Origin of the sequence: Chromobacterium sp., from assembly GCF_041912965.1 — a bacterium.
Taxonomy (GTDB): domain Bacteria; phylum Pseudomonadota; class Gammaproteobacteria; order Burkholderiales; family Chromobacteriaceae; genus Chromobacterium; species Chromobacterium aquaticum.
Window position 1 is genome coordinate 1 of sequence record NZ_JAYSGF010000021.1, and the last position, 56,076, is coordinate 56,076.

56 protein-coding genes and 2 pseudogenes (1 of these 58 only partly in view) are annotated in these 56,076 nt (G+C 63.0%); 22 read left to right on the forward strand and 36 right to left on the reverse strand.

Annotation, left to right across the window (positions count from 1 at the left end):
- A partial coding sequence (locus ACE3QM_RS12595) for an aminotransferase class III-fold pyridoxal phosphate-dependent enzyme (RefSeq protein ID WP_374422292.1) occupies positions 1-911 on the forward strand: 911 nt, incomplete at its 5' end.
- Between the two features lie 136 nt (positions 912-1,047).
- Here ACE3QM_RS12595 and ACE3QM_RS12600 read toward each other — a convergent pair.
- The 3 genes from ACE3QM_RS12600 to ACE3QM_RS12610 are packed head-to-tail and all read right to left on the reverse strand — an operon-like array spanning position 1,048 to position 2,620.
- Positions 1,048-1,371, reverse strand: a complete 324-nt coding sequence (locus ACE3QM_RS12600) for a type II toxin-antitoxin system RelE/ParE family toxin (protein WP_374422294.1) — start codon at positions 1,369-1,371, stop codon at positions 1,048-1,050.
- A complete protein-coding gene (locus ACE3QM_RS12605; protein WP_374422296.1) occupies positions 1,368-1,622 on the reverse strand; it encodes a DUF1778 domain-containing protein in 255 nt (84 codons plus the stop codon). Before ACE3QM_RS12605 ends, ACE3QM_RS12600 begins: the two co-directional genes overlap by 4 nt.
- 38 nt (positions 1,623-1,660) lie before the next feature.
- A complete protein-coding gene (locus ACE3QM_RS12610; protein WP_374422298.1) occupies positions 1,661-2,620 on the reverse strand; it encodes a LysR family transcriptional regulator in 960 nt (319 codons plus the stop codon).
- 97 nt (positions 2,621-2,717) lie between these two features.
- On the opposite strand from ACE3QM_RS12610, the gene ACE3QM_RS12615 reads away from it, so the two are divergent.
- The 11 genes from ACE3QM_RS12615 to ACE3QM_RS12665 all read left to right on the forward strand — a co-directional run bounded on the left by ACE3QM_RS12615 (position 2,718) and on the right by ACE3QM_RS12665 (position 12,431).
- The gene (locus ACE3QM_RS12615) at positions 2,718-3,986 is read left to right on the forward strand and encodes a flavin-containing monooxygenase (RefSeq protein WP_374422300.1); all 1,269 of its coding nucleotides are present in this window, start codon (positions 2,718-2,720) and stop codon (positions 3,984-3,986) included.
- Between the two features lie 11 nt (positions 3,987-3,997).
- The gene (locus tag ACE3QM_RS12620) at positions 3,998-4,420 is read left to right on the forward strand and encodes a RidA family protein (protein ID WP_107799515.1); all 423 of its coding nucleotides are present in this window, start codon (positions 3,998-4,000) and stop codon (positions 4,418-4,420) included.
- A complete protein-coding gene (locus tag ACE3QM_RS12625) occupies positions 4,417-5,091 on the forward strand; it encodes a DUF1028 domain-containing protein (protein ID WP_374422302.1) in 675 nt (224 codons plus the stop codon). Before ACE3QM_RS12620 ends, ACE3QM_RS12625 begins: the two co-directional genes overlap by 4 nt.
- Positions 5,088-6,263 carry an acetylornithine deacetylase gene (gene argE / locus ACE3QM_RS12630; protein WP_374422305.1) on the forward strand — a complete coding sequence of 392 codons (1,176 nt, stop codon included), beginning with the start codon at positions 5,088-5,090 and terminating at the stop codon, positions 6,261-6,263. The genes ACE3QM_RS12625 and argE overlap by 4 nt, the downstream gene beginning before the upstream one ends.
- A 445-nt stretch (positions 6,264-6,708) precedes the next feature.
- A complete protein-coding gene (locus ACE3QM_RS12635; protein WP_374422307.1) occupies positions 6,709-6,894 on the forward strand; it encodes a hypothetical protein in 186 nt (61 codons plus the stop codon).
- A gap of 1 nt (position 6,895) precedes the next feature.
- A complete protein-coding gene (hxsB, locus tag ACE3QM_RS12640; RefSeq protein WP_374422309.1) occupies positions 6,896-8,338 on the forward strand; it encodes a His-Xaa-Ser system radical SAM maturase HxsB in 1,443 nt (480 codons plus the stop codon).
- Positions 8,331-9,524 (forward strand): His-Xaa-Ser system radical SAM maturase HxsC, encoded by a 1,194-nt coding sequence (gene hxsC / locus ACE3QM_RS12645; protein WP_374422311.1) that lies wholly within the window; start codon positions 8,331-8,333, stop codon positions 9,522-9,524. Before hxsB ends, hxsC begins: the two co-directional genes overlap by 8 nt.
- Positions 9,508-10,098: a His-Xaa-Ser repeat protein HxsA gene (gene hxsA, locus ACE3QM_RS12650; protein ID WP_374422313.1), complete on the forward strand. Its 591-nt coding sequence runs from the start codon at positions 9,508-9,510 to the stop codon at positions 10,096-10,098. Before hxsC ends, hxsA begins: the two co-directional genes overlap by 17 nt.
- 100 nt (positions 10,099-10,198) lie before the next feature.
- Positions 10,199-11,044, forward strand: a complete 846-nt coding sequence (locus ACE3QM_RS12655) for an aminoglycoside 6-adenylyltransferase (RefSeq protein WP_374422315.1) — start codon at positions 10,199-10,201, stop codon at positions 11,042-11,044.
- Positions 11,045-11,392: 348 nt separating this feature from the next.
- Positions 11,393-11,560 (forward strand): hypothetical protein, encoded by a 168-nt coding sequence (locus ACE3QM_RS12660; protein WP_374422317.1) that lies wholly within the window; start codon positions 11,393-11,395, stop codon positions 11,558-11,560.
- Between the two features lie 433 nt (positions 11,561-11,993).
- Entirely contained in the window at positions 11,994-12,431 is a 438-nt protein-coding gene (locus ACE3QM_RS12665) for a hypothetical protein (RefSeq protein ID WP_374422319.1), read from the forward strand.
- 609 nt (positions 12,432-13,040) lie between these two features.
- Here ACE3QM_RS12665 and ACE3QM_RS12670 read toward each other — a convergent pair.
- The 6 genes and pseudogenes from ACE3QM_RS12670 to ACE3QM_RS12695 all read right to left on the reverse strand — a co-directional run bounded on the left by ACE3QM_RS12670 (position 13,041) and on the right by ACE3QM_RS12695 (position 18,973).
- Positions 13,041-13,960 (reverse strand): annotated as a pseudogene (locus ACE3QM_RS12670) (IS5 family transposase).
- A 105-nt stretch (positions 13,961-14,065) separates the two neighbouring features.
- Positions 14,066-15,202, reverse strand: a complete 1,137-nt coding sequence (locus tag ACE3QM_RS12675; protein ID WP_374422321.1) for a helix-turn-helix domain-containing protein — start codon at positions 15,200-15,202, stop codon at positions 14,066-14,068.
- Complete coding sequence (locus ACE3QM_RS12680; RefSeq protein ID WP_374422322.1) at positions 15,186-15,800, reverse strand: hypothetical protein; 615 nt, start codon at positions 15,798-15,800, stop codon at positions 15,186-15,188. The genes ACE3QM_RS12675 and ACE3QM_RS12680 overlap by 17 nt, the downstream gene beginning before the upstream one ends.
- Positions 15,801-16,478: 678 nt before the next feature.
- A complete protein-coding gene (locus ACE3QM_RS12685) occupies positions 16,479-17,390 on the reverse strand; it encodes a hypothetical protein (RefSeq protein WP_374422324.1) in 912 nt (303 codons plus the stop codon).
- Positions 17,391-17,787: 397 nt separating this feature from the next.
- Positions 17,788-18,264 (reverse strand): peptidylprolyl isomerase, encoded by a 477-nt coding sequence (locus ACE3QM_RS12690; RefSeq protein WP_231462582.1) that lies wholly within the window; start codon positions 18,262-18,264, stop codon positions 17,788-17,790.
- A 181-nt stretch (positions 18,265-18,445) separates the two neighbouring features.
- Positions 18,446-18,973 carry a hypothetical protein gene (locus ACE3QM_RS12695; RefSeq protein ID WP_374422327.1) on the reverse strand — a complete coding sequence of 176 codons (528 nt, stop codon included), beginning with the start codon at positions 18,971-18,973 and terminating at the stop codon, positions 18,446-18,448.
- A 537-nt stretch (positions 18,974-19,510) separates the two neighbouring features.
- On the opposite strand from ACE3QM_RS12695, the gene ACE3QM_RS12700 reads away from it, so the two are divergent.
- Positions 19,511-21,160, forward strand: coding sequence for a methyl-accepting chemotaxis protein (locus tag ACE3QM_RS12700; RefSeq protein WP_374422329.1), 1,650 nt, complete (start codon positions 19,511-19,513; stop codon positions 21,158-21,160).
- Positions 21,161-21,428: 268 nt separating this feature from the next.
- A complete protein-coding gene (locus ACE3QM_RS12705; protein WP_374422330.1) occupies positions 21,429-21,974 on the forward strand; it encodes a hypothetical protein in 546 nt (181 codons plus the stop codon).
- Positions 21,975-22,020: 46 nt separating this feature from the next.
- On the opposite strand, the gene ACE3QM_RS12710 is transcribed toward ACE3QM_RS12705, so the two are convergent.
- From ACE3QM_RS12710 to ACE3QM_RS12730, 5 genes are all read right to left on the reverse strand, one after another.
- Positions 22,021-23,721 (reverse strand): ABC transporter ATP-binding protein, encoded by a 1,701-nt coding sequence (locus tag ACE3QM_RS12710; protein ID WP_374422332.1) that lies wholly within the window; start codon positions 23,719-23,721, stop codon positions 22,021-22,023.
- A 17-nt stretch (positions 23,722-23,738) separates the two neighbouring features.
- Positions 23,739-24,803 carry an ABC transporter permease gene (locus ACE3QM_RS12715; RefSeq protein WP_374422334.1) on the reverse strand — a complete coding sequence of 355 codons (1,065 nt, stop codon included), beginning with the start codon at positions 24,801-24,803 and terminating at the stop codon, positions 23,739-23,741.
- A 16-nt stretch (positions 24,804-24,819) separates the two neighbouring features.
- Entirely contained in the window at positions 24,820-25,761 is a 942-nt protein-coding gene (locus ACE3QM_RS12720) for an ABC transporter permease (protein ID WP_048411275.1), read from the reverse strand.
- Positions 25,762-25,809: 48 nt separating this feature from the next.
- Positions 25,810-27,615 carry an ABC transporter substrate-binding protein gene (locus tag ACE3QM_RS12725; protein ID WP_374422337.1) on the reverse strand — a complete coding sequence of 602 codons (1,806 nt, stop codon included), beginning with the start codon at positions 27,613-27,615 and terminating at the stop codon, positions 25,810-25,812.
- Positions 27,616-27,826: 211 nt separating this feature from the next.
- Positions 27,827-28,660: an SDR family NAD(P)-dependent oxidoreductase gene (locus ACE3QM_RS12730; protein WP_374422340.1), complete on the reverse strand. Its 834-nt coding sequence runs from the start codon at positions 28,658-28,660 to the stop codon at positions 27,827-27,829.
- A 240-nt stretch (positions 28,661-28,900) separates the two neighbouring features.
- On the opposite strand from ACE3QM_RS12730, the pseudogene ACE3QM_RS12735 reads away from it, so the two are divergent.
- From ACE3QM_RS12735 to ACE3QM_RS12750, 4 genes and pseudogenes are all read left to right on the forward strand, one after another.
- Positions 28,901-29,149: pseudogene (locus tag ACE3QM_RS12735) on the forward strand (exodeoxyribonuclease VII small subunit); the annotation flags it as partial.
- Complete coding sequence (locus ACE3QM_RS12740; protein ID WP_374422342.1) at positions 29,139-30,035, forward strand: polyprenyl synthetase family protein; 897 nt, start codon at positions 29,139-29,141, stop codon at positions 30,033-30,035. The pseudogene ACE3QM_RS12735 and the gene ACE3QM_RS12740, both read left to right, overlap by 11 nt.
- A 14-nt stretch (positions 30,036-30,049) precedes the next feature.
- Positions 30,050-31,900, forward strand: coding sequence for a 1-deoxy-D-xylulose-5-phosphate synthase (dxs, locus tag ACE3QM_RS12745; RefSeq protein WP_231462087.1), 1,851 nt, complete (start codon positions 30,050-30,052; stop codon positions 31,898-31,900).
- 211 nt (positions 31,901-32,111) lie between these two features.
- On the forward strand, positions 32,112-32,921 hold the full coding sequence (locus ACE3QM_RS12750) for a hypothetical protein (RefSeq protein ID WP_374422345.1): 810 nt from the start codon (positions 32,112-32,114) through the stop codon (positions 32,919-32,921).
- 96 nt (positions 32,922-33,017) lie between these two features.
- Here ACE3QM_RS12750 and ACE3QM_RS12755 read toward each other — a convergent pair whose 3' ends face one another.
- Positions 33,018-33,800, reverse strand: a complete 783-nt coding sequence (locus ACE3QM_RS12755) for an alpha/beta fold hydrolase (protein ID WP_231462084.1) — start codon at positions 33,798-33,800, stop codon at positions 33,018-33,020.
- Positions 33,801-34,009: 209 nt separating this feature from the next.
- On the opposite strand from ACE3QM_RS12755, the gene dsbD reads away from it, so the two are divergent.
- From dsbD to ACE3QM_RS12770, 3 genes are all read left to right on the forward strand, one after another.
- Entirely contained in the window at positions 34,010-35,806 is a 1,797-nt protein-coding gene (dsbD, locus tag ACE3QM_RS12760) for a protein-disulfide reductase DsbD (protein ID WP_374422348.1), read from the forward strand.
- Positions 35,807-35,895: 89 nt separating this feature from the next.
- Complete coding sequence (locus tag ACE3QM_RS12765) at positions 35,896-37,002, forward strand: AI-2E family transporter (RefSeq protein WP_048411267.1); 1,107 nt, start codon at positions 35,896-35,898, stop codon at positions 37,000-37,002.
- Positions 37,003-37,079: 77 nt separating this feature from the next.
- Complete coding sequence (locus ACE3QM_RS12770) at positions 37,080-37,703, forward strand: LysE family translocator (protein ID WP_374422350.1); 624 nt, start codon at positions 37,080-37,082, stop codon at positions 37,701-37,703.
- Positions 37,704-37,751: 48 nt separating this feature from the next.
- Here ACE3QM_RS12770 and ACE3QM_RS12775 read toward each other — a convergent pair whose 3' ends face one another.
- The 21 genes from ACE3QM_RS12775 to ACE3QM_RS12875 all read right to left on the reverse strand — a co-directional run bounded on the left by ACE3QM_RS12775 (position 37,752) and on the right by ACE3QM_RS12875 (position 55,155).
- The gene (locus ACE3QM_RS12775; RefSeq protein WP_048411265.1) at positions 37,752-38,087 is read right to left on the reverse strand and encodes a 2Fe-2S iron-sulfur cluster-binding protein; all 336 of its coding nucleotides are present in this window, start codon (positions 38,085-38,087) and stop codon (positions 37,752-37,754) included.
- Positions 38,088-38,090: 3 nt separating this feature from the next.
- The gene (gene glp / locus ACE3QM_RS12780) at positions 38,091-39,284 is read right to left on the reverse strand and encodes a gephyrin-like molybdotransferase Glp (protein WP_374422353.1); all 1,194 of its coding nucleotides are present in this window, start codon (positions 39,282-39,284) and stop codon (positions 38,091-38,093) included.
- The gene (mobB, locus tag ACE3QM_RS12785; protein ID WP_374422355.1) at positions 39,271-39,792 is read right to left on the reverse strand and encodes a molybdopterin-guanine dinucleotide biosynthesis protein B; all 522 of its coding nucleotides are present in this window, start codon (positions 39,790-39,792) and stop codon (positions 39,271-39,273) included. Before mobB ends, glp begins: the two co-directional genes overlap by 14 nt.
- A gap of 66 nt (positions 39,793-39,858) precedes the next feature.
- Positions 39,859-40,071, reverse strand: coding sequence for a hypothetical protein (locus tag ACE3QM_RS12790; protein ID WP_048411263.1), 213 nt, complete (start codon positions 40,069-40,071; stop codon positions 39,859-39,861).
- Between the two features lie 55 nt (positions 40,072-40,126).
- Positions 40,127-40,618, reverse strand: a complete 492-nt coding sequence (locus ACE3QM_RS12795) for a DNA-deoxyinosine glycosylase (protein WP_374422360.1) — start codon at positions 40,616-40,618, stop codon at positions 40,127-40,129.
- Positions 40,615-41,217, reverse strand: coding sequence for a ribonuclease HII (rnhB, locus tag ACE3QM_RS12800; RefSeq protein WP_231462070.1), 603 nt, complete (start codon positions 41,215-41,217; stop codon positions 40,615-40,617). Before rnhB ends, ACE3QM_RS12795 begins: the two co-directional genes overlap by 4 nt.
- On the reverse strand, positions 41,214-42,386 hold the full coding sequence (gene lpxB, locus ACE3QM_RS12805) for a lipid-A-disaccharide synthase (RefSeq protein WP_374422362.1): 1,173 nt from the start codon (positions 42,384-42,386) through the stop codon (positions 41,214-41,216). Before lpxB ends, rnhB begins: the two co-directional genes overlap by 4 nt.
- A 5-nt stretch (positions 42,387-42,391) precedes the next feature.
- Positions 42,392-43,168, reverse strand: a complete 777-nt coding sequence (lpxA, locus tag ACE3QM_RS12810) for an acyl-ACP--UDP-N-acetylglucosamine O-acyltransferase (protein ID WP_048411260.1) — start codon at positions 43,166-43,168, stop codon at positions 42,392-42,394.
- A gap of 2 nt (positions 43,169-43,170) precedes the next feature.
- Positions 43,171-43,623, reverse strand: a complete 453-nt coding sequence (gene fabZ / locus ACE3QM_RS12815; protein WP_043639907.1) for a 3-hydroxyacyl-ACP dehydratase FabZ — start codon at positions 43,621-43,623, stop codon at positions 43,171-43,173.
- Complete coding sequence (gene lpxD / locus ACE3QM_RS12820) at positions 43,616-44,680, reverse strand: UDP-3-O-(3-hydroxymyristoyl)glucosamine N-acyltransferase (protein ID WP_374422365.1); 1,065 nt, start codon at positions 44,678-44,680, stop codon at positions 43,616-43,618. The genes fabZ and lpxD overlap by 8 nt, the downstream gene beginning before the upstream one ends.
- Positions 44,681-44,786: 106 nt before the next feature.
- The gene (locus ACE3QM_RS12825; protein ID WP_048411258.1) at positions 44,787-45,272 is read right to left on the reverse strand and encodes an OmpH family outer membrane protein; all 486 of its coding nucleotides are present in this window, start codon (positions 45,270-45,272) and stop codon (positions 44,787-44,789) included.
- A gap of 18 nt (positions 45,273-45,290) precedes the next feature.
- Complete coding sequence (bamA, locus tag ACE3QM_RS12830; RefSeq protein WP_231462066.1) at positions 45,291-47,579, reverse strand: outer membrane protein assembly factor BamA; 2,289 nt, start codon at positions 47,577-47,579, stop codon at positions 45,291-45,293.
- A 9-nt stretch (positions 47,580-47,588) separates the two neighbouring features.
- Positions 47,589-48,932 carry an RIP metalloprotease RseP gene (gene rseP, locus ACE3QM_RS12835; protein ID WP_231462065.1) on the reverse strand — a complete coding sequence of 448 codons (1,344 nt, stop codon included), beginning with the start codon at positions 48,930-48,932 and terminating at the stop codon, positions 47,589-47,591.
- Complete coding sequence (gene ispC, locus ACE3QM_RS12840; RefSeq protein ID WP_374422369.1) at positions 48,926-50,110, reverse strand: 1-deoxy-D-xylulose-5-phosphate reductoisomerase; 1,185 nt, start codon at positions 50,108-50,110, stop codon at positions 48,926-48,928. Before ispC ends, rseP begins: the two co-directional genes overlap by 7 nt.
- 15 nt (positions 50,111-50,125) lie before the next feature.
- Positions 50,126-50,932: a phosphatidate cytidylyltransferase gene (locus ACE3QM_RS12845; RefSeq protein WP_374422371.1), complete on the reverse strand. Its 807-nt coding sequence runs from the start codon at positions 50,930-50,932 to the stop codon at positions 50,126-50,128.
- A 3-nt stretch (positions 50,933-50,935) separates the two neighbouring features.
- Positions 50,936-51,691: an isoprenyl transferase gene (locus ACE3QM_RS12850; RefSeq protein WP_048411253.1), complete on the reverse strand. Its 756-nt coding sequence runs from the start codon at positions 51,689-51,691 to the stop codon at positions 50,936-50,938.
- Between the two features lie 13 nt (positions 51,692-51,704).
- Positions 51,705-52,262: a ribosome recycling factor gene (gene frr / locus ACE3QM_RS12855; RefSeq protein ID WP_048411252.1), complete on the reverse strand. Its 558-nt coding sequence runs from the start codon at positions 52,260-52,262 to the stop codon at positions 51,705-51,707.
- Positions 52,263-52,338: 76 nt separating this feature from the next.
- Positions 52,339-53,058 (reverse strand): UMP kinase, encoded by a 720-nt coding sequence (pyrH, locus tag ACE3QM_RS12860; RefSeq protein WP_231462062.1) that lies wholly within the window; start codon positions 53,056-53,058, stop codon positions 52,339-52,341.
- Positions 53,059-53,151: 93 nt separating this feature from the next.
- Entirely contained in the window at positions 53,152-54,018 is an 867-nt protein-coding gene (gene tsf, locus ACE3QM_RS12865; RefSeq protein ID WP_048411250.1) for a translation elongation factor Ts, read from the reverse strand.
- 71 nt (positions 54,019-54,089) lie between these two features.
- The gene (gene rpsB, locus ACE3QM_RS12870) at positions 54,090-54,818 is read right to left on the reverse strand and encodes a 30S ribosomal protein S2 (RefSeq protein ID WP_048411249.1); all 729 of its coding nucleotides are present in this window, start codon (positions 54,816-54,818) and stop codon (positions 54,090-54,092) included.
- A 145-nt stretch (positions 54,819-54,963) separates the two neighbouring features.
- Entirely contained in the window at positions 54,964-55,155 is a 192-nt protein-coding gene (locus tag ACE3QM_RS12875) for a hypothetical protein (protein ID WP_053074513.1), read from the reverse strand.
- Between the two features lie 115 nt (positions 55,156-55,270).
- Here ACE3QM_RS12875 and ACE3QM_RS12880 point away from each other — a divergent pair, with 115 nt between their 5' ends.
- Positions 55,271-56,076, forward strand: the 5' portion of a protein-coding gene (locus ACE3QM_RS12880) for an NAD(P)H-dependent flavin oxidoreductase (protein ID WP_374422377.1). It continues 232 nt past the right edge of the window; only the first 806 of its 1,038 coding nucleotides appear in the window; its start codon is at positions 55,271-55,273; its stop codon lies beyond the right edge, outside the window.

The following is a 56,076-nucleotide window of genomic DNA, read 5'->3' on the forward strand; positions in this document are numbered from 1 at the left end:
GCTCCACCGTGGGCAGCGCCAGCCTGGGCGGCATGAAGTTCATGCACGAGATGGGAGACCTGCCCATCCCCGGCGTGGAGCACATCGGCGAGCCCTACTGGTTCGCCCACGGCGGCGGGCTGAGCCCGGAAGCGTTTGGCCGTCAATGCGCGCAAGAGCTGGAAGACAAGATTCTGGCGCTGGGCGCCGACAAGGTGGCCGCCTTCGTGGCCGAACCCTTCCAGGGCGCCGGCGGCATGATCTTCCCGCCGGACAGCTATTGGCCGGAAATCCAGCGCATCTGCCGCCAATACGAGGTGCTACTATGCGCCGACGAAGTGATAGGCGGCTTTGGCCGCACCGGGGAATGGTTCGCCCACCAGCATTTCAACTTTCAACCGGACACGCTCAGCATCGCCAAGGGCCTGACCTCCGGCTACATCCCCATGGGCGGCCTGGTACTGTCGCGCCGCATCGGCGAAACGCTGGTGGAGCAAGGCGGCGTCTTCGCCCACGGCCTGACCTACTCCGGCCACCCGGTGGCCGCCGCGGTGGCGCTGGCCAATCTGGGCGTGCTGCAAGACGAAGGCCTGGTCGAGCGCGCCAGGACGGACACCGGCCCCTATCTGCAAACCTGCCTGCGCGAGGTATTTGGCCAGCACCCGCTGGTGGGCGAAATCCAGGGCGCCGGCCTGGTGGCGGCCTTGCAGTTCTGCCGCGACAAAGCCACACGGCAGCGCTTCGCCGACGAAACCGACATCAGCTGGCGCTGCCGCAGCATAGGCTTTGATGAGGGCGTGATCCTACGCTCCACGCTTGGCCGCATGATCATGGCGCCGGCGCTGGTGATCAGCCGGAGCGAGATCGACGAACTCATAGACAAGACCCGCATCGCAGTGGACCGCACCGCTGAGGAGATGGACCTGCGCTAGAGGGATGGATGAGCGCGCGGCTAGGCCAGGCGGCGGCCTGGCCTTTTCATTTGAAAACCTGGAAAAATCTGACGAGAAACCCGCCAAGCCAAGCCATTCCCCACTTGGAACAGCTTTGCATCAACCGACGTCGCCTCTATTCAGCGGAATAAGCCAGCCTGTCCCTGAGACGGGCGATGATGTCCATTCGCTCATGCAAGACGGCAAGAATCAAAGCCGGACCGTTCACCCGAGGAAGACAGAAAATGTAATGGCGCCCAACCGCCTTCACCCTTAGGCCGGGAAGCAGCGAAGTCATATCCTTGAACACCCCTTTGCCAGTTGCCACAGCGGCGGCAGCCTTCTCGATTTGCTCGATATAGGTCCGACACTGCGAATCGCCCCAGTGCTTAGCGGTGTAGCGAGCGAGCTCTCGAATATCGGCGGCGGCGCTCTTGGTAAGGATATAAGGCCTGCTCACGCAGACTTGCTCGATGCCAGCGCTTCACCGGCAATATCGGTGATGCTGCGGTCGATCACCTCCCCGCTCTGAGCCTCGGCCATGCGGAGGGCCAACAGCGCTTTCAAATCTTCAAGCGCCTGGCCCTCGTCGGATGCCGAAGGAAACAGCCGCTCAAGAGCGTACTGCTTGATCGTTTTACCTTGCAACGCGGCCGCGGCCTTGAGAGCCTGGTGCTGCTGCTCGGTCACATCAATGGTCAAACGACTCATGGCCTGTTACTCCAGATAGATAGCTCGGTACCACATTATCACAAATGTGTTTTTGTGGATGAACAAACGGCCAAAGTCCCCTCAGGGCGTCCCTCGTCGGCAGCGCCTCCCAATAATTGCAAACACAGCTCACGCACCGCCTCCGCCTTGCGCGTCAGCCTCAAGGCCTGCGGCCAGGCCAGCATGATGGGCAGCCGCGGCACCTCGTCGGCAATGTCCAGGCAGGCCAGCTTGCCGCCGCCGTAAGCCAGGTCCACCTCCGGCCGCAAATTGAGCAAGGCGTAGCCGAAGCCCGCCGCCACCAGCCCGCGCGCCAGCTCGAAATTGATGGTGCGCAGCCCCACTTTCGGCTCCAGCCGCTGCTGCCGGAACAAGGACAGGAAATACTCGCGGCTGTGCGGCAGGTCCAGCAGCACCAAGGGCTCCGCCGCCAGCTCCGCCAGCGACACCTTGCCGCGCCCGGCCAGCGGATGATCCGCCGCCACCAAGGCGTAAGGACGCGCGCCGGACAGCGGCAACTTGTGCAAGCCCTCCGGCAGCCCCAGGTCATAGGCCAAAGCCAGCTCGATCCGCCCGTCCGCCAGCGCCTCCCGCAGCTGCCGAGCGTCGCCCTCCAGCAAATCCACCTCCAGCTCCGGGTAAGCGTCGCGCAAAGCGGACAACAGCCGCGGCAGCAAGATGGGCGCGATGGTGGTGAAACAGCCCAGCGCCACCCGGCCGCGCAAAGACTGGCTGATCTCCTGCGCTTGCGGCGTCAACTCCTCCGCCTGCTTCAGCAACTGACGCGCGGCGGCGATGAAGCTGCGCCCGGCCGGCGTCAGCGACACGCCGCGCGCGTGGTGACGCATGAACAGCTGCAGGCCGAACACATCCTCCAGCTGGGCGATGGCGCTGGACACGCCGGGCTGCGACGTGTGCAGCGCCTTGGCCGCCTCAGTGACGCTGCCGTGATCCGCCACGGCGACCAGATAAGCCAACTGCCTCAGGGTGTATTGCATAATTAAAAATTATCCAATGTAGAAGATATAACTATTTTCCGTATCCAGACTGGCTTCGTAGACTGCCCTTGTCAAGCACGCGACAGGAGGCGTCAAGATGGCAATCGAAACGACAGACACGCTGATCATCGGCGCCGGCCAGGCCGGCATCGCCATCAGCGAACACCTGAGCCGCCACGATGTGCCCCACATCGTGCTGGAGCGCCACCGCATCGCCGAACGCTGGCGCAGCCAGCGCTGGGATTCGCTGGTCTGCAACGGCCCGGCCTGGCATGACCGCTTTCCCGGCCTGGAATTCGCCGGCCTGGACCCGGACGCCTTCGCGCCCAAAGAGCGGGTGGCGGACTACCTGGCCGCCTACGCCCAAAAATTCAACGCGCCCATCCGCACCGGGGTGGAGGTGCTGAAAGTCAGCCGCCACCCGGACCGGTCCGGCTTCATCGTGGAAACCTCGGCCGGCGCCTTCCAGGCCGAACGCGTGGTGGCCGCCACCGGCCCCTTCCAACAGCCTGTCATCCCGGCCATCGCGCCCAAGGACGACGCGCTGACGCAAATCCACTCCGCCCACTACCGCGCGCCGGAACAGCTGCCGGAGGGCGCGGTGCTGGTGGTGGGGGCCGGTTCCTCCGGCCTGCAGATCGCCGACGAATTGCAAAGCGCCGGCAAGCGCGTCTATCTCTCCGTGGGCGCGCACAACCGCCCGCCGCGCGCCTACCGCCAGCGCGACTTCTGCTGGTGGCTGGGCGTATTGGGCGAATGGACCGCCACCGCCCCCAAACCGGACGCCGCCCACGTCACCATCGCCGTCAGCGGCGCGCGCGGCGGCCACACCGTGGACTTCCGCGCGCTGGCGCAACAAGGCCTCACCCTGCTGGGCAGCGCCCAAGCGTTTGAACGCGGCGTGGCCCGTTTCGCCCCGGATCTGGCCGACAACCTCGCCCGCGGCGACGCCAACTACCTGGCCCTGCTGGCGGCGGCGGACGCCTATATCGAACGCAACCGGCTGGACCTGCCGGAGGAGCCGGCCGCGCACCATATACCGCCGGACCCGGAATGCGTGACCCGCCCCATCCTTGAGCTGGACCTGGCCGCGGCCGGCGTCGCCAGCATCGTCTGGGCCACCGGCTACGCCGCGGATTACAGCTGGCTGCAAGTCCCGGCCTTCAACGAACAGGGCCAGCCGCAACACCAGCGCGGCGTGTCCAGCGAGCCGGGCATCTACTTCCTGGGCCTGCCCTGGCTGTCCCACCGCGGCTCCTCCTTCCTCTGGGGGGTATGGCACGACGCCCGTTTCATTGCCGACCACATCGCCACCCAGCGCCAATACGCCACCTACCGCGACGCCGGCCAGCGCGCACAACCCTAACGGAGCCCGCCATGACCCACACCCGCATCCGCCCGTTCAACACCCGGCAAACCTATCCGGAGCAAAATCTGGACAATGATCTGTGTCAGGCCGTGGTGGCCGGCAATCTCGTCTTCCTGCGCGGCCAGATCGGCCAGGACCTGGACAGCCGCGAATCCGTAGGCATAGGCGACGTGGCCGCCCAGGCCGAACAAGCGATGGCCAATGTGAAACTGCTGCTGGAAGAAGCCGGCAGCGAGCTGGGCGACATCTGCAAGATCGTGATCTACCTCACCGACCCACGCTACCGCGAAGCCGTTTATCTAGTGGTGGGCCGATGGCTGAAAGGCGTCTATCCGGTGTCCACCGGCCTGGTAGTGTCGGCGCTGGCGCGCCCGGAATGGCTGGTGGAAATCGACGTCACCGCCGTCATCCCCGAGGAGCGCCGCCGATGACCTTCTCCATCGCGGCCCGCTGCCGGGACAGCGGCATGGTGGGCGTCGCCATCGCCTCCTCCAGCATCTGCGTCGCCAGCCGTTGCGCCCATGTGCGCGCCGGCGTGGGCGCCGCGCTGAGCCAGAACGTCAGCAACCCGCTGCTGGGCCCGCTGGCGCTGGAACTGATGGCGGCCGGCGGCGCGGGCGACGCGCTGCGCGCCGGCCTGCTGGCGGCGGACCCTCACCTGGAGTGGCGGCAACTGGTGCTGGCTCCGCTTCAAGGCCGGCCGCAAGTCATCACCGGCCGGCACGCGCTGGGCCTGCATGGCGCCGCCATCGGCCGCGACTGCGCCGCCGGCGGCAACCTGCTAGCCACGGCCGAACTGCCCCAAACCATGGTGGCCGCCTACGAAGCCGCCGGCGGCGGCCTGCCGGAACGCCTGCTGGCGGCGCTGCAAGCCGCGGTGGACGCCGGCGGAGAGGCCGGCCCCATCCATTCCGCCGGCCTGCTGGCCACAGCCGATACCGCATGGCCGGCCATCAATCTGCGCATAGACTGGAGCGACGGTCAGCCGGTGGCGGAACTGGCCGAGCTATGGCGCCGCTACCAGCCGCAGATGGACGCCTACCTCACCCGGGCACTGACCCCGCAGCATGCGCCCAGCTACGGCGTGGCGGGAGATCCATGATGCAACGCTACAGCTCGCTGACCATGCTGGAGCGGCTGGTCCGCTTCGACACCGTCAGCCACCGTTCCAACCTGGAACTGATCCACTTCGTGCGCGACTACCTGGCCGGCTGGGGCATCTCCAGCCAGCTGATCCGCAGCGAAGACGGCGGCAAGGCCAACCTCTACGCCACCATCGGCCCGGCGGACCGGGGCGGCGTGATGCTGGCCGGCCACACCGACGTGGTGCCGGTGGACGGCCAAGCCTGGAGCGGCGATCCCTTCCGCCTCCAAGTACGGGAGCAGCGCGCCTACGGCCGCGGCAGCGCCGACATGAAAGGCTTCATCGCCGCCGTGCTGGCCGCCGTGCCGGACTTCGCCGCCACCCGGCTCTGCACCCCGCTACACATCGCGCTGAGCTATGACGAAGAAATCGGCTGCATCGGCGTGCGCCGGCTGCTAGACGTGCTGGGCGGGCTGCCGGCCCTGCCCAGAATGGCCATCGTCGGCGAACCCACCCTCATGCGCGTGGTGGCCGCCCACAAGGGCAAGCTCGCCTACCATGTGCGCCTGCGCGGCAAGGCCGGCCATTCCAGCCTGCCCCAGGCCGGCGTCAATGCCGTGGAATACGCGGCGGAACTCATCGTCTTCATCCGCCAACTGGCGCGCCGGCGCGCGGCAGAAGGCCCGTTCGACCCGCTCTACCCCGCGCCCCACACCACCCTGCACGTGGGCGCCATGCGCGGCGGCAGCGCGCTCAACATCATCCCCGAGCACGGCGAGTTCGAATTTGAAATCCGCCACCTGCCGGAAGACGAGCCGCAAACGCTGCTGAGCGCCATCATGGACTTTGCCCGCCAACAACTGCTGCCCGCCATGCGCGCGGTGGACCCCGACGCCGACATCGTCTTCACCGAACGCAGCGCCTACCCCGGCCTGCTCACCGCGCCGGACGCCGACGTGGTGCGCTTCGCGCAATCGCTGCTGGGCGACGCCCGCGCGCCGGCCAAGGTTTCCTTCGGCACCGAAGCCGGGCTGTTCTCCCAGCAAGCCGGCATCCCCGCCGTGGTGCTGGGCCCTGGCAGCATCGCCCAGGCACACCAGCCGGACGAATGGCTGGCGCTGGAACAACTGAGCGCCTGCGACACCCTGCTCGCCGCGCTGCGGCGGCGGCTGAGCGAGCCCGTGCGCTAAGAACCTGTTTACGATCTGCTTCGCTTCGTGAAGCATTGCACGGTGAGTACCCACTCAAATGCTCATGTACCACTCGACCATTCCGCTTTTTCGCTCGTTCTCACCTTGTCTCACCTTTAGCTCGCAAGATCGTAAACAGGCTCTAAGACGACAGGCAGCCCCCCCCCTTCTGATCACACGCCAAGAGCGAGTCCAAGCAGCCCGGCCGAAAAGGCCACGACCTGCCTTGCCCAATTAGACAATGCTTACAGCATGGAATATGCTTGCACATATCTACAATTGATTAGCAGCAAATGAGCAGGCTATTGGCATGGCAGAACCAACAATCAGCGTAATAGGGCTTGCCCGTCCCTACCAATGGCACCCTATCCCGTTGCCCTTTCCCGTGACTTCGGAAGAACTCGCCTCAGCCCTGATATTCTGTCCCGGAGCCACGAGAGTCTCTTTGGATGAGAACGCCGTCCCGGCCTTGGAGGCCGCCGTAGAAAATGAACTGTCTGCAGCGGCGTTTCAACAACGTTTGATTCAAGCCCTCATCGACCAAAGGCTGAGGCAGGAAATCCACTCGAAGTCCTGTTCCGATATCCGCGCGTCGATTGACGGCATCCTGCGCCGAACCCTGGGGCGCTAAGATGCCCCACTCGCCCTCTTTATATCCATTTCAATTCCGGCGGCTTCCCGATGCTTCCCTCGTCGCGATCAGCGCCACCGGCGACCACGCCTTCCTGCAAACGGCGGAACTGGACACACTGATCAGCTCCCCGGCGAGCCTCCCCCATACCAAGCGTGCCGAACTGCAATCCAAGTTTTTCATGGGCAGCCCCCACTCTCACGGCTCGCTGCGGCTACTTGCCTCCCGTATCGCCGCCAAGCGTGAAACTGTGCTGACCGGCCCAAGCCTGCACCTGATCGTCCCCACCTTGCAGTGCGCCCATACCTGTCGCTACTGCCAAGTCAGTCGCGCTCTTGAAGATGACGGCCATGCTATGTCGCCAGCCGACCTCATCGCCGCGTGCGACACCATTTTTGAAAGCCCCTCGCCCTCCCTGACGGTGGAATTCCAAGGCGGAGACCCACTGCTGCGCTTCGACCTGATACAACAGGCCGTGGATTACCTGCTGGAACGCAACCAAAGCGAACAACGACGGCTGCGCTTCGTGGTGGCATCGACCCTGCACCAGCTGACCCCGGCAATGTGCGACTTCTTCCGCCAACACCAAGTCTACCTATCCACCAGCATCGACGGCCCTGCGGCGCTCCATAACAAAAACCGACCAACCCCCACGCGCAACGCCTACGAGCGAACCGTAGCCGGCATTGAAATGGCCAGAGCGTTGCTGGGCCATGACGCCGTCTCCGCCTTGATGACCACCACGCGAGACTCTCTGGGCCAGGCGGAAGCCATTGTCGATGAATATGTGAAGCTGGGATTCCACGACATTTTCATCCGGCGGCTAAGCTCCTACGGCTTCGCTCGCCGCAACCAAGTCAAATTGGGCTATAGCCTGGAGGAATTCCAGACCTTCTATCAAGCCGCGCTGGAACGGGTCTTGTATTGGAACCGGCAGGGCAAGCCCTTGGTGGAAGTGTCCGCGGCAATCCACCTGAACAAAATTCTCTCCCCTTTCGATGGCGGCTTCGTCGATCTGCAAAGCCCCACCGGCGCCGGCCTGGCTTGCTTGCTCTACAACTACGACGGCTTTGTCTACCCCGGAGACGAAGCTCGCATGTTGAAAGAAATGGGAGACCACTCCCTGCGGCTTGGCCGCATTGGAGAGCCGCTTGAGTCGCTGCTGAACTCGGAAACGCAACGCAACTTGATCCAGGCCAGCCTGGTGGAATTCACCCCCGGCTGCCAAGACTGCGCTTACAACGCTTACTGCGGCCCTGATCCCGTCAACGCCCAAAGCCAATTTGGCAGCCCTTACGCCCCGGTGCACTTCACCGAGCATTGTCAGAAAAGCCAATGGATGTTCGATCTGATGTTCACCCTGCTGCGGCAAGACCGCCCCGACTTCCTCGACATTGCACACCGCTGGGCCCATCCAAGAACGGAAGGCGAAGCCCATGCGTAAACTGGCAGTCAAGCTCCAGGGCATCCCTCGGCGCCAACTCTGCCGCGTCAGCACGCTGGCAAGCTTGCAACAAGAATGGGAGCCAGGTTTGAATTTCCTGGTGCCCGTTTCCTCCCAGGAAGAACTGCGTCAACTGGAAACACTGACGCAAGCCGGCCTTAATAATGTGGCCGCCTATCTCCCAGACGGAGAGTCCACGTTTCAAAGCGCAATGCCTGTGGTGGCCGGGTCTCCCGACAGCCTGGAACAAGAAGACATCGTCACCCTGACGCCCGGCTCAAAAAACGCCCACATCATTTACCGGCAAAGTGACACTCATCATTCCCTGTTTCTGACCAACCGGTGCAATAGCTACTGTTTGATGTGCTCCCAACCGCCCACCCAGCACGACGACTCCTGGCTGGTGGATGAAGCCTTGCAGCTTGCCCGTCACATCAAGACATCGCCCGCGCTGCTGGGCATCAGCGGCGGCGAGCCGCTGCTGACGGGGACCGCGCTGCGGGAAGTGATCGACACCTTCCAGCAGCTGCACCCGCAAACCGGTCTGGAGGTTCTCACCAATGGCCGGCTCTTTGCCAAAGCGCCACTGGCGCAAAGCCTGCTGCAGGATTTGGCGCAACCGGTGCGCTGGCTCGTTCCGCTCTATGGGCATGCGGACTTCCTGCATGACTTCGTCGTGCAATCTCCCGGCGCTTTTGAACACACGCTGGAAGGTCTGCTGACGCTGCAACACTTCCAGCACCCCATACAACTACGCATAGTCTTGATCGAGCCGGTGCTGCGGGCATTGCCCGAACTCTGCCACTTCATTGCCCGCAACCTGCCCTTTGTCCAGCAAGTAGCCCTGATGGGCTGTGAACCCATAGGCTTTGCGCTGGCCAACCGCGAGCTCTGCGAAGTCGACTTGCGCGCCTGGCAACCGCAACTGCTGGCCGGCGCCACCGCCTTACGCCGCGGCCGAGTGCCCTATGTACTGATGAACACCCCGCTCTGCGCCCTGCCGGAAACGCTATGGCCGGATGCGCATCGCAGCATTTCGGACTGGAAGCAGGTTTATGCCCCCGAATGCCAAGGCTGCTCCGTTCAATCCTCCTGTTCCGGTCTTTTCGCCTGGCATGAGCGCGGCTGGAAACCCACTGCAATCAAAGCCATTCCCATGAGGCAAACCCATGAGCAAGTTCATTAAATCACTCACGCTGTTCCTAGCCGGATTACCACTGGTCCCGGGAAAGGCGAGCGCCGCCGCGCTGAACCATGCGCCAGAGCTGGAGCCGCTCAAGCTTGACCCGGTACAACTCCGCCCGCTGAATGGACCGCTGGACAATCTGTTCGCATCACACCGCTCCCACTCCAGTCATCGTTCCCATTCATCGCACTCCTCTCATTACTCAGGATCAGGAGGCGGCTACAGCTACAACCCTGCCCCCATAGATGACAGCGGCAGTTCATCCAACAACACGACCTACCCGCGCAGCCACTCAGCCCCCATCTATAACCACTCCAGGCCAGCCACCGCAGCCAGCGCCCCCGCTACACAAGGTAGCCCGACTCAATCCTTGGCCGAAAAGAGAAGACTACAAATCATGCGGGTACAGATTGCACTGACCCGCCTGAAGCTTTACAGCGGCAGCATTGACGGCGTGTTCGGCACGGCAACCCGAGAGGCGCTCACCCACTACCAAACCATGCAAGGGCTGCCGGTCACCAGCTTGATGACGACCGAAACCTTGAACAGCCTGGGAGTGCCCGCCGCGCGCTAACCGAAAACCAGTCAGTAGCCGACACGCCACGGTTCAAAGCCGGAACTTCCCGACCCGATGGCGGCCTACCCAAACCCGTCACCCGCTGAAAGCGCCCCGCATGTCGAGCTTTGCCCCGCAAAACCAGCGCTTGGACAGCGCCATCGCCTGGGCGCACAGCCGCCCGGACGTGGACGCGCTGATCCTCACCGGCTCCTTTGCCCGCGATGACGGCAGCGCCGACAGCCATTCCGATCTGGACCTGGAAATCATCGGCCCGAACCCGGCGGCTTTGGCCGCGGACGACAGTTGGCTGCGCGACATCGGCCCCCTGCTCACCGTGCTGCGCCTGGGCGAAGGCCAAACCTGGCCCACCCGCCTGGCCATCTACGGCGACTGCGTCAAAATCGACTTCACCCTGGCCGGCCCCACCCGGCTGCAAGCCATGCGCGAGCAGGGGCTGGACCCGCTGTACCAGCGCGGCTACCGCGTGCTGCTGGACAAAACCGGCACAGCCCAAGGCCTGTCCGCGCCGCAAGGCCGCCCCGCCACACCGGCCCTGCCCACGGCGGAAGTGTTCCGCGAGCGGGTGGAAGAGTTCTGGTTCGAGGCCTTTCACATCCCCAAATACCTGGCGCGCGGCGAGCTGTTCGTCGTCAAATTTCGGGACTGGACCATGAAGGAACTGCTGCTGGAAATGCTGGAGTGGCATGCCCATAGCCGCCCCGGCGTGGCGGCGGACTGCTGGCATATCGGCACCCGGCTGCAACACTGGGCCGAGCCGCCACACTGGCAAGCGCTGCATCAGGCATTTGGCCGCTTCGACGCCGCTGACGCCGAGCGCGCCTTCCATGCCACGCTGCGGCTGTACAGCCAAGTGGCGCGCGAAGTGGCCGCCCGCGCCGGCTTCGACTACCCGGCAGCGGTGGAAGCCGGCATCCGCGACTTGATCCACGCACCTGCGTAAAACAACGATCCCGCGACGCCCCCCGCCCACGCGCCGCGCCAGGCGGCGGATTTTCCGTGGGCTTGACCTTTGGGCATGGTTAGATAGAATTCCCTATCTTTCAGGCGTTCGCTTCCGTCCGCCTGTCTTCAGTCCAGCCACGCGCCCCCTCACAGCGGAAGCGCGCCAGCCAAGCCATACAAGCCAAGCGCCGCGTCCCCCGCGGCCAGATACTTTGTCAGGAACAAGATGCGTATCCATACCCTTCTGCTGCTAGCGCTATACAGCGCAGCAGCCTCCGCGGATTCATTCTCCCCCTCTCACCCGGCGTTCAAGCAAATCCACCAATCCATAACGGACAGTTTGCGCATGCAGCAACAACTGATGCGGATGCCAAGCCCGCCCGATATGTTCAAGAGAGAGAACAAAGAGGCATCGTCGCCTCAGCACGAGGCGGAGGAGGTTGAGCGTCGGCAGGCTGAGCCGGTGATCACGCCGCAGCAGCCACGCCCTGATGAGCAGGCCGCTGACGATTAAAACAAGAGCGGAGTTGGCCCGGCCCCACCAGGCGCACTGCCAGCAAGGCTAGGCCGCCCCGCCACGGTGGGCGTGCTCCGCGACCGGGAAGAGGCACTCTGGTCCCAGGCCTTTCATATCTCCACATGCCCGGCGCGCGCCAGCGTAAACCAAGGACCACCGCGCCTTGACCCTGACCGCATAGTCGGCAACAATCCCCGCGTGCCGCAAAAAACGGCACCGAGATTGGCATCTCGAATAGCGTTGCGTCAGCAAGCATGTGCGTTTACGCACATGCTTGTGTTTCGCCATGGCCTGACGGCAGGTGCATGGTGGGAGAGCGCTATGCGCTCGCCGGTCGCAACGCTCGGTAATGCCAATCCCATCACGCGCCTGCCAAATCCTCTCCTGGATAGGCAGCTTGTTAATCTTGTTTCATCGCAGGAGTAACGACATGCCGCAATCCCTCTTCCCGCGCCGACGGCGCTACCGTACCCCGGCCCTGCAAAGTCAGGAAATCCTGTTGCCCTTCGTCATCCGCCTTCCCGGACGCACCTACCCCTACTACTGGCAAATGCCGCCCACGCCATCCAGCCGCGCCGAAGCCTACGCCTATGGCCGAGAATGCGCCGCCCACCTGCTGCAATGGTTCAAGGACAACCCGGCCTATGTGAGCCAAGGCCTGCTCAGCCGCATCGCCCGTGACATCGACTTCAGCCGCACCGAGCAGAGCGGCTACTGGCTGGGCTTTTTCAACCACCTGGAGCGGCTGATCTCGCTCAGCGCACAGCGGATGAATGTCTACGCCTACACCGACCATCTGCACCGGATGATGGACGCACAGGTGGAGCGCTCCTTGCTGGAGCGACGGGTGTTGAAGAAGAGTAAGTAAAGGGAGACCCCCGGCGAGAGCCGGGGGTTTGGTGTTGTGGGGGGGGGGGGTGGTTTGTCAGCCGAAGTGGACACAATGCTTTTGTGCTAGCATGACTGCTCTCAACCAATACCTGACATTGGCAGTATTGGCTTGGGTGCCTGGGGCAGTCCAGTGTAGCAAAGAAGGCGATAATCTATTCGCTCGTGAATCGTTTATTCATGCCCAACCTCTCCATCATGATGGCTTAGACTCTAAAGTCACGAGCAACTCAGTATGAGGCGGATACTGCTTACTGTCTCTCTTAATTGAATCATTTATTTTTCTTATTTCCCGGGTTAATTTAATTCAAATAAAAATAACCTTACTTCATTTGCTGCTTGACATATGTTCACTCCAATTTTTCCGACGATCTTCAGTCTGAATCCAGCAGCTGTTTTTTTAGATGCAGGTGGGCATTTCTATAATGGCGCTCGTTTCTATATTTGCTTCGGCCTCCCATCTTTCTGCACGTAAAAAATTTTGTGACCGGTTTGATCTTTTTCTTTCTTCACTAGCGATTTCAGTTCCAGTTGGCCTTGTTGCAATAAAGGTTTGACGGCAGAGCCCCCCAAAAAAACCCAGACGGATTTAGGGCATACGTACCGTCACCTGCGTGCCCAGTTGCATGAAGCGATTCAAGATCGCCGCACGGATTTTCAGTTCGGCAACCTGACGATCGAAGTCCTGGGCCATGACGCTTTCGCCCAATAACTTGAAGCAACGCATTTTGGTTTTGACCAGACTGCGCCGATGGTAGCCGCTCCATTTCTTCCAGATGACCCGACCGAGGTGACGGGTTGTCCGCAGAATCTCATTGCGAGCTTGTGCCCCTGGGTTCTTGTCGTTCCAGGGTTTGCCGTTTCTTCGCGTCGGAATGATCGCCGCAGCCTGGCTGCCGGGCGATGGTTTCATGGTAGGTCTTGGTGTCGTAGGCACCATCACCGCTCACGGACAGGAGTGTTTCCTCAGGCGGAATCTGATTCAGCAATTCAGGCTGCATCGGTGCATCTCCGACGCCGTTGTTCGTGACCTCAATGGCCCGGATTGCCAAGGTCTTGGCATCAATGCCCAGACGGACCTTGCGCCATTGACGGCGGTACTCCGCCCCGTGTTTCTTGGTCTTCCACTCACCTTCGCCCTGCATCTTGATGCCAGTGCTGTCAACCTGCCGTATTCGGGCGGGCACTGATCGTGACGGGTAGCACCTTCTGACGCCGACACACCGTGCTGTAGTCCGGCACCACCCAGTCGAACCCGGACAGTTTCAGGAAACTCTCCACGAAGCCCATCGCCTGACGCAGGGCCCGCCCAAACAGGCCCTTGATGGTCAGGCAGAACTGAATGGCCGCATTGCTGAAGACTTGAGGTCGACCCAGCTTGCCGCTTGCCGTGCCTTACCACTTGAGATTCTTGTCTAGCCAGATCATCAGTGAGCCTCAGCTCTTGAGCGCGGCGTTGTTGGCTTTCCAGTTGGTCGTACGGTACTTGGCAGAAGGCGGCTTACTCATGCGGTAAGCCTACAGAAGCTCGCGGAACCCTGCCGGTCCGGAGACTTCTGCAACAATGCCATTGTTGACCCTAAAATAAAAGCCCGAATAATCGGGCTTTTAAAATTACTGATTTTGCTTTGCTTTTATTATCTCAAGTAAATCTATAATCTTTTGCCTGTTTTTTGTTGTTGGCTTTTTTGTGCGAGGCACACCAGTTAGCTTTTCGAGCAGATTAGGATTGATGCCGACTTGACTAGCGAAGTACTCTGCATTAATTTCTTCTTCTTCCAGTAGTGCCTGGAATGCATTCTCAAGTAATTCTGGCTGCTCCATGGCTACGGCTTCATCGTATTTCTCAATTTTTTTCTGCGTGCTTCTGGATAAATAAATTTGTGCAACACGATATTGTGTTGCATCGATCAAACCCAGATGGTGGTGTGCACGATAAAGAATGGCAGCAACACTAATTTTGTACTTTAACTTCAATTGATAGAGTGTAGTCCAGTTTAATTTTTTGTCCCTTGGAAATTCGACAACAAAAGCACTGCGTGGAAATAAGAAAGCAGCGGCAAAATGGTTCGCTTGAGACTCGGTGTCGTGATCTCCGGTCTCAATTCCCTGATGCATTACCAAATGACCAATTTCATGACCGATGTCGAATCTACTTCGACAACCGCTTCCTTTGCTGGTACTCATTACAATCAAAGGTCTACGCCGACTAACAGAAAGTGCATCTACCTTCTCTGATACACCTTCAAAGTGAGTCACCACCGCACCGGCATTCTCTGCCACCCTCACCATGTTCACGATAGGAGCGGTTACGCCGAGCCCCCAATGCTTGCGACAGCGTTCAGCCGCCTGCTCAACGTCCAATCGTGAGTTGACCGGAATTTCGGGGAAGTCCACTTCCGGCAGGTCAAGGTACTCCTCAAGCTTGCTGACAGTTTCACTGAACAGCGTGCCCCTCGCCAGTACTTGCTGGGTAATTTTGGCGGGAGTGGTGCGCTGCTTTCTGAAATGACATTGTTGCTCCACAACGTCCTCAGCGATAGGTGTAAAGAAAAAGCTGGGATCAACCTCCAGCTGTTCGCTCAATACGTTCACCATCAGTTCGTTGGGAGTTTTGATGCCAGATTCTAGTTGGTGCATGAACTGGCGAGAACTGGATGCCCTTGCGCCAAGCTCCGCATGGGTTAGACCATGAAACAAACGCGCCAGGCGTAGCCTGGCGGGTTGAAACAGGTTAGTGTGTGTCTCCATTTGCTGTTTTCTTCTGCTTTTTCCGTTTTCCACTTACCTTCGCAGCACCAAGCTCTACGCCGCTTTCTTCTGGCAAGTGGATCGGTGCAATCGCCGGGATTGGGGCGTCGCTGGTTGCATCAATGCTGCTTACAACATGTCCATTGGGCTGGACGGCAGCAAATATTACACGTTCAGTCACTCCTGTGGCATCTGTTTCGGCAGCAAAAAGAAAGATCAGGTCTTGATGTGCTGGAACAGCCCCTAGGTCTAGGTTGAACTGCTGCCGTTGTGAGAATTTCTCCTCAATGAACTTGTTTTTGGGTTTTTTGCTATCGCCACGATAGAACCTGAATGGAACGCTACCGATTGCTCCAACGTAGTGGATGCTGGAATCAATGGTGGACAACCACTCGTATCCTTTTGTGCCAGCTGCTCCGAGTAATCGTTGCCATGCCCAAGAAAACTCTCGGCAGCTGCTAGACCAGCCTGTATCGCCAGCTTTAGAGTTGTGTTCGAGTCTTGCGCCATTGCGCGCATCTTTGATGATCTTGCCGATTAGTCGAACACGATCAAGTTCTAAGTCTGGATGAAGGTTACACGGGCTCTGGTCGCTCATGAGGTCTAGTGGCTCTATGGGTTGCTCATGCCCTTATTATGTATTTTTTCTTAGATTTGTCAACCCAACAAAATAAATGCAACCTATTTTTACTTTGTTAGCTTTAACTGACACGTAATAAATCTTGCCTGCCCTGTGACTTACATGGCGGACAAAAATCGCCATTGCGACTTTTGCTTTGAACCACCGATGCGTGCAGTCTATGTCGGACCGGGTTGGTACAACCCTGAGGCGTGCCGGTTTCGTGTAGCGAGTCGACTAAGCCTGTTTTGGCCTATCACCGTTTGCTTGCGGCACCGCTGGTATTGGTACTGTAACCGACTCGACCGCACACGCTGACGTCTGGGAGGCCTTGATGGTTGGCTCCGCGAAAAGACCGCTTAGGATCGGTAGCGGCCTTCCTCGACAATCGATCCAAAATCCTCAAGGGCTGATTTCGAGACTCAGAGTAACTACTTCTAGGCTTACCCCCACAACTTCAGCCCACCAAACAAGCACCTGCAATAGCGAAACAGGGCGGATCATCATGTCGTCAACAAGCAAAGACAGGCCCTACTAGCAAGGCCTCCAACAAGCGCTTCCATCGGGATTCAGGGTGTAAAACAGGCCTCCATAAGCATCGGAGCAAAGCGGGACGTTACCTCCAATGTCTCGCCCCACCCTCTCACAACAACACCCTCACTCCCCCCGCCCAAGCCGCCCCAACATCTCCCGCCACAGCTCTTGGTACACCGGGTTGCTGGCGCCTTCGCCATGTCCGGGGTTGTTGGCGTTGGGCCGGCGGATCGGCTTGTCCAGCGCGAACTGGTGGTCTGGCGGGATGCGCATCGCGTTGTAGGAAAGGCGAATGAGATCGGCAAAGCGTTCCTGCACGTGATAGGTGCCGAATAGCCTGTCCGGTGGCGTGGCGCCGGGGGAGGAATACCAGGCGGCGATGCGTTGGTTGGCGCGCAGGTCCCAGCCGCCGGAAAAGTCGATCACGCCTCTGACGGCCACGCGCTTGGCGATATAGGCGGCCATGCCGCCGCCTTGGGATTGGCCGGCCAGCACGATCTTGCTCCAGTTTATGGCTTGCTGGTTCAGGTATTGCTCCCAGTGGCCTTGCGGGTCGGTCTTGGACAGGTAGCGCAGCAGGGCGGTCAGCCGATAGACAATGGCGTCCTTGGGCTGGTCCTGGATCAGCGTGGTGGTATTTTCTCCAAAGGCGCGCTTCCGGCGCAGTTGCTCCGCGCAGTCTGGCTTGCTTGTCAGCACCGGCCGGGTGCAGACCTGGGAAATGGCCGGGGTGTCGATGTAGGACAGGATGATGAAGCGGTAGCCCTGGGCCAGCGCGGTGTCGATGAAGGCCTGTTCGCCCACCACGGTGCGGGTGGTTTCGCCGCCGGTTCCGGGCAGGAAAACCAGCAGCGGCGCCTGTCCGCCCTTCTCCGCTGAAAAAACGATGTGCGGCCCGCTGTTCACCACGATCCCGCCATCGGTGTCCGCCGGGGGCACATCCTTGCGGACAACGTCCGCCCATGCCGCCGTGGCGATGTTGAGCAGCAGCGCCGCCGCAACCAGCTTGCAAATCCTATCGGCCAAGACTGTCATTGCATTCCTCAGAACCTGTTTACGATCTGCTGCGCGTCGGCGATACCGCGTTGAAACCGAGCTCAAAATGCTCATGTACCACGAGTACATTCCGCTTTTTCGCCCGTTTTCGCCTTGTCTCGCCTTAGCTCGCGAGATCGTAAACAGGTTCTCACATCTTAAATGAGTGGATTGAATTGCCCCGACTACCTGGACTTGCATGAGCCCTTGGCTAGTTTGCTCAGACTCTACTCGCGATGCCCGGTGCGCGAAAGCGCGGCGAGCACGCATGGCCACCGCGGCACAATCTCCAAACCGGCTTGACCGCTGGCCGGCCGCCAAACCTTGGGCGATGGGATGCAGGCAAAACAAAACCCTCCCGGCTGGGGAGGGTTTGGCGTGTACCGGGCGGGTGGTATCAGTGCTGATGCCCGTGCTCGCCATGCACATGCTGGTGAGCAATTTCCTCTGCGGTTGCCGCGCGCACGTCGACAACTTTGACCACGAAGCGCAGGGCTTTGCCGCACAGCGGGTGGTTGCCGTCCAGCAAGACGGTGGGGCCTTTGATCTTGGTGACGAAGTAGTAGCGCGGTTCGCCATCCGGGCCGAAGCGCTGGATCTGTCCGCCTACCTTGATGCCGGGCGGGAAGTCGGCCTTGGGCATGGTGGTGACCAGGGCTTCGTCGCGCGCGCCGAAGGTGTCTTCGGTCGCCAGTTCCAGCGTGGTTTGAAAGCCGGCTTCCTGGCCTTCAAGCGCGGCTTCCAGCTTGGCGAACAGGTTGTCGTAATCGCCATGCAGGTAGGAGACGGGCTTTTTGCCATCGTCGTAAACCAGGCCCTGGCTGTCGGTGACTTTCATGCGCAGGGTGACGGCGGTGTTGGCGGTGATTTTCATGGCGGGCAATAGCAAAAAAATGGAAGCCGGAAGGTTGGCAGTTCAGTGGCGGGGTGTCAACTGAATCGCCCCGCGTTTGTTTGGCGCGTCTGGGCTTGGAGCCGCCGCCGCGTCCGGAAGCGGCTTCAAGGGAGGCGTTTTCAACGCCGTATCGTCGATTCGGGCAGATCGTAAACAGGTTCTAAGCCCCCAGCCGCGCGAAAAAGTCCCGATACACCTCCGCTTCGCTCACCTGCTTGGTGCGGGAATCGCCATTGCTGTCCCAGATGGTGCGCTGGAAACGGGCGCGCAGCCAGACGCCCTGGCCGCCAGCGGCCGGGCGCAGGGTGATCAGCGCTTCCAGGCTTTGGTGGTCCGGTTTGCCGGGCAGGCCCATTTTCATTTTCAAAAGGCCGCGCAGCACTTCCCGGCTGGTGCTGACCAGTTTTTCATGGCGTTCGGCGCGCAGCAGGGAGAAGTCCGCGTCTTCTTCCAGCCGGCCGTAACCCATCGCCGCCAAGGCCTTGCCGCCGGCGCGCAGCGCTTGCGCCACGGTGGCGCCGCGCCAGTAGAAATCGCGGGCGTTCTGATAGGCGGCGTTTTCGGCGGCGTCCAATTCCACCCGCACCTGGGTGGAGCTGTAGCGCAGTATGCGGCCGCCATCGCCCACCACTTGTTCCTTTTCCGCCGCGCAAACGGCGGCGCTCAGGCTCAGCGCCGTCAGCGTCATGGCGAAGGCGGCGCGGCCGCGCCGGGCGTCAAACGCGCCACGGCGTGACGCTGGGCGTTGTTTTAAGCGCAACAGGAGATGCAAGCAGGATGTTTTCATCGCGTCCGTATTATTTTGACATTTGAAAACTTTAACACAGACATTATGGCGTTTAAATTGCCAACAGCATGACTGCTGTCCTTGTCGGCGCCCTGCCCGGCCATGGGCCCGGTAACGTCCGCGCCGGCCCGGACATACACCCTATGTTCCCACTTTGCGATGCAAAAATAACCATTAGGACTATCGGTGCGGCGTGAATTATGATTGGGCCCATTCAATGAACGTCGCACCGCTTCCGCCTCCGTCACGAGGAGGGGCGCTGGCATTGAAACACTCCGTCGCACCGGCCTGTGGGCCCATTCCTGATGTTCCAGAATCCCGGCCCCGGCTGGAGTTCGTGCCAGCATGAAGCGCTGCGTCTTCACACATTGATGCAATCGCCAATTCATATGCGTTTGCTATGAAAAAAGATGAATATCAGCGCCAATGGGGGGCATTATGTTAAGTCAATTCACGATCGGGCAGCGCATCGCCGCGCTGGCGGGCAGTCTGCTGTTTGCAGTGGCTCTGGTGGGCGGTTCCGGCTGGTGGTCGTTGAACCAGATGGATGGCGAGCTGACCTCGCTGTTTGACCAGAAAATCGCGTTCCGTTATCAGATGAACGCCATGCAAAGCAGCATGCTGCACATCCGCCAGGATGAGAAGAACATCTTCATCAGCATCGGCAATCCGGACAACTCGGACCAGAGCATCCAGACCAACAAGCAGTTGCTGGACAAGCATATCGCCGAGTTCAAGAACCAGGCCTCCACCGCCAAGTCCATGGCCATGGCGGCGGATCATCAGAGAACCTTCGACAGCATGCTGACCGGCCTGTCCGGCTATGAGCAGGGCATGAACGGGCTGTACCAGAAGATCGCCAGCGGCGAGATCAGCCGGGCCAATGTCGGCGACGAGGGCATCACCCCGTTCAAGCCCAAGCTGTACGAGGCGCGCGACGCGCTCAACAGCCTGAGCAAGCTGGCGGACGATTCCGCGCAGGCCGCGGAGGACGCGCTGGCGGTCAGCATGAAGAATACCCGCAATATGATGCTGACCATCCTGGTGCTGGCGCTGGTGGTGGGCGTAGGCCTGGCTTTCGCCATCGTCCGCTCCATCACCCGCCCCTTGCAGGCGATGCAGCAGACCATGCGCCACGCGGCGGAACAAAACGATTTGACGGTGTCGGTGGATCAGACCGGCCGCGACGAGGTCAGCGAAACCGGCCGCGCGCTAGCGCAGTTGCTGGGCAATCTGCGCGCCTTCCTGCGCCAGACCCGCGACGACGCCAAGCAGGTGAACGACACCGCCCACGCCTTGTCCGGGGTGTCCAAGCGCATTGCCGAGGCGTCCCAGGTGCAAACCGACGCCTCTTCGTCCACCGCCGCCGCGGTGGAAGAGATGACGGTGAGCATCAACCTGGTGGCCGAGCACGCGGTGGAAATGGCCGGCGAGGCCAAGAGCAGCATGAACGAGGCGGTGAGCGGCAGCGATGTGGCCGGCCAGGCGGCGCAGCAGATGTCGGAAATCGCCAGTGTGATCAGCCGTTCCGAAACCATCATCATCGGCCTGAACCAGCGTTCCGATGAGATCGGCAATATCGTGGACGTGATCCACGACATCGCCGAGCAGACCAATCTGCTGGCCTTGAACGCGGCCATCGAGGCGGCGCGCGCCGGCGAAACCGGCCGCGGCTTCGCGGTGGTGGCGGACGAGGTGCGCAAGCTGGCGGAGCGCACCGCTCAGGCCACCGGCGAGATCTCGGAAAAAATCAAGGCGGTGCAAGGCGACACCACCACGGCGGTGGCCAGCATGCGCGAAGCCACCGAGCGGGTGGAAGCCGGCGTGGCGCTGAGCGGCACGCTGTCGGAACGCCTGGCGCAGATCCGTGTGCTGTCCACGCGCTTGCTGGAGAAAACCAGCGAGATCGCGGAGGCGATGCGCGAGCAGAGCACCGCCAGCAACGAGGCGGCCAAGAACGTGGAGCGCATTGCCAATATGGGCACGGAAAACGGCTTGTCGGTGGAGGAATCCTCCGCCATGGCGCAGCAGTTGTCCGGCCTGGCGCATGGGCTGGATGCGGCGATCAACCGCTTCCGCGCGGATTGAGATAAAAAGCGTCGCGCTTGAGCAGCTTCCATCAGGTCTAGCTTCTCCATCATGAGGGCGCGTCCGGCTTGGTCCGGGCGCGCCCGCAGAACGTGTTTACAATCTCGCGAGCAAGAGCGAGACAAGGCGAAAACGAGCGAAAAAGCGGAATGTACAAGTGGTACATGAGCATTTTGAGGGCGTTTTCAACGCTGTATCGCCGAAGCGCAGCAGATCGTAAACAGGTTCTCATGCCACAATCCAGGTTTTCGCCCGCCCTCTTCTTCCCATGTCCGTCCTCGAGCCGCTGTACGCGCCGTTCGCCTCCTCTGCCGCCGTGCTGCTGTGGCCGGCGCTATTCCTGCTGCTGAGCCGCCAACTGCGCCGCCGCGCCTGGTTCTGGCCCTATGTGGCGCTGTCGCTGCCGGGCACGGTGCTGCACGAGCTGTGCCATTTCCTGGTGGGCTGGCTGCTGCGGGCGCGCCCCAGCCGCTTCAGCGTGTGGCCGCGCCGCAACGGCCGGCAGCTGACGCTGGGCCAGGTGGGCTTCAGCCGGCTGACGTGGTGGAACGCGCTGCCCATCGGCATCGCGCCCTTGCTGTTGCTGCCGCTGGGCTGGGGCCTGCTGGCGCTGGCGGCGCGCGGGCCGTGGCTGAGCCCGGCGGCGGCCGGCCTGGGCTTTCTGGCGGCGCAGTGCTGGGACGGCTGCCTGCCCAGCAGCACGGACTTAAGCCACGCCGGACGCTCCGCGCTGGCTTACGGCGCGCTGCTCTGTGCGCTGTTTGGCGCTTACGCGCTGCTGCACTACGGTTTCCGCGCGCTGGCGGGGCAATAAAAAACCGCCGGGAGACCGGCGGTTCTTAACTGAAGAAAACGCGGACTCAAGCCGGCGCCATCCCCATCCAGCCCTGCGGGATGGACTCCAACAGCTTGCGGGTATAGCTCTGCTGCGGTTCGCGGTAGATCTGGTCCGCGTCCGCCTGCTCCACCACTTCGCCCTTGTTCATCACCATCACCTGGTCGGAGATATGCTTCACCACCGCCAGATCGTGCGAGATGAACAGATAGGACAGGCCGTATTCGTCCTGCAGGTCTTGCAGCAGGTTCAGCACTTGCGCCTGCACCGACACGTCCAGCGCCGACACCGATTCGTCGCAGATCAGCACTTCCGGCTTCAAGGTCAGGCAGCGCGCAATCGCGATGCGCTGACGCTGGCCGCCGGAAAATTCGTGCGGATATTTCTGCAGCGCTCCGGCCGGCATCCCTACTTTGTCCAGCAGCTCCTGCGCCAGCTTGCGCCGCTCGCCGCCATCGCGGCCGATGCCATGCAGCTGCATCGGTTCGCTCAGGATCTGTTCCACGGTGAAGCGCGGGTTCAGCGAGGCATAGGGGTTTTGGAAGATGATCTGAATGCGGCGCTTGTAGGCATGGAAGGCCTTGGCGTCCATGCCCAGCAGGTCCTGGCCGTGGAACAGCGCCTGACCGCCGCTGGCCTGGTGCAGCCGCACCAGGGTCATCCCGACGGTGGTCTTGCCGGAGCCGGATTCGCCGACGATGCCCAGGGTTTTACCCTTGGCCAGCTTGAAAGACACGTCCTTGACCGCGTGGAACTGGCGCTTGCCGAACAGGCCTTCGCGCACGTCGAAGGATTTGCTCAGCCCGCGCACGTCCAGGATGATTTCGTCGTCGTCCCGGTAGCCGCGCTCGCGCTGCGGCGGTTCCACGTAGCCGCCCGGCCGCAGGAAGTCGTCGATCACCGCCAGCCGCTGCGGCCGCCGGTCCAGGTGCGGGCGGCAGGCCAGCAGCGCCTTGGTGTAGGCGTCCTGCGGCGCGTCGAAGATTTGCTGCACGCTGCCCTGTTCGCGGATTTCACCGTGACGCATGACGATGACTTCATCGGCGAACTCGCCCACCACGCCCAGGTCGTGGGTGATGAACAGCACCGCCATATCGTGCTTCTTCTGCAGATCGGCGATCAGTTGCAGGATCTGCTTCTGAATGGTCACGTCCAGCGCGGTGGTGGGTTCGTCGGCAATCAGCAGCTTGGGTTCGCAGGCGATGGCCATCGCGATCATCACCCGCTGCTGCTGGCCGCCGGACAGTTGGTGCGGGTAGCTGTCCACCTTGCTTTCCGGTTCCGGCAGGCCCACTTCGCGCAATAGTTCGATCGCGCGCCGGCGCGCGGCGCGGCGGCCCAGCTTGGCGTGCAGCATCAAGGCTTCCATGATCTGCTCGCCGACGCTGAACACCGGGTTCAACGAGCTCATCGGCTCCTGGAAGATCATCGCGATGTCCTTGCCGCGCAGCGCGCGCATCTCGGCGCCGCTGGCGCGCAACAGGTCGCGCCCGTGCAGCAGGATCTGGCTGTCCGGGTGGATTTGGGCGTGCTGCGGCGACAGCAGGCGCATGATGGCCATCGAGGTCACCGATTTGCCGGAGCCGGATTCGCCCACCAAGGCGACGGTGCGCTTGGCCGGGATGTCGAAGCTGACGCCCTTGAGCGCCTGGAATTCGCCGCCGTTCTCCTGGCGGAACGCCACTTTGAGATTGCGCACCGACAGCAGGGTCTGGTTCTGGGTCATGGTCTGTTCTCCCCCTCTCACTTCACTGCCGCGCGCGGGTCCAGCGCGTCGCGCAGCGCATCGGTCAACATGCTGAAAGCGGTGACCAGGGTGGACATGAACAGCACCACCATGGCCAGTTGCCACCAGAAGCCTTGCAGCAGTTCTTCCGGCACTTCCGCCAGCATCGAGCCCCAGCTCACCTGGCGCACATCCACGCCGAAGCCGAGGAAGGACAGGATCACTTCATACTTGATCAGGCCCACCATCAGCAGGGAGAACTGCACCAGCAGCAGATGGGAGATATTGGGCAGGATGTGGATGAACATGCGCCGGCTGTGGCTGGCGCCGATCGCATCCGCCGCCTGCACGTACTCGCGCGAGCGGTTCTTGATGAACTCGGCGCGCACCAGGCGGAAGGTGCCGGTCCAGCTGGTCAGCGACAGCACCAGGATGACGGTGGCGATGCCGCGGCCGGCCACGGCGGCGAAGGCGAGCAGCAGCAGCATGTCCGGCACCGAGGTGAACACACTGTAGAACCACATCAGGAAATCGTCCACCTTGCGGCCGAAATAGCCGGCCATCGCGCCCAGCGTGCTGCCGATCAGGATGGACAGCAAGGCGCCGAAGAAGCCGACCAACAGCGAGGTGGCGGTACCCTTGATCACTTTGTCCAGAATGTTGCGGCCGCGCTGGTCCGCGCCGAAGGGCAGCGATTCCACTTTCTTCACTTCCGGCTGGGCATACTCGGCGGCATGCGGGCGCGCGGCTTCCATCCAGTCGTGGATGGGGTCTTCCGACGGTTTCAAGCGCTCGGTGGGCACAATGGCGGTGGAGGCCGCGCCGCTGGTGGTCGGGGTTTCCTGCTGGCGGTATTTCTCCAGCAGCAAGGTCGGCGGCGCGTAGGAGGCGGCGATTTCGTCGTTCCAGCCGCGGCCGGCCAGGTTGAGCCAGCCGGCGGCGGCCAGCAGCATGAAAGCCACCACCACCCACAGCGAGAAGAAGCCGATGCGGTCGCGCTTCAGGCGTTGCCAGCCCAGCGCCCACAGGCTGCGCGAGGGGGCGGCCGGCGCGGCGCCGGCGGTATTTTGCAATGTCGTCATGTCTTGTGCTCCGCGCTTACTTGAGTTGCACGCGTGGATCGATCCACTTGTAGATGATGTCGGCCAGCAGGTTGAACACCATGGCGGCGCCGGCGATGGTCACGGTAATGGCCTTGATCACCGGGAAATCGCTCTTGTCCACCGCCATCAGCAGTTCATTGCCCATGCCGGGAATGCCGAAGAAGCGCTCCAGCAGCATCGAGCCCAGCACCAGGAAGGGCAAGGACATCATCACCGCGGTGACCACCGGGATCAGCGCGTTGCGCAGCACATGCTTGAACAGCACGGTTTTTTCCGACAGGCCCTTGGCGCGCGCGGTGCGCACATAGTCGTGGCCCAGCTCTTCCACCACGAAGCTGCGGTAGAAACGCACATTGGGCGCCAGCGACACCAGCATGCCCAGGATCAGCGGCAGCGGCACGTAGATCAGCAGGCTGCGCAGCAGGCTGTCGTCGTCCCAGCCCATCACCGGGAACCAGTCCAGTTTGAAGGCCAGCAGGTATTGGCCGACGATGATGTAGGCCAGCGAGCTGACCGACATCGCCACGGTGCAGATCAGCGTCACCATGCGGTCGGTCAGCGTGCCGCGGTAGTAAGCCACGGCGATGGCGATGGGCAGCGCGGTCAGCAGTTCGAACACCAGCAAGGTGCCGGTCAGCGTCAGCGAGGGACCGATGCGCGAGGCCAGCGTGGCGGTGACCGATTGCTGGGTGGACCAGGAGGTGCCGAAGTCGAAGGTGGCCACTTGCTTGACGAAGAGCCAGAACTGCTGCGGCAGGCTCAGGTCCAGGCCCAGCTGGGCGCGGATATTGGCCATGATTTCCGGCGTCAGGCGTTTGCCGGCCAGGATGTAGGTGGGGTCTCCGCCCACCCAGTTGAATAGCACGAACACCAGCAGCATGACGCCGAACATCGTCGGCACCATCTGCCAGATCCGGCGGATGATGAAATTGAACATCTGCTTCTCCAGAATATAGCGGCGCGGCTGCGCCCCGGATCAAGATAGTTAGCGGCGCTTGCTCAGGTCGATGTCGACATAACGCCAGGACGCCCCTATCGTGGCCAGCGGATGCGGTTTGTAACCCTTGAGATAGTCGTGGCTGACGACGTTTTCGAAGCGGGTCACGCCCAACACATAGGGCTGATAGGCGGCGGCCACCCGATTCATGCGGTCGAACAGCGCGTCGCGCTCAGGGCCGTTGGGCAGCACTTGCGATGCTTCATAAGCCTTGTCGAACTCCGGCCGGCTGAAGAACGGCAGGTTGGCGATGCCAATCTGCTTGCTCCACAAGCCGGTGACGAAGTCGTCGCCGTCCGGAATGGCGGCGGAACCGCCCAAGGACCACATCTGCACCTTGCCGGCATAGGCGGCCTTGAGGTTTTCGTTCCACTTGGCCACTTTGAAGGTGACGCGCAGCTTGATGCTGTCGAAAGCCTTCTGCCAGATCTGGTTGAACTGCTTGTCGAATGCGCTGCCCTGGGTGGACTGGGTGATCAGCAGCGGCTGACCGTTGGGCTGGCGGCGGTAGCCGTCCGGGCCGATCTTGTAGCCGGCCTGGTCCAGCAAGGCATTGGCCAGCGCCGGATCGAAGTCCGTCGCGCCGTGGAAGCGCGGATCGTTGCCCACCATGTTCAGGGGCACCAGATTCTGCAACTGGATGGCTTGGCCGCTGTACAGCAGCTTGATCACTTCCTGGCTGGGGTAGGCCATGGCGATGGCGCGGCGCAGCGCGATCTTTTGCTTGCTATAACCACCCACCACCGGGTCGCGCATATTGAAGAAGGCGTAAGTCAGGTCCATGCCCAGATTGTGATGCAGGCGGATGCCGCGCTGCGCCAGCGTCGGGTTGAGGCTGGCCTGGAAAGGATTGGCCTCGCTGCTGTGCACGGTGGACGGAATCGCGGACTTGGGCACGCCGATGTAGTCGATCTGCTTGTTGAGGAAGGACAGCCAGCGCGGCTGTTCTTCTTCTATCACCTTGATATCGATGCGGCCGATGACCGGCAGGGTCTTGCCGCGCAGTTGATCGGCGATTTCGCGGTCCTGCGGCGGCGCGTCGGCGGCCGGCTCGTCGGTGAACACTTCCTTGCGATAGCCGGGGTTGGCTTCCAGGATGATGCGGTTGCCCGGCTTCCATTCCTTCAGCACGAACGGCCCGGTGCCCACCGGGTGGGCATTGGTGTTGCTGTCGTAGGCTTCAATCACCTCGCGCGCCACCGCGCCGCTGAATTTGGCGGCCACGGTGTAGAGGAAGTTGTAATTGGGCTTTTTCAGCGTCAGCTGCAGGGTGTAGCGGTCCAGCGCCTTGATGCCATCGATGGGCTTGTCGTAATCGAAGCGCCCTTTCTTGCTGGCGGCGCTGCCCGCCTCCGCCAGCCCCAGCACGTAGTCGGTATAGGAGGTGGCGTTGGGCGAGCTGACCTTGGGATCGGCGAAACGCTTGATGCTGTAGGCGTAGTCCGCCGCGGTCAGCTCGCGCTTCCTGCCCTTGAAGGCCGGATCGTCGGCGAAGTAGATGCCGGGCCGGATTTTGAAAGTGAAGACCTTGCCGTCCGCCGATATTTCCGGCAGCGCCTGAGCGGTGCCGGGTTTGAGCTTGAGCGGCCGCGCCAGATAGTCGTACCTGAGCAGGTTGTCGAAGATGTTCTCGATCACGCCCAGCGAATAGATGTCACTCATCTTGGCCGGGTCGAAGCCGGTCTCGGGCGCCAGGAAGGACACCTTCAGCGTCTTGGTCATATCGGCCGCCTGCGCGGACGCGAACAGGCCCGCCCCCGCCAGCAGCAGGGGCAGCCATTTCCAGCGATTCATCTCGCTTACTCCTTTGTGTCACGGAGCCGGGAATCCCGGCATCTCAATATTTGTTATGCCTGCTCCGACATGAGCAAATGCCATGAGCAAGTGCCGTGACTGTAAAGCGAATCGCCAGACTAGATCAACAAGAAACTATCAAAATGTCATCTAAGAAAAAACATGACTATGAATAGAAAAACTCATGCTAAGCCAAAGACTTGGCCGTGCATCAGGTCGCCGCGCGCAAGGCCCAGTCAAAACAACGGGTTGGCAACAGACGCCGCAGCCACCAGTACAGCTTGGTGGGGAAAGTCACCCGATAGCGCGCCGCCGGCTTGGCCGCGGTGATGGCGCGGTATACCGCCTCCGCCACCGCGCTGGCCGGCAAGGTGAACGGCGCGGCGTGGCCCTCTTTCTTCAGCCGCGCCAGCTGCTGCTGATAGGCGTCGCGGTGACAGCTGGCGTCGATGTCCACGTTCGTCAGGAAGCGCGCCAGCGCATTGGGGCGGAAGCGGCTTTCTATCGGCCCCGGCTCCACCAGCGACACATGGATGTCGCTGCCGTGCAACTCGTGGCGCAGGGTGTCGCACAAGCCTTCCATCGCGAACTTGCTGGCGTTGTAAGCGCCGCGCCAGCGCATGGCGGCGAAACCGAGGATGGAGCTATTGAACACGATGCGGCCATGGCCCTGGGCGCGCATCACCTTGAGCGCGGCGTTGCTCAGTTCCCAGGGGCCGAACAAATTGGTCTCGAACTGCTCGCGCATCGCGGCGCGGCTGATGTCCTCCACCGCGCCGGGCTGGCCAAAGCCTGCATTGTTGAACAAGGCGTCCAGGCGGCCGCCGGCCAGCTCCAGCGCCTGGGCCAAACCGGCGTGTATGGAACCGGTATCGTTCACATCCAGCTGGATGCAAGTCATGCCCTCGCTGCGCAGGCGCTCCACGTCGGCGGCGGCGCGGCAGCTGGCGATCACGCGCCAGCCGCGCTGGGCCAGGATGATGGCGGTGTGATAGCCGATGCCGCTGGAGCAGCCGGTAATGAGTATCGATGCTTGAGATTGCATGCTGGCCCCTGTCGTTTTCTATTGGCGACACCCTACCGCAAATGCGGACGACGGGGAATTGTCCGCTAGGCGCGTTCCCTTCCTGGACGATTACCATTCCAACCGCGTCCCGGCTTGCCAAAAGCGCTCAATCGCCTCTGTCGCCACACCGGGAAATTGGACTAGAATGACGGCCTTAAAGAGCCGCCCGCGCCCACGCGACACCAATAGAAAACGCACGGCCCGGCCACCACAAAGCACAATAAGGAAAACGCCATGGCTAAAGCCAGCAAAGCGCCGGCCAGTTTCGAAACCGCACTGGCCCAACTGGAAGACATCATCCAGGCGATGGAAAGCGGCGACATGCCGCTGGAAACGGCGCTCGGCTCCTACAAGCAGGGCATAGAATTGATCAAGTTCTGCCAAGGCAAATTGGCCGACGCGGAACAGCAGCTGAAAATACTGGAAAACAACGAACTCAAAGCACTGGAATTGTCCAATGGCCAATAAACCGTTCATGGCCTGGATGACCGAGATCCAGCAGCAAGTGGAAGGCGCGCTGGAACGCCTGCTGCCCTCCGGCCAGCACACGCCGCAAAAGCTGCACGAGGCGATGCGCTATGTCAGCCTGGGCGGCGGCAAGCGGGTGCGGCCGCTGCTGGCCTTCGCCGCCGGCGAACTGGTGGGCGCCAGCTCCGACAATCTGGCCCGCGTGGCCGCGGCGGTGGAAATGGTCCACGTCTATTCCCTGGTGCACGACGACATGCCCTGCATGGACGACGATGTGCTGCGCCGCGGCAAGCCCACCTGCCACGTGGCTTACGACGAGGCCACCGCGCTCCTAGTGGGCGACGCGTTGCAAACCCTGGCTTTCGACGTGCTCTCCACGCCGATGGCCGGGGTGGAAGCCCGCGCGCAGCTGGCGATGACGCACACGCTGGCGCGCGCCGCCGGCCACGCCGGCATGGCCGGCGGCCAGGCCATAGACCTGGCCAGCGTGGGCAAGGCGCTGAACCAGCCGGAACTGGAATACATGCATTTACTGAAGACCGGCGCGCTGATACGCGCGTCGGTGCTGCTGGGCGCCATGGCCGGCCGGCCGCTGAGCGAGAACGAAACCGCCCGCCTGGACGTGTTCGCCAAGCGCATGGGCCTGGCCTTCCAGGTGGTGGACGATGTGCTGGACTGCGAGGCGGATACCGCCACGCTGGGCAAGACCGCCGGCAAGGACGCCGCCCACGACAAGCCCACCTATGTCAGCCTGATGGGGCTGGCCGAAGCCAAGCAGTTTGCCCGCGACTTACGCGACGAGGCTTTTGCCGCGCTGGAAGGATTTGGCGATTCCGCCCAACGATTGAAAGAACTGGCCGACTACATCGTCGCGCGCTCGTTCTGAAGAAGCTGAAAACTATGTACCCCTTGCTCGAGACCATTCAAAGCCCTGCCGACCTGCGCAAGCTGTCGCGCCAGCAGCTCACGCCGCTGGCCACGGAACTGCGCGACTTCCTGGTGGAAAGCGTCAGCAAGACCGGCGGCCACTTCGCCTCCAACCTGGGCAGCATCGAGCTGACCATCGCGCTGCACTATGTGTTCAACACCCCGGACGACCGCCTGGTGTGGGACGTGGGCCACCAGACCTACCCGCACAAAATCCTGACCGGCCGCCGCGAGCGCATGGGCAGCATGCGCCAGAAAGGCGGCCTGGCCGGCTTTCCCAAGCGCGACGAATCGGAATACGACACCTTCGGCGTCGGCCATTCCTCCACTTCCATAGGCGCGGCGCTGGGCATGGCGGTGGCGGCCAAGACCCAGGGCATAGAGCGCAAATGCGTGGCCATCATCGGCGACGGTTCGATGACCGCCGGTCAGGCCTTCGAGGCGCTCAACAACGCCGGCGCGATGGACACCGATCTATTGGTGGTGCTCAACGACAACGAGATGTCGATCTCCCCCAATGTCGGCGCGCTGAACAACTACCTGGCCAAGCTGATGTCCGGCCGCTTCTACGCGGCGATGCGCGAAGGCTCCAGCAAGGTGCTGGGCATCGCCCCGCCGTTGAAGGAGATCGCCAGCAAGGTGGAAGAGCACGTCAAGGGCTTCTTCACCCCGGGCACCTTGTTCGAGGAATTCGGCTTCAACTACATCGGCCCGATCGACGGCCACGATGTGGACGTGCTGGTGGACACCCTGAGCAATATCCGCAGCCTCAAGGGCCCGCAGTTCCTGCACATCGTCACCAAGAAGGGCCACGGCTACAAGCTGGCGGAAAGCGACCCGGTCAAATACCACGGCGTCACCAAGTTCGACCCCAGCAACGGCCTGGCCAGCGGCAAGGGCGGCGGCAAGCCGCAATACACCCAGGTGTTCGGCGACTGGATCTGCGACATGGCCAAGCGCGACCCGCGCCTGATCGGCATCACCCCGGCGATGCGCGAGGGCTCCGGCCTGGTGCGCTTCGAGCAGGAGCACCCGGACCGTTATCACGATGTGGCCATCGCCGAGCAGCACGCGGTCACCTTCGCCGCCGGCCTGGCCTGTGACGGCGCCAAACCGGTGGTGGCGATCTACTCCACCTTCCTGCAGCGCGCATACGATCAACTGATCCACGATGTGGCGCTGCAGAACCTGCCGGTGCTGTTCGCCATCGACCGCGCCGGCCTGGTGGGCGCGGACGGCCCCACCCACGCGGGCGCCTTCGATCTGTCCTTCCTGCGCTGCATCCCCAATCTGACGGTGATGGCGCCATCGGACGAGGACGAATGCCGCCAGATGCTGTACACCGGCTTCATGCTGAACAGCCCAGCCGCGGTGCGCTACCCGCGCGGCACCGGCCCCGGCGCCGAGATCCAGGCCGAGATGACGGCGTTGCCGCTGGGCAAGGGCCGGCTGCGCCGCGAAGGCGAAAAGGTGGCCATCCTCGCCTTCGGCAGCATGGTGACCCCGGCCCTGGCCGCCGCCGAGGCGCTGAACGCCACCGTGGCCGACATGCGCTTCGTCAAGCCGCTGGACGCGGAACTGGTATGCCGGCTGGCGGAAAGCCACGATCTGATCATCACCGTGGAGGAAAACGTGGTGATGGGCGGCGCCGGCTCGGCTTGCCTGGAAGCAATGCAGGCGATGGGCATCCTCAAGCCGGTATTGCAGCTGGGCCTGCCGGATGATTACGTCGAGCACGGCGATCCGGCCGGCATGCTGGCCGATTGCGGCCTGGACGCCGCCGGCATCGAGCGTAGCGTGCGCCAGCGGCTGGCGATGCTGTAAGAAGGTTTGTCGTCCAACTTCAACGCCCGGCTCCGCCGGGCGTTTTGCTTTGACGACGCGAGCCCACCCGCCCAACGCCACGAACGGCCTGCCGCCCCCCCTGCCCTACACGACATGCTCAGCATTTGTCAGCTGCGCCAATTTGCCAATGACATAGAATTGATTCGGTGCGCGACACCGCCGCGTCATTCAACTTCCATGGAGTCATTCAATGTCAAATAATTGGGATTATATTGCCGAGTTTAAGCATGATATCGATGAACTGCTGGAGAAGATCAGACAGCGCACCGATGAATTATCGCGGGCCAATCATCACATCATCGCCGCCGTAGCCGACGAGAAAGAAAATCCGGCCAAGGGCGTGGTGTTTTATGCGCCGGCCAACCAGGGCAATATCCAGAAGAACAATGCCGGCTGGCAGAAACTCTATATTGAGGCCAAGCCCAAAGGCGACGATCAGGCCGCCTACAACGCAGAACTATTCGACAAGATTCGCAACAAACTGAACAACTTGTCGCCGTCCGAGGCTTTCGGCGCCAAGCTCTTGCTGTCGGACAGCAAGGAGGGCAAGGCCACCATCACCCTGTTCTATCCCACCACCTACATCAAACCACCCATTCCGCATACTCCCTGGCTATACACCTGCGACTTCGAGCGCTATATCGAAAACGTGGCCGACAAGCTGAACTTCGCCCTGAATCACATCGACCCCAGCTTCTCCCTGCTCGCTTACTCCGACGAGGATGGCTCTGACGCCAAAGGCGTCATTTATCACAAACTGGGACTGGCCAACCCCGAGCTAGCTCATGTCGGCCATGCTTGGGCACTGAAAACCTACTCCACCGAGGCCGACGGCAAGTCCCAAGCCACCTACAAGGCCGAGCTGTTCGACAAGATCAAGACCGACCTGAACTCCCTGCCGGAACAGCATCTGCTGTTGGCACAGCTGTTCTTGACCGACCGCTCCGGAGGCAGGGCCCATATCGCCCTGCTTTACCCGCAAGAAATCCGTCCCATCTAGCCCGCCTAGAAGCGGCAGCGCTTCGCCGCTCAAACGCAAGCAGCAGTCAAAACGGAAGCCCGCGGGCTTCCGTTTTTTGCGCCGCCGGATCCCGGCTCAGGCCTCCAGCAGGTCCAGTATCCTCCGCGCCGTTTCCACCGGCCGTTCCAGCGGAAACAGATGGCTGCCCTGCTGCATCTGCACCTCGATATTGAAGTGCTTGCGCATGAAGCGCAGATCCGCCGGCTTCAATACATCCGAACCGGTGCCGGCGATAAAAGTCGCCGGCACTTTCAATTGACCGCGATAACGCGGAAAATCATGCGGCAGCGCGCAGTAGATTTCATGCTCGATCTGCGGACGGAACTTGAGCTTGCGTCCGCCCTGGCCGTCGTCCACCGTGCCATGCTCGGCGTAGTCGGCCAGGCAGTCCGGGTCGAAACGGGCGAACATGGACTTGCGGGCGAAGTAGTCGTGAACCATGGCCACCGACGCCCAGTTGTCGCGCCGCTTCAGGGTATTGCCGCCCGGGGTGACGCGATCGATGAAGCCCAGCTTCTTGGCCAGCCAGATGCCGCGCGAGCGGAACGGCCCCATCAGCGGCGAATCCAGGATCACGATGCGTTTGAACAGCTCCGGTCGGCGCAAGGCGGCGTAGAACATCAGGAAGCCGCCCAGCGAATGGCCGACGCCAACCACCGGCCCCTGGCTGTGGGCTTCGATATGGGCGATGGTTTCCTCCACCAGGTGCGGCCAGCAATCGGTGACCGGATAGCGGGGATCGTGGCCGATGGCGTCGAGGAAACCCACCTGGTGGCGTTCGCCCAGCGTGGCCAGGAACTTGCGGTAAACCGAGGCTGGAAAACTGTTGGCATGAGCAAAATGAATCGTTTCTCGCATGATGTCTGGTGTCGCACCCTAGTTTTTATATAAATATTCTATCTTACCGTTTGCCCGTGAATTGAATTTAATGCATATTGTTTTCGCATAGCAAGATGCGGTCGCGACCAAAACCGCCGCCTTCCGCGCCCCGCCCGGCCGCCACGGAACCAATGCCTGTGCGCGCCGGTCATTCAAACGCTAACGACCATAAACCATAGAGTCATCCCGTGCCAATCAACTTATCGCTACTCTCATCCCGAATCGTGGGCTTGCTCGCGATCTCGCTGGCCTGCCTGGGCTTGAGCCTGCCCGCGCACGCCATCAACCAGGACGACCTGCTGCCGGCCGAGCAAGCCTTCGCCGCCAAGGTGGAACGCGTCGGCGACCAGCTCAAGCTGACGCTGGACGTGGCCCCCGGCTACTACCTGTACCGCGCCCGCACCCAGATCAGCAGCCAGCCGGCCAATCGGGTGGGAGCGCCGCAATTCCCGGCCGGCAAGGAAAAGAACGACCAGTACTTCGGCAAGCAGACCGTGTTTCTCGGCAAGAACGTGGTGACCGTGCCCCTGCAGCCCAACGCGCCGGCCGAGTTCGAGCTGCAGGTCAAGCTGCAAGGCTGCGCCGACGCCGGCGTCTGCTACCCGCCCTACACCCACAAGCTCAAGGTGGGCGGCACGCCGGCCGCCGGCGGCAAGCTGGGCGAATGGCTGTCGGAGGCCTCCCCGCAGGGAAAGTCCCCGGCCGGCAACAATGAGCTGGCAGCCCAGGGTTGGCTGACCACATTGGGCACCTTTCTGCTGGCGGGCATAGGCATGGCCTTCACCGCCTGCATGTATCCGCTGCTGCCCATCGTTTCCTCATTGATTGCCGGCCAGGGCGCAACACTGACCCGTCGCCGCGGCTTCCTGTTGTCCTTCACCTATGTGCAAGGCCTGGCGCTGACGTACACCTTGGTCGGCGTCATCGCCGGCCTCACCGGCTCGCTGCTGACGGTATGGCTGCAACAGCCGGCGGTGGTGCTGAGCGCCAGCGCGCTGATGGTGGTGTTCGCGCTGTCCATGTTCGATCTGTTCACCATCCAGCTGCCGTCGGCGCTGCAATCTCGGCTGGCCGACACCTCCAATCATCTGTCCGGCGGCAAGTTCGCCACCGTGTTCGCGATGGGCGCGCTGTCCGCGCTGATCATCGGTCCCTGTGTCGCGCCGCCGCTGGCGCTGGCGCTGGGCTATATCGGCAGCACCGGCGACGCCGCGCTGGGCGGCGCGGCGCTGTACGCGATGGCGCTGGGCCTGGGCCTGCCGCTGATCCTGATCGGCACTTTCGGCGGCCATGTATTGCCGCGCGCCGGCGGCTGGATGAAAACCGTCAAGGCCGGCTTCGGCGTGGTGATGCTGGGCCTGGCCATCTGGCTGGCCGCGCCCTTCCTGCCGGGCGCGCTGGTGATGCTGCTGTGGGCCTTGCTGCTGATAGGCAGCGCGGTGTCGTTGGGCGCGCTGGAAGCGCTGCCTGGCAACGCCGGCGCGCCGCGACGGCTGGGCAAGGCCGCCGGCGTGGCGCTGCTGTTGATAGGCGCCGCGCAATTGGCCGGCCTGCTGGCCGGCGCCGACAATCCGCGCTATCCGCTGCGCTGGCTGGGTCAAGGCCAGGCGGAGGCCCGCGCCGAGGCCGTGTTCCAGCCCGCTGCCAGCAACGCACAGCTGGACGCCTTGCTGGCCAAGGCCAAGGCGGACGGCAAGCCGCTGCTGCTGGACTTCTACGCGGACTGGTGCGTGTCCTGCAAGGAGATGGAGGCGGAAACCTTCCCGGACCCGGCGGTCAGCCGCCAGATGCAGGGCTATCTGCTGGTCAAGGCCGATGTCACCGCCAATAACGCCGAGCACCAGGCGCTGCTCAAGCGCTTCGGTCTGTTCGGCCCACCCGGCATCATCCTGTTCGACAAGCTGGGCCAGGAGGCGGACCGCGTGGTCGGCTTCACGCCGGCGGCGGCCTTCGCCAAGACCCTGGCCGCGACGAACCCGCAATAGCCGCAAGCGCCAATTGCATTCAGCTCCATTGCATTGCAGAATCAGCGGGCCGATCCAGATCGGCCCGTTTTTCATTTTCCGAGAGCCCCATGGCCATCAATAAAGCGTTCCCCAATGTCAGCATTCTGGCGGTGTTCCAGATCGCCATCATCGCCCTGCTGGTGATGTCTTGCCTGCGCGTGATCCAACCGTTCCTGGGCGCCCTGACCTGGGCCTCCATCATCGCCATTTCCGCCTGGCCGCTGCATTGCCGGCTACGGCAAAAACTGGGCGAGCGCCACAAGCTGGCCGCCCTGCTCATCGTGCTGGCGCTGGCGCTGGCGCTGGCGATTCCCATCGGCCTGATGGCGCTGACGCTGGCGGACACCCTGCCCCATCTGTCCGGCCTCACTCACGACCTGACCCAGCTGACCCTGCCCAATGCGCCGGCCTGGCTGGCCAATATCCCGGTGGTGGGCGAAAGCCTGCAAAAGCTGTGGGGCAGCGTGCAGGCCGACCTGCCCGGCTTCTTCGAAAAAATCCGCCCGGCGGTGAACCAGGGCGCGCTGTGGCTATTGTCCGGCGGCGCCAATCTCAGCCTGAGCCTGCTGGAAATCGTCTTGGCCATCATCGTGTCCGGCCTGCTGCTGATCAACGGCGACCGGCTGTGGGACATGGTGGAGCTGATCGTGATCAAGCTGGGCGGCGCACCGGCCGGCGAGCTGCCGGACGTGATCGCCCGCACCATACGCAGCGTCACCACCGGGGTGGTGGGCACCGCGCTGGCGCAGACCATTCTGTGCGTGATCGGCCTCTTGATCGCAGGCGTGCCCGGCGCACTGGTGCTGGGCTTCCTCTGCTTCATCGTCGCGGTGGCGCAGATGCCGACGCTGATCGTCTGGCTGCCGGCCGCCGCCTGGGTGTTTTACACCGGCAACACCGGCCTGGGCATCTTTCTGCTGGTCTGGGGCTTTTTGCTGATCAACACCATAGACAACATCCTGAAGCCCTTGCTGATCAGCCAGGGCGCGCAGATGCCGCTGTCGCTGATTTTCCTCGGCGTGATCGGCGGCCTGATCGCCTGGGGGGTGATAGGCTTGTTCATCGGCCCCACCCTGCTGGCGGTGGCGCTGACCATGCTGCGCCACTGGCTGCGGCCGGAGTGCCCGGAGCCCAAGAACGCAGATGAAGACTGCGCGGAACAGACCGCCGATTAAGCGCGTGCAGACCATCCCGCGAGCAAGAGCGAGACCTTGAACAGGCTCAAAGCCGCTGCAACAGGAGAATCCCGACCATGACCCTCGCCACCCTGCTCGCCTTCGCCTTCATCATGGCCGTGGGCATTCTCACGCCGGGGCCCACGGTCTTGCTGGCGCTGAGCAATGGTTCCCGCTTCGGCTTGCGCTACGCGCTGTACGGCATGCTGGGCGCGGTATTGGCCGACTTGCTGCTGGTGCTGTTGGTGGGCCTGGGTTTCGGCGCGCTGCTGGCGGCATCGGAAACCCTGTTTCTGATCGTCAAATGGCTGGGCGTGGCCTTTCTCGCCTATGTCGGCCTGCAAATGCTGCGCGCCAAAAGCGGGCTAGCCTCGGTTGATGACGCCGCGCGCCAGCCCTCGCGCTGGGCCGCCGTCGCCAAGAGCTTTTCCGTGGCCATGGGCAACCCCAAGTATTATTTCTTCATGTCCGCGCTGCTGCCGCAGTTCGTCGCGCCAGCCGAGGCCCAGCTGCCCCAGTACCTGGCCTTGGCCACCGTGATCGTGGCGATAGACGTGCTGGCGATGAGCGGCTACGCGCTGCTGGGCGCGAAATCGCTGCAGCTGTGGCGGGAAAACGGCGTGAAGTGGCTGAACCGCGTCAGCGGCGGCGCCTTGCTGGCCTTGGCGGGGTCGATCGCGCTGTACCGCAGGAGCGCTTGAGCAACCAATGCAATAAACAAGGGCCCCTCGGGCCCTTTTTGTTGGCGCTCAAAACGCCGGACACTCCACTTCCCAGTCGTCATCGCTCAGATGCAGATGACAGGCCAGCCGCCACGGCCGCGCCTCGGTCCAGCTTTCGCTGGCGGCCTGGGCGGCGTCAATCGCGCCGGCGCGCAGCAACACATTGCGCTCCTTGCGGCTGGGCCGCTGCTCCGCCTCCGGCGTCGCCAGCCTCACCTTGCAGGTGCCGCAAGTGCCCTGGCCGCAACGCCAGTGCAAGGGCACGTCCGCCAGCCGCGCCAGGTCCAGCAGATTGTCGCCGGGCGCCGCCTGCTGTTCGCCGAGCAGTGCGCCGTTTTCATCGACGAAGCGGATGGTGGGCACGGCTCACTGCACCAGCGGCAGATAGGCCAGCATGTCGCCGCGCGCCACCGCCTGACCCGGCTCCAAGCGCACCAGGCCGTCGGCCCAGGCGCAGGACATCAGCACGCCGGAGCCTTGCTGCGGGTACAGTTCCAACTGCCAGCGGCCGTCGACGCACACGCGCCGCACGCGGATGAACTCGCTGCGGCGCGTATCCGGCCGGGTCCAGTCAAAGGCCGCCGGGTACGGGCCTTCCGGCGCCAGCGCCGAGACCGGCAGGCCGGCGCGCCGTTCCAGGAAGGCGCGCGCCAGCACCTGGAAGGTGACGAAGCCGGATACCGGATTGCCCGGCAGGCCGATGAAGTCCGCCTGCCCGATCTTGCCGTAAGCCAGCGGCTTGCCCGGCTTGATCGCCAGTTTCCACAGGTCCAGCGAGCCCTCGGCCTCCACCGCGGCCTTGACATGGTCTTCCTCGCCCACCGACACTCCGCCGCAGGTCATGATCACGTCGGCGGCGTCGGCGGCGTCGCGCAGCGCCTCGCGGGTGGCGCCCAGGGAATCGCGGACGATGCCCAGGTCTATCACCTCGCAGCCCAGACGCATCAGCGCCGGCGCCAGCCAGTAGCGGTTGGAGTTGTAGATCTGACCGGCGGCCAGCGGCCGGCCCGGCTCCACCAGCTCGTCGCCAGTGAAGAACACCGCCACCCGCAGCGGGCGGCGCACCGTCAGCGTTTCCACGCCGATGGACGCGGCCAGGCCGATGTCGGCCGGGTTCAGCACCTTGCCGGCCGGCAGGATTTCCTGGCCGGCGCGGATGTCCTCGCCGCGACGGCGGATGTTCTGGCCGGCGCTGGCCGGCTGGCTGAAACTGACCGTGCCGTCGGCGGCGGTTTCCGCCTGTTCCTGCATGATGACGGCGTCGGCGCCGGGCGGGATTGGCGCGCCGGTGAAGATGCGCGCCACGCTGCCGGCGATCAATGCCTGCGGCACGCTGCCGGCCGGCACTCGCTGCGACACCGGCATCGCCGCCGCTTGTTCGGCGGCGCGCAAGGCGTAGCCGTCCATCGCGCTATTGTCGTGCGGCGGCACGTCCAGCGTGGCCAGCACCGGTTCGGCCAGCACGCGGCCGGCGGCGGCCAGCAGTTCGACTTGTTCGGTGGCGCTCAGCGGCTGGGCGCGCTGCAGCAGCCAGTCGCGGGCTTGTTCAAAGCTCAGCATGGGGCAGATCCAATCGTGAAATCAGGAAGGCGGCGACGGCGTCGGCGTCGTCGCGGTGAAACCAGGGAAGGTCCAGCGTTTGCGGCAGATCGCCGACCACGGCCAGCACTTGGCCGTCGTGCGGATGCAACGCCGGCGCGGCCAGCGCGCTGTTGACCACTTCTATCTTGGGAATCGCTTCGTGTTTGAAGCCTTCGGCCAATACCAGATCGCAAGGGCCCAGCATCGCCAAGTGGGCGGCCAGCGGCAAATCATTGCTGTCCGCCAGTTCCTCCACCAGCATGCGGCGGCGGGCCGAGGCCAGCAGCACTTGGGTGGCGCCGGCCTGGCGATGGCACCAGCTGTCCTTGCCCGGCGTGTCCCAGTCCACATCGTGGTGGGTGTGCTTGACCACGGCGACGCGCAGGCCGCGCGCGGTCAGACGGGGAATCAGTTTTTCCAGCAAGGTGGTCTTGCCGCTGCCGGAATAGCCGGCGAAACCCAACACGCGCATGACGCCGACCCCCATAAAGATTCAGGCGGCCATGATAGCATGGCCGCCCGCGGGCTTGACTCCTACCAAAGAGCTAGCCGCCTAAGCCGCGTGAGCGAGCTTACCGGCCTGCTCCGGCGTCTCAAAACGCTTCCAGTCCACGATCATCACCTGGGTCAGGCCGCAGTCCACCGCCAGCTGCGCCTCGATTTCCTCCAGCACCTGATGGCAATGGATCACGCCGTTGATCACCACTTCGGCCCGGCGCATCACGCTGTCGTCCGGCGTGACAAACCATATGCAGTAATGGCCCATATTCGCTCCCCCAGGTGGTTTCATCGCGACGACGAGCGCGTTTGGCCATCGTCAACTACAAATATCGTCCCAGTTGCCGCCAAACTTCAAGTTTTCTGTCAAACGCCAGCGTATGCGCCGGGCTGGAAGAAGGCAAGGCCAGAATGTCCAGCCCCAGGCCATCCAGCTGTCCGGCCGCGCGCGCGGCGGTGGCGCCGTTGAAGGCGACCGCGCGCAACCGCGGCAGGCTCTGCGCCAGCTCGCGCAGATCGTTGGCGCGCTGATCGCGGATGGCGGTATCCAGGCTGCCGCGCCGCCGCGCGCTGGCGATCACGTCCCACAAGGCCACGCCGGCTCCTTGCAGCGCCTGCAGGCGTTCGGCGTAGGCCAGCTCGACCAGCGGCCGGCCGGTGATCGCCTGCAGCAGCGGCCAGAATTGATTGCGGGGGTGGGCATAGTACTGGCCGGCCTGCAGCGAGGCGTCGCCGGGCAAGGAGCCCAGCACCAAGACGCGGGCATCGGCGCGCGCCACCGGCGGGAAACAGGATTTGGCGGCCTCGCCGCTCAAAACAATTGCCCCTGCTGCCGCGCCAGCCAGGCCTTGACCGGGCCGAAGCTCTTGCGATGCGCCGGCAAGGCGCCGTGCTGCTCCAGCGCGGCCAGGTGTTCCGCGGTGGGATAGCCTTTGTGGCGAGCGAAACCGTATTGCGGATGCAGCGCGTCCAAGGCCACCAGTTCGGCGTCGCGCGCGGTCTTGGCCAGGATGGAGGCGGCGGAAATGGCCGCCACCTTGGCGTCGCCCTTGACGATGGCTTCGCCCGGCACCGGCAGGCCCTTGGGCACGCGGTTGCCGTCGATCAGCGCGCGCGTCGCCTGCGGCTGCAGGCCTTGCACCGCCCGCGTCATCGCCAGCATGGTGGCGTGCAGGATATTGAGCTTGTCGATTTCCTCGACGCTGGCGCTGGCGATGCACCAGGCCAGCGCGTCGCGCTTGATCAACAGCGCCAGCTCGTCGCGGCGGGCCTCGCTCAGCACCTTGGAATCGGCCAGGCCGGCGATGGGCTTGGCCGGGTCCAGAATCACCGCGGCGGCGAACACCGCGCCGGCCAGCGGGCCGCGGCCGGCTTCGTCCACTCCGGCGATCCGTTCCGGATCAAGCCCGCTCATTGCCGCCCCACCACGTGCAGCACCGCTTCCGCCGCCAATGCGGCGGTGTCCTGGCGCAAGGACTGATGCAGTTCGGTGAAGGCGTCCACCATCTCGCGGCGCGCGTCCTGATCCTCGTACAGTCTTTGCATTTCCGCCGCCAGCTTGGCCGGCGTCGCTTGCTTCTGCAGCAGCTCCGGCACCACGAAGCGGCCGCACAGGATATTGGGCAGGCCGACGTAAGGCAGGCGGATCTTGCGCTTGACCAGGCGGTAAGTCAGCGCGGACAGCTTGTAGCTGATCACCATCGGTTTCTTGGTCAGCGCCACTTCCAGCGTGGCGGTGCCGCTGGTGACCAACACCGCGTCGCTGGCGATCATCGCCATCTGCGCGTGGCCGAACAGCTTGCGCAGCGGCAGGTCCCAGCCCTTGTGGCGGCTGAGCATGCGGTCGAACAGCGCCATGGTGGGACGGGTGGCCAAGGGCACCAGGAACTGGGCGTCCGGATAGGTTTTCAGCAGCAGTTTGGCGGTTTCGATATACAGCGGCGCCATGTGTTCCAATTCACTGACGCGGCTGCCCGGCATCAGGGTGAACACCGGCGCGCGCTGCGGCAGGCCCAGCTGCTCGCGCATCGCGCCCTGGTCCGGCCGCAGCGGAATCTCGCTGGCCAGCGGGTGGCCGACATAGGTGACCGGCACCCCGGCCTGGCGGTACAGCGGCGGCTCCATCGGAAACAGGCACAGCATGTGGCTGACGCTGCGGCCTATCTGCTGCACCCGCTCCGGCCGCCAGGCCCAGACCGAGGGGCTGACGTAATGGATGGTGGGAATGCCGGCGCGCTTGAGCGCGGCTTCCAGGTCCAGGTTGAAGTCCGGCGCGTCGATGCCGATGAAGACGTCCGGCTTTTCGGCCAGCAATCTATCGCGCAGGGTGCGGCGGATGCGCAGCAGCTCCGGCAGGCGCTTGAGCACTTCGGCATAGCCCATCACCGCCAGCCGGCTTTGCGGCGCGTGGCTGACGAAACCCCGCGCTTCCATGCGCGGGCCGCCGATGCCGGCGAACTCGATGTCGGGATGGCGCGCCATCAGCGCGTCCATCAGGTGGGCGGCAAGAAGGTCGCCCGAGGCTTCCCCAGCCACCATGGCGACCTTCAGTGCCCGCTTGCTTTTGAACAAAGTGTCGGGCATGGATCTCAGCGAATGATGCCTCTGGCGGACTGGCCAAAGAAGCGGGTGAACGGCGCCAGCTCATCGTGGCCGGCGGCGGCGTCCGCCAGGATGGCGGCCTTGGCGTCCTCGAAGGACAGGCCCTGGCGGTACAAGGTCTTGTAGGCGCCCCGCACGCGGCGGATCTGCTCGGCGCTGAAGCCGCGGCGCTTCATGCCTTCGGCGTTGATGCCGGAGGGCACCGCGCGGTTGCCGTGCGCCATCACGAACGGCGGCACGTCCTGGGCCACGGCGCTGGCGAAGGCGGTCATCGCGTGCTCGCCGATGATGGCGAACTGATGCACGCTGGTGAAGCCGCCCAGGATCACCCAGTCGCCCAGCTGCACGTGGCCGGCCAGGGTGGCGTTATTGGCCAGAATCACGTTATTGCCCACCTGGCAGTCATGCGCGACGTGCACATAGGCCATCACCCAGTTGTCGTTGCCGACACGGGTCACGCCCACGTCCTGGGCGGTGCCGGTGTTGAAGGTGCAGAATTCGCGAATGGTGTTGTTGTCGCCGATTTCCAGGCGGGTCGGCTCGCCGGCGTACTTCTTGTCCTGCGGCTGGGCGCCCAGCGAGCAGAACTGGAAGATACGGTTGTTCTTGCCGATGGAGGTGTGACCCTCGATCACCACATGAGGGCCCACCCAGCTGCCGCTGCCGATGCTGACATTGGGGCCGATGATGGTGTAAGGGCCGATTTCCACGTCGGCGGCGATCTGGGCCTTGGGGTCGACGATGGCGGTTGGATGGATGGCCATGATCACACCTCGCGCTTGGCGCACATGATTTCGGCTTCACAAGCCAGCTGGCCGTCCACCAGCGCGCGCGCGGAGTACTTGCCGATGCCGCGCTTGCTGGTGATCAGTTCCACTTCGAAGGTCAGCTGGTCGCCCGGCACCACCTGGCGCTTGAAGCGGGCGTTGTCGATGCCGACGAAGAAGTACAGCTCGTTCTCGGCGCGCTCGCCCTGGCTGCGGATGGCCAGGATGCCGGCGGCCTGGGCCATCGCCTCGATGATCAGCACGCCCGGCATCACCGGGTATTGCTCGAAATGGCCAACGAAGAACGGCTCATTGATGGTCACGTTCTTCAGCGCCTTGATGCGCTTGTTTTCCTCGAACTCGGTGACACGGTCCACCAGCAGGAAAGGATAGCGATGCGGCAGATAGCGCATGATCTCGCGGACATCGATGGTGATGGCGTGTTCAGACATTGGGGGACTCCTCCTGATTCTTCATTTCTTTGAGCTCGCGTTCGAGCTGTTTGAGCCGCTTGGCCATATCGTCCAGATGACGGACGTGCACCGCGTTGGCCAACCACTCTTTCATAGATTGCAAGGGGTAGGACGAGGCATAGGTGCCCGGCGTCTTGATCGACTTCGACACCAGGGTGCCGCCGCCGATATGGGTTTTATCGCAGATTTCAATGTGGCCGACGAACATCGCCGCGCCGCCCACGGTGCAGTAAGCGCCAATCTTGGCGCTGCCGGCGATGCCGACGCAGCCGGCGATGGCGGAATGCTCGCCGATCTGCACGTTGTGGGCGACCTGCACCAGATTGTCGATCTTGGCGCCACGCTTGACGATGGTATCCGCCATCGCGCCGCGGTCCACCGTGGTATTGGCGCCGATTTCCACGTCGTCCTCGATGATGACGCGGCCGGTTTGCGGAATTTTGAACCAGTGGTCCTTGTCCCAGGCCAGGCCAAAACCGTCGGCGCCGATCACGCTGCCGGAATGCACGCCGACGCGATGACCCAGCACGCAACCATGGTAAAGCGTGACGTTGGGATACAAGACCACGTCGTCGCCCAGCACGCAGTCGTCGCCCACCACCACGCCCGGCAGCAGCCGGCAGCGCTCGCCGATGACCACGTTGCGGCCGATGCTGACGTGTTCACGCAGCTCGGCGCTGGCCGCCACCCGAGCGCCCTCGCCCAGCACCGCGCTGGGGTGAATGCCGGCATGCGCCGTCGGCTGCGGATGGAACAGCGCGGCCAGGCGCGCGAAATAAAGATAGGGGTCGGCGGCGACAATCCAGGAACGCTGGTTCCAAGCCGCGCTTTGCGCCAGCTCTTCCGCCATTTTGGGCGCGACGATCACCGCGCTGGCGCCGCTTTCGTCCAGTTGCTTGCGATACTTGGGGTTGGCCAGAAAGGCGATGTCGCCGGACTCGGCCGCTTCCAGCGGCGCCAGCCGGTTGACGCTCAGGTCCGGACCCGCCAGTTCTCCGCCCAGCTGCCCGGTAATGAATGAGAGGGTATAAGCCATCAAAAACGAAAGCCGACGGGGGGTGGGCTTGCTCCCATAATGTGTGGGGGCGCGCGCCCAGGGCCGCCCGCATCCGGGACGGCCATTACGCCGCCCCACCCTGCCTTCAGCGCTCCAATTCCTTCAGAACCTTGGGCGTCAGGTCATACTTGGGGTTCACATACACCACATCCTGCAGGATCAGGTCGTACTGCTCGCGCTCGGCGATCTGCTTGAGCGCGCGGTTGGCGCGCTCCTGCACCGAGGCGAACTCCTCGTTGCGCCGCTGGTTGAAGTCCTCGGACAGCTCACGGCCCTTGGCCCGGTAGTCCCGGTCCAAAGCCGCGTATTCACGCTCGTAACGCTTGCGGTCGTCGGAATTCAAGCTGCTCTTGGCCAGCTGGGACTCCAGCTCCTTGGCGCGCGCCTCCATCTTCTTCAACTCGTTGCGACGCTCGGCGAACTCTTTGTCCAGGCGTTTCTGGATGGCGATCGCCGGCGCCGCCTCGCGATAGATGCGCTCGGTGTTGACATAACCCATCTTGAGCTCGGCCGCCTGAGCCGACAAAGCAGCCATCGACAAGAGCACGGCCGCCCATTGCAATGTTTTCATATAACAACCCCGTCAATTTTAGAACACGGTACCCAGCTGGAATTGGAAGCGCTGGACTTTGTCGGTGTCCTTCTTCTTCAGCGGGTTGGCGATACTGAATTTCATCGGGCCGATCGGAGACAGCCAGGTCAGCGCCACGCCTGCGGAATAGCGCAGGCCATCGCCGGCGGAGCTGCCCGCCACCGACGGATCCCACAGAGTACCGGCATCCATGAACATGCTGGCGCGCACCGACTTATTGTCCTTCATTCCCGGGAAGGGGAACAAGATCTCGGCATTGGCCACCGCCTTGCGGGTACCGCCCAGATAGTCGCCATTGGTGTCGCGCGGACCGATACTGCTGGTGTCGTAGCCGCGCACCGAGCCCAGGCCGCCCAAGTAGAAGTTCTGGAAGAACGGCAGGCGCGAGGTCTTGCCGTAACCATCGGCATAGCCCAGCTCGCCATTCAGCATCAGCGTGAAGGTCTTGGTCATCGGGAAGAACCAAGTCTGCTGATGGGTCAGGCGATAGTATTGCAGATCGCCGCCCGGCAGGCCGGCGTCGGCGCCCACCTTGATCACCGCGCCGCGAGTCGGCCACAGCGCGCTGTCACGGGTATCGCGACCCCAGCTGATGGTGCCCAGCAGCGTGTTGTTGCTGGCGCCGTACTGGTTGACGAAGTCGATATAGCGCTGCGGGCTGTTCGAATAGGTGGTGATCTTGGTGTTTTCCGCGCCAATGCTGAAGTTGATGCGGTCGTACTCGGTCACCGGCACGCCGAAACGCACCGCGCCGCCTATGGTGCTGGTCTTGTACGCGGAAATATTGGTGGCGTCCGGGTTGTAGACGCGGTTGTACAAGTCATAGCCCAGGCTGACGCCGTCCGGCGTGAAGTACGGATCGGTGAAGGACAGCGAGATATTCTTGTTGACCTTGCCGGTGGACAGACCCAGCGACATATACTTGCCGGAGCCGAAGATATTGCTCTGCGACAGGCTGGCGGACAGCTGCACGCCCTCGCCCTGCACAAAACCGATACCCGCGGACACGCTGCCGGTGGAGCGCTCTTTCAGGCTGATGTTCATGTCCACCTGATCGGCGGCGTCCGGCACCGCCGGCGTTTCGATGTTGACGTCCTCGAAATAGCCCAGCAGTTCCACGCGCTCCTTGCTGCGCTTGATCTTGTCGGCGCCGTAGGGGGCGCCTTCCAGCTGGCGCAATTCGCGGCGGATCACTTCGTCGCGGGTCTTGGTGTTGCCGGCGATGTTGACGCGGCGCACATAGGTCTTGCGACCCGGATCCACGAAGAAGGTGAAGGCCACGGTCTGTTTGTCGTGGTCGATGTCCGGCAGCACGTTGACGTTGGCGAAAGCGTAGCCGGCCTGGCCCAGGCGGTCGCTCAGCGATTTAACCGATTCGGTGATGCGCTCGTTGTTGAAGGTATCCCCGGCCTTGGCCTGGATCAGTTTGCGCAGATCCGCTTCCGGCACTTTCAGGTCGCCGGCCAGCTTGATGTCGGAGATGGTGAACTTCTTGCCTTCGTGAATATTCACCGTCAGGAACATGTCCTGCTTGTCGGCGCTGATCGATACCTGGGTGGAATCGATGTTGAACTCCAGATAGCCCTGGTTCTGGTAGAAGGCCTTGAGCTTTTCCAGGTCGCCGGTCAGCTTCTGCTTGGAATACTGGTCGTCCTTGGTGATCCAGGACAGCCAGCCGCCGGTGGTCAGGCTGAACAGGTCTATCAGTTCGGACTGCTTGAAGGCGCTGACGCCGACAAGGCGGATATCCTTGATGCGCGCGGTCACGCCCTCGTTGATGTCCAGCGTCACCGCCACGCGGTTTCGTTCCAGCTTGGTCACCGACGGCGTCACTTCCACCGAATACTTGCCGCGGCTGTAATACTGGCGCTTGAGCTCCTGCACCGCGCCGTCCAGCAACGCCTGGTCGAAGATCAGCGATTCGGCGAAGCCATTGTCCTTCAGCGCCTTCTTCAGCTGGTCCTTGCTGAATTCCTTGGCGCCGTTGATATTGAGCTGGCTGACCACCGGGCGCTCGGCCACGGCCACGATCACCACATTATCGCGCGACTCGATGCGCACATCATTGAAGAAGCCGGTGGCGAACAAGGCCTTGATCGCCTCGTTGGCCTTCTGGTCATTGAAGGTGTCGCCCACCTTGACCGGCAGATAATTGAACACGGTGCCGGGCTCGGTGCGCTGCAGGCCCTCGACACGGATGTCTTTGATGACAAAAGGATCAGCAGCCCAGACCAAGGAGGCCGAGGTCAGGCCCAGTACGGCTGCTGCAAGCAATTTCAATTTCATAGATCGGTTTTAACCCCCAAATAGGCGGCTGAAATCATTCAGCAAGGCAAACGCCATCAAAGACGCCAGCAAGATGAAGCCAATTTTTTGTCCGAACAATTGCGCCCGCTCACTGACGGGGCGGCCTCTGATCAACTCCGCGACATAATACATTAAGTGCCCGCCATCCAGAACTGGAATCGGCAGCAGATTCAGCACGCCGATGCTGATGCTGATCAAGGCCAGGAACTCAAGATAAGGCGTCAGGCCTTCGCGCGCGGTCTGGCCGGCGACATTGGCGATGGTCAGCGGGCCGGACAGATTATCCAGCGAGGCCTGGCCCATCAGCATGCGTCCCATGAACTTGACGCTCATCCAGCTGGTGTCCCAGGTCTTGGCCAAGGCGGCCAGCGCCGCCTGCGGCACCGAGTAATGCTCGGTGTACAGCAGCTGGCGCCCCCAGTCGGCATCGGCCTGCGGCGCGGCGCCGATGCGCCCCACCACTTCGCCGTCCTGCTGATGCGCCTGCGGCCGCACCTTGATGTTCAGCGTTTCCGCGCCGCGCAGGACTTTCACGTCCAGATCGCGCCCCGGGCTGTTGCGCACCTGGGTCACCCAGCCTTCCCAGCTGTTCAAAGCCTGGCCGTTGAGCGCCAGCAGCTTGTCGCCCGCCTTGAGGCCGGCGCTCTGCGCGGCGCCGCCGTCTTCCAGCGCGCCTATCACCGGCAAGAAACGGCCCGGCGTCAGGCCGGTGCTGCCCTGCTGCATCGCGGTGACCGCCTTGTCGCCGAAGCGGGCGGGGTCGATGCGGCGTTCGGCCTTGGCGCCGGCGGCGGTTTCCACCCGCACCACGGTGGCGTCCGGCGACATCGCCGCCTCGACGAAGGCGAGGCGGATCTGCTGCCAGTTGGCCACCGGCTGGCCGGCTATGCTCAGGATGCGGTCGCCAGGCGCGAAGCCGGCGGCTGCGGCCGGGGTCTGCGCCACCACGGTGCCGACCAAGGGCTTGACCTGGCTCACGCCCTGCCCCAGCACCACCCAGTACAGCAACACCGCCAGCAAGAGATTGGCCAGCGGCCCAGCGGCGACGATGGCGATGCGCTTCAACACATGCTGATTATTGAAGGCCTGCGGGCGCAGTTCCTCCGTCACCGGGCCCTCGCGCTCATCCAGCATGCGCACATAGCCTCCCAGCGGGATCGGACAAATCACCCACTCGGTGCCCTTGCGCCAATACGTCCACAGCGGCTTGCCGAAGCCGATGGAGAAGCGCAACACCTTGACGCCGCACAGCCGAGCCACCCAGTAGTGGCCCAGTTCGTGAAAGGTCACCAGCAAGCCGATGGCCGCCAGGAAGGCGAGCAAGGTCAGCATGCGGCCACCCTTTGCAGCGCGAAGGCGCGCGCCTCCTCATCCTTGGTCAGCAAACCCTCGACCGAGTCGCTGCCGGCCAGGCTGACACCCTCAAGTGCGGCGGATACCACGGCGGGAATGTCGAGGAAGCGCATGCGCCCCTGCAGGAACGCCTCCACCGCGACTTCGTTGGCGGCGTTCAACACCGCCGGCGCGTCGCCGCCCAGGCGCAACACCTCGAAAGCCAGTTTAAGACAGGGGAAACGCTCCAGGTCCGGCGCTTCGAAAGTCAGATTGGACATGGAGAAGAAGTCCAGCGAGCCCACGCCGGCCTCGATGCGCTCCGGCCAGGCCAGCGCGCAAGCGATGGGCGTGCGCATGTCCGGCGAGCCCAACTGGGCCATCACCGAACCGTCGCGGTACTGCACCATGGAATGGATCACGCTTTGCGGATGCACCACCACTTCGATGCGTTCCGGCGGCGCGGAGAACAGCCAGTGCGCCTCGATCACTTCCAGGCCCTTGTTCATCAGCGATGCCGAGTCGACGGAAATCTTGCGCCCCATCACCCAGTTGGGATGGCGGCAGGCGTCGTCGGGCGTGACATGCGCCAGCGCCGCCAGCGGCGTCTGACGGAAAGGCCCGCCGGAAGCGGTGAGAATGATTTTGCGGATGCCGGCGGCGTCCAGATTGCCGGCGTAATCGTGCGGCAAGGACTGGAAAATGGCGCTGTGCTCGCTATCCACCGGCAGCAGGGTAGCGCCGTGGCGGCGCACCGCGTCCATGAACAGACGGCCGGCCACCACCAAGGATTCCTTATTGGCCAGCAAGATGCGCTTGCCGGCGCGCGCCGCCGCCATTGCTGACGGCAGGCCGGCGGCGCCGACGATGGCTGCCATCACCACGTCGGCCTCCGGCAGCGCCGCCACCTGGACCAGAGCGGCCGGGCCGTGCAGCACCTCGGTCTCCACGCCGGCCTCGGCCAGCCGGCCGCGCAGTACATCGGCGGACGCGGCATCGCCGGTCACCACGTAAGCCGGCCGGAATTGCAGCGCCTGCTCGAACAGGCGCTGCACCTGGAGGTTGCCGCTCAGCGCCACCACCCGGTAACGCTCGGGGTGGCGCGCCACCACATCCAGCGTATTGACGCCCACGCTGCCGGTGGCGCCGAGAACGACAATCCCTTGCGGTTTCGTCATTTGAATTTCCTGCGGTTACATGCCGCCCAAAACGCGCAGCGCGTTGCTGACGGCGAGGACGGCGATAAGACTGTCGATACGGTCGTACACGCCGCCGTGACCGGGCAGCAAGCTGCTGCTGTCCTTGATGCCCGCCGCGCGCTTGAACCAGGATTCCAGCAGGTCGCCCATCACGCTGACCGCCGTCAGCGGCAAGGCCAGCAGCAATAGCGCCCATGTCGGCAGGCTGATGTCTATCCAGCCCAAGTGGTCGACCAGCGCCACGTACAAGGCCACGCAGATCACGCCGCCGTACACGCCTTCCCAGCTTTTACCCGGGCTGATGGACGGCGCCAGCTTGCGCCGGCCAAAGGCCTTGCCGGAAAAATAAGCGGCGATGTCCGCCACCCACACCAGACCCATCACCGCCAGCAGCGCGAAAGCGTCGGCGGCGCCAGGCTGCGGCCGCCATTCCAAGAAGGCGAACCAGGCCGGCAGCATCAGCAGCCAGCCCAGCAGCCAGGCCATCGGCCCTTGGCGGATGCGCCAGCGCTTGGCCAGCCAGCACGGCACCAGCAGCAGCCAGAACGCCAGCGTCAGCGCATGCTCCACCGGGCCCAGCCGATAATGACTAAACCAGGCCGCAGCGGCCAGACCGCTGCTGACGGCCAGATACAGCCATTTACCGGCGCCGGCCATGCCGGCCATGCGGCTGAACTCCCACAAGGCCAGGACGATGATCAGCCAGGAGAAGCCGGCCCAGGCCTCGGCTGGAAACAGGAACAGCGCCGCCAGCATCAAGGGCAGCAAGACCAGAGCGGTCAGTACGCGTGTCAGCAGCATGGCTTAGCGCCCATCCCGGCGCAGATGCTCCGGCAATTGTTCGCTGGTGCGGCCAAAGCGGCGTTCGCGGCACTGATAGGAATCGATCGCCGTTTCCAGCGCCGCGCGGTCGAAATCCGGCCACAAGGTCTCGGTGAAGTAGAGCTCGGAATAAGCCAGCTGCCACAACAGGAAGTTGCTGATGCGCTGTTCGCCGCCGGTGCGGATGAACAGGTCCGGCTCCGGCGCCCACGGCATCGACAGACGCTGGCTCAGCGCCTCTTCGTCGATCTCGGTGACGCCCTCGGCGATCAGGCCGTTGACCGCGTTGAGAATGTCCCAGCGGCCGCCGTAGTCGGCGGCGATGTTCAAGGCCAGGCCGTCGTTGCCGGCGGTCTTGTCCTCGGCGCGGCGGATGCGCTCCTGCAAATCGGCGCTGAAGCGCTCGCGCGAGCCCAATACCCGCAAGCGGATATTATTGCTGTGCAGCTTGCTGACCTCGTGTTCCAGCGCGCGGATGAACAGGTCCATCAAAAAGCTGACCTCGTCCTGCGGGCGCCGCCAGTTCTCGGTGGAAAATGCGAACAGGGTCAGGCATTCGACGCCCAGCTCCTTGCAGGCTCCAACGATCTCGCGCACGGTGTCCAGACCACGCTTGTGGCCTGCCACGCGCGGCAGAAAGCGCTTTTTGGCCCAACGGCCGTTGCCATCCATGATGATGGCGATGTGCCGCGGCACGGAGCGCACCTCCGGCACATCCTTGGTAGAGCTTGCAAACAAGGTACGGCGCTCCTTAGACGGCCATCAGGTCGGCTTCCTTGGCGGCCAGGGCCTTGTCGATTTCGACGGTGTATTTGTCGGTCAGCTTCTGGATCTCATCCTGGCCGCGACGCTCGTCGTCCTCGGTGATGGCCTTGTCTTTGAGCAGGTTCTTGAATTCGTTGTTGGCGTCGCGGCGGATATTGCGCACGGCCACGCGCGCGCCCTCGGCCTCGCCACGCACCACTTTGATCAGATCCTTGCGGCGCTCTTCGGTCAGCATCGGCATCGGCACGCGGATGATTTCGCCCATGGAGGCCGGGTTCAGGCCCAGGTCGGAATCACGGATCGCTTTTTCGATCTTGGCCAGCATCGGCTTTTCCCAAGGCTGCACGCCAATGGTGCGCGCGTCCACCAGGGTAACGTTGGCCACTTGGCTTACCGGCACGTCGCTGCCATAGTAGTCCACCATGACATGATCAAGAATGCCGGTATGGGCGCGGCCGGTGCGCACTTTGCTCAGGTCGGTCTTGAATGCTTCCAGCGACTTCTGCATTTTCTGCTCGGCCGATTTCTTGATGTCGTTAATCATGTCCACTCCAAATCGAAACTTAAAAAGACAAGGCGAAAACGGCCATTGCCGCTTTCGCCTTCAGCAATTTTCAAACTCAGCAGTGTACCAGCGTGCCTTCGTCTTCGCCAAGCACGACCCGAGTCAGCGCGCCGCTCTTGAAGATGCTGAACACCTTGATGTTCAGGTTCTGGTCGCGGCACAAGGCGAAGGCGGTGGCGTCCATCACCTTCAGATTGCGCGAGATCGCCTCGTCGAAGGTCAGGGTCTGGTAGCGCACCGCGTCCGGGTTCTTCTTCGGATCATCGGTGTACACGCCGTCCACCTTGGTGGCTTTCAGCATGATGTCCACGTTCATTTCCATGCCGCGCAGCGCCGCGGCGGTGTCGGTGGTGAAGAAGGGGTTGCCGGTGCCGGCGGCGAAGATCACCACCTTGCCCTCTTCCAGATACTGCATCGCCTTGCCACGCACATAGGGCTCGGCGATTTGCTGCATGGTCAGAGCCGACTGCACGCGAGCGATCAACCCAGCCTTGGTCATCGCGTCTTTCAGCGCCAGCGCGTTCATCACCGTCGCCATCATGCCCATGTAGTCCGCGGTGGCGCGGTCCATGCCCGCGGCCGCCGGCGCGACGCCGCGGAAGATGTTGCCGCCGCCGATCACCACGCCCACTTCCACGCCAAGCTCCACGACTTCCTTGATCTGACCGACGATCTGCTCGATCGTGGTACGGTTGATGCCGTAGCTGTCATCGCCCATCAGGGCCTCGCCGGAAAGTTTCAGCAGGATGCGTTTATAGGCAGGAACTTGGCTCATGGTAACCTCTGGTTTGGCTGGATATTCGGTTTTCAGTTTGCAAAACGGCACCCTGCAGGCAGGGTGCCGTCAATACGTCTCGCGACTGGGTGCTTACAGCTTGGCGGCTGCGGCCACTTCAGCGGCGTAGTCTACTACTTTCTTCTCAATGCCTTCGCCCACTACGAACATGGCGAACGCCTTGACCGAGGCTTTCTTCTCGGCCAGCAGTTTTTCCACGGTCAGGTCCGGGTTCTTGACGAAAGGTTGGCCCATCAGGGTCACTTCGGCCAGGAATTTGTTCACGCGGCCTTCAACCATCTTGGCGACGATATCGGCCGGCTTGCCGGATTCGGCGGCCTGAGCGGTGTAGATCTTGCGCTCTTGTTCCAGGATGTCGGCGGAAACCTGATCCTTGGACACGCAGATCGGCTTGGAAGCGGCGATGTGCATGGCCACGTCCTTGCCCACTTGCTCTTCGCCGGCGAAATCGACGATCACGCCGATCTTGGCGCCGTGCAGGTAGGTGGCGATCGCGCCTTCGGTCTGGTAGCGAACGAAGCGACGGATGGTCATGTTCTCGCCCAGCTTGGCGATGGCGGCCTTGCGGATGTCTTCAACGGACTGACCGTCGATTTCCACGGCGGACAGCGCTTCCACGTCGGCCGGGTTGGCTACGACCACAGCCTTGGCGGCGGCGGCGGCCAGGGCCAGGAAGGTCGGGTCCTTGGCAACGAAGTCGGTTTCGCAGTTCACTTCCACCAGGGCGCCAACGCCGCCTTCAACGAAGGAACCGATGATGCCTTCGGCAGCCACGCGGCCAGCCATTTTGGAAGCCTTGTTGCCGGACTTGATGCGCAGGATTTCTTCAGCCTTGGCGGCGTCGCCTTCGGCTTCCACCAGGGCTTTCTTGCACTCCATCATGCCGAGGCCGGTAGCCGCGCGCAGATCCGAAACCATTTTTGCGGTAATGTCCGCCATACTTCTCACTCCTGAATGATTTTGATTACGTGGGTCTAAAAAAAGGGGCTTGCGCCCCCTTTTTCGTCTGCTTACTCGGCTTGAGCCGATTCAGCAGCCACGATCTCTTGCAGAGACTGGGCGCGGCCTTCCAGCACCGCGTCGGCCATGCCGCGAGCGTACAGGCGGATGGCGCGGCTGGAGTCGTCGTTGCCCGGGATCACGTAATCGATGCCGTCCGGGGTGTTGTTGGTATCAACAACGCCGATAACCGGGATACCCAGTTTCTTGGCTTCGACGATGGTACCTTTCTGGTAGCCAGTGTCGATAACGAAGATGGCGTCCGGCAGGCCCTTCATATCCTTGATGCCGCCCAGCGAACGCTCCAGCTTGTCGACTTCGCGTTGCAGGTCCAGCAGTTCTTTCTTGTTGTAACCGGTATCGCCGGCGGATTCCAGGATGGCGCGCTTTTCTTCAAGACGCTTGATCGACTGCTTCACGGTCTTGTAGTTGGTCAGCATGCCACCCAGCCAGCGGTGGTCAACAAACGGCATGCCGCAACGGGCAGCTTCTTCACGTACGATCTCACGAGCCTGGCGCTTGGTGCCCACGAACATGATGGAACCTTTGTTGGCGGCCAGACGACGCACATATTCCTGAGCTTCCACGAACAGCGGCAGAGTCTTTTCCAGGTTGATGATGTGAATCTTGTTGCGGCTGCCGAAGATGTACTTGGCCATCTTCGGGTTCCAGAAGCGGGTTTGGTGGCCGAAGTGAACGCCGGCCTCAAGCATTTGACGCATGGTAACGTTGGTGGACATGCAAAAACTCCTTAAAGGGTTAAGCCTCCATCCGCGCAGACAACCTCGAAGCGAGGCACCCTTTGGCGCGGATGTGCGTAATAGATGATTTTCCCCCGCCAGTATGGCAAGGGACGCGGGATTCTAGCACCGGACGCCGATTCGCTCAAGCCTCCTCGCGCGCGGCGCGGGCTTTTTCACGCTGCAGGCGCAGTTTGCGCCGCGTCATCCGCGCAACAAAAAAGGTGGGCAACACCCCCAGGAAAAACAAGGTGGACAGCGAAGCCAGCACGCTGTGCTGCGCCACCGCCAGCATCAGCACCACGTAGAGCCAGCCCAGCAACACGATCAGCAGCATATTTAAACAATCGTTTGAATTTTCCGGCAAAGCCGACAACAATGACAGCGCCGGGTCAAACCCATTGCGCCCGTCAACCCTCGACCGACTGACATTGTAAAGCGAGCCTCGCCCCATGCAAACCGCCATCACCCGCCTGCTCGGCATCCAGCGCCCGCTGATCTGCCCCGGCATGAGCTATATCGCCACCCCGGAACTGGTCGCCGCCGTCGGCAACGCCGGCGGCCTCGGCATACTCGCCACTGGACCGCTGACGCCGGAGCAGACGCGACAAGCGATACGCCGCGTGCGCGAGCTGAGCGACACCCCCTTCGGCGTCGGCTGCACGCTGATGATGCCGGGCGCCAAGGAAAACGCCATGGTCGCGCTGGAAGAGCGCGTGCCGGTAATCAACTTCTCCCTGGGCAAGGGCGACTGGCTGATTGAGCGCGCCCACGCCTACGGCGGCAAGGTCATCGCCACCGTGGTGACGGAGAAGCACGCGCGCTCGGCGCAGGCGTCCGGCGCCGACGCCCTGCTGGTCACCGGCCACGAGGCCGCCGCCCACGGCGGCGCCGTCACCTCCCTGACACTCATCCCAGCCATCCGCAAGGCTTGCGAGCTGCCCATCATCGCCGCCGGCGGTTTCGCCGACGGCCGAGGCCTGATCGCCGCGCTGGCGCTGGGCGCCGATGCGGTGGCCATGGGCACGCGGCTGGCGATGAGCCGGGAAAGCCCGGTGCATCAGCGCACCAAGGAGATGATTCGCCAGCGCGGCGTGGCCGACACCTTGTATTCCAAGAATTTCGACGGCCTGTGGTGCAGGGTGATGGACACCCCGACCGCACGCCAGGCCACGCGCAAGCCACTGGGCCTGCTCGCCGCCGCCTGGCGCGCCAGCGCCGCCGCGCGCAAGCTGGGCATGCCCATCGCCAAAGTGGT

Coding starts and splice junctions, on each gene's coding strand:
- ACE3QM_RS12605 (WP_374422296.1), bottom strand. CDS start 1,622: ATGAGTCGTTTGACCATTGATGTGACCGAGCAGCAGCACCAGGCTCTC.
- ACE3QM_RS12610 (WP_374422298.1), bottom strand. CDS start 2,620: ATGCAATACACCCTGAGGCAGTTGGCTTATCTGGTCGCCGTGGCGGAT.
- ACE3QM_RS12615 (WP_374422300.1), top strand. CDS start 2,718: ATGGCAATCGAAACGACAGACACGCTGATCATCGGCGCCGGCCAGGCC.
- ACE3QM_RS12620 (WP_107799515.1), top strand. CDS start 3,998: ATGACCCACACCCGCATCCGCCCGTTCAACACCCGGCAAACCTATCCG.
- ACE3QM_RS12625 (WP_374422302.1), top strand. CDS start 4,417: ATGACCTTCTCCATCGCGGCCCGCTGCCGGGACAGCGGCATGGTGGGC.
- argE (WP_374422305.1), top strand. CDS start 5,088: ATGATGCAACGCTACAGCTCGCTGACCATGCTGGAGCGGCTGGTCCGC.
- hxsB (WP_374422309.1), top strand. CDS start 6,896: ATGCCCCACTCGCCCTCTTTATATCCATTTCAATTCCGGCGGCTTCCC.
- hxsC (WP_374422311.1), top strand. CDS start 8,331: ATGCGTAAACTGGCAGTCAAGCTCCAGGGCATCCCTCGGCGCCAACTC.
- hxsA (WP_374422313.1), top strand. CDS start 9,508: ATGAGCAAGTTCATTAAATCACTCACGCTGTTCCTAGCCGGATTACCA.
- ACE3QM_RS12655 (WP_374422315.1), top strand. CDS start 10,199: ATGTCGAGCTTTGCCCCGCAAAACCAGCGCTTGGACAGCGCCATCGCC.
- ACE3QM_RS12660 (WP_374422317.1), top strand. CDS start 11,393: ATGCAGCAACAACTGATGCGGATGCCAAGCCCGCCCGATATGTTCAAG.
- ACE3QM_RS12665 (WP_374422319.1), top strand. CDS start 11,994: ATGCCGCAATCCCTCTTCCCGCGCCGACGGCGCTACCGTACCCCGGCC.
- ACE3QM_RS12675 (WP_374422321.1), bottom strand. CDS start 15,202: ATGGAGACACACACTAACCTGTTTCAACCCGCCAGGCTACGCCTGGCG.
- ACE3QM_RS12680 (WP_374422322.1), bottom strand. CDS start 15,800: ATGAGCGACCAGAGCCCGTGTAACCTTCATCCAGACTTAGAACTTGAT.
- ACE3QM_RS12685 (WP_374422324.1), bottom strand. CDS start 17,390: ATGACAGTCTTGGCCGATAGGATTTGCAAGCTGGTTGCGGCGGCGCTG.
- ACE3QM_RS12690 (WP_231462582.1), bottom strand. CDS start 18,264: ATGAAAATCACCGCCAACACCGCCGTCACCCTGCGCATGAAAGTCACC.
- ACE3QM_RS12695 (WP_374422327.1), bottom strand. CDS start 18,973: ATGACGCTGACGGCGCTGAGCCTGAGCGCCGCCGTTTGCGCGGCGGAA.
- ACE3QM_RS12700 (WP_374422329.1), top strand. CDS start 19,511: ATGTTAAGTCAATTCACGATCGGGCAGCGCATCGCCGCGCTGGCGGGC.
- ACE3QM_RS12705 (WP_374422330.1), top strand. CDS start 21,429: ATGTCCGTCCTCGAGCCGCTGTACGCGCCGTTCGCCTCCTCTGCCGCC.
- ACE3QM_RS12710 (WP_374422332.1), bottom strand. CDS start 23,721: ATGACCCAGAACCAGACCCTGCTGTCGGTGCGCAATCTCAAAGTGGCG.
- ACE3QM_RS12715 (WP_374422334.1), bottom strand. CDS start 24,803: ATGACGACATTGCAAAATACCGCCGGCGCCGCGCCGGCCGCCCCCTCG.
- ACE3QM_RS12720 (WP_048411275.1), bottom strand. CDS start 25,761: ATGTTCAATTTCATCATCCGCCGGATCTGGCAGATGGTGCCGACGATG.
- ACE3QM_RS12725 (WP_374422337.1), bottom strand. CDS start 27,615: ATGAATCGCTGGAAATGGCTGCCCCTGCTGCTGGCGGGGGCGGGCCTG.
- ACE3QM_RS12730 (WP_374422340.1), bottom strand. CDS start 28,660: ATGCAATCTCAAGCATCGATACTCATTACCGGCTGCTCCAGCGGCATC.
- ACE3QM_RS12740 (WP_374422342.1), top strand. CDS start 29,139: ATGGCCAATAAACCGTTCATGGCCTGGATGACCGAGATCCAGCAGCAA.
- dxs (WP_231462087.1), top strand. CDS start 30,050: ATGTACCCCTTGCTCGAGACCATTCAAAGCCCTGCCGACCTGCGCAAG.
- ACE3QM_RS12750 (WP_374422345.1), top strand. CDS start 32,112: ATGTCAAATAATTGGGATTATATTGCCGAGTTTAAGCATGATATCGAT.
- ACE3QM_RS12755 (WP_231462084.1), bottom strand. CDS start 33,800: ATGCGAGAAACGATTCATTTTGCTCATGCCAACAGTTTTCCAGCCTCG.
- ACE3QM_RS12765 (WP_048411267.1), top strand. CDS start 35,896: ATGGCCATCAATAAAGCGTTCCCCAATGTCAGCATTCTGGCGGTGTTC.
- ACE3QM_RS12770 (WP_374422350.1), top strand. CDS start 37,080: ATGACCCTCGCCACCCTGCTCGCCTTCGCCTTCATCATGGCCGTGGGC.
- glp (WP_374422353.1), bottom strand. CDS start 39,284: ATGCTGAGCTTTGAACAAGCCCGCGACTGGCTGCTGCAGCGCGCCCAG.
- mobB (WP_374422355.1), bottom strand. CDS start 39,792: ATGGGGGTCGGCGTCATGCGCGTGTTGGGTTTCGCCGGCTATTCCGGC.
- ACE3QM_RS12790 (WP_048411263.1), bottom strand. CDS start 40,071: ATGGGCCATTACTGCATATGGTTTGTCACGCCGGACGACAGCGTGATG.
- rnhB (WP_231462070.1), bottom strand. CDS start 41,217: ATGAGCGGGCTTGATCCGGAACGGATCGCCGGAGTGGACGAAGCCGGC.
- lpxB (WP_374422362.1), bottom strand. CDS start 42,386: ATGCCCGACACTTTGTTCAAAAGCAAGCGGGCACTGAAGGTCGCCATG.
- lpxA (WP_048411260.1), bottom strand. CDS start 43,168: ATGGCCATCCATCCAACCGCCATCGTCGACCCCAAGGCCCAGATCGCC.
- fabZ (WP_043639907.1), bottom strand. CDS start 43,623: ATGTCTGAACACGCCATCACCATCGATGTCCGCGAGATCATGCGCTAT.
- lpxD (WP_374422365.1), bottom strand. CDS start 44,680: ATGGCTTATACCCTCTCATTCATTACCGGGCAGCTGGGCGGAGAACTG.
- ACE3QM_RS12825 (WP_048411258.1), bottom strand. CDS start 45,272: ATGAAAACATTGCAATGGGCGGCCGTGCTCTTGTCGATGGCTGCTTTG.
- bamA (WP_231462066.1), bottom strand. CDS start 47,579: ATGAAATTGAAATTGCTTGCAGCAGCCGTACTGGGCCTGACCTCGGCC.
- rseP (WP_231462065.1), bottom strand. CDS start 48,932: ATGCTGACCTTGCTCGCCTTCCTGGCGGCCATCGGCTTGCTGGTGACC.
- ispC (WP_374422369.1), bottom strand. CDS start 50,110: ATGACGAAACCGCAAGGGATTGTCGTTCTCGGCGCCACCGGCAGCGTG.
- ACE3QM_RS12845 (WP_374422371.1), bottom strand. CDS start 50,932: ATGCTGCTGACACGCGTACTGACCGCTCTGGTCTTGCTGCCCTTGATG.
- frr (WP_048411252.1), bottom strand. CDS start 52,262: ATGATTAACGACATCAAGAAATCGGCCGAGCAGAAAATGCAGAAGTCG.
- pyrH (WP_231462062.1), bottom strand. CDS start 53,058: ATGAGCCAAGTTCCTGCCTATAAACGCATCCTGCTGAAACTTTCCGGC.
- tsf (WP_048411250.1), bottom strand. CDS start 54,018: ATGGCGGACATTACCGCAAAAATGGTTTCGGATCTGCGCGCGGCTACC.
- rpsB (WP_048411249.1), bottom strand. CDS start 54,818: ATGTCCACCAACGTTACCATGCGTCAAATGCTTGAGGCCGGCGTTCAC.
- ACE3QM_RS12875 (WP_053074513.1), bottom strand. CDS start 55,155: ATGCTGCTGATCGTGTTGCTGGGCTGGCTCTACGTGGTGCTGATGCTG.